This window comes from Sphingomonas cynarae (assembly GCF_039537815.1).
Taxonomy (GTDB): Bacteria; Pseudomonadota; Alphaproteobacteria; order Sphingomonadales; family Sphingomonadaceae; genus Sphingomonas; species Sphingomonas cynarae.
In genome coordinates, this window is record NZ_BAABBF010000004.1 from 114,527 (window position 1) to 171,016 (window position 56,490).

Here is a 56,490-nt window from a genome sequence, read left to right on the forward strand (position 1 = left end):
TGCGTGACGGGGTGATCGACACTGTCGCCAGCGACCTGCACCGCGTCGAACTGCGTAGCGTCGAGGCGGGCGAGCATGCGCTGGGCGCGCGGGCGACCGGCGCCGGCTGGGCGCTGCATCTCGCCGAGGATGCCGCCGCCCATCCGGTGCAGATCGTTCATGTCTCCACCGGCGGGGCCAATCACCTGCCGTCCGAAATCGTACTGGCCGACGATGCCGCCGCGCAGGTGATCGAAACATATATCGGCGCGGGCTGGGCCAACCGGTATCTCCGCGTCACACTGGGCAAGGCGGCGGGGCTGATGCGGTCGGTGCGGCTGGTGCAGGATGGCGGGTTCGTCTCGCTGCGTGAGGATGCGGCGCTCGGCATCGGGGCCAGCCTCGTCACCATCTTCCTCGGCGCAGGGGCGGCGGGAACGCGGATCGACGCAACGATCGTCGCGGGCGAGGGGGCGTTCGCCGATTATGGCGGCGCGCTGCTGACCGCCGGCGAACAGAAGCAGGAATGCGCGGTCACCGTCCGCCATGCCGAACCGAACGGCAGCAGCCAGCAGGTGTGGCGCGCGGTCGCCGCCGATCGCTCCACCGCCAGCTTGGCGGCGCGGGTCGAGGTGGCGCGCCATGCGCAGAAGACTGATGGCGTCCAGTCGCTGCGCGGCCTGCTGCTGAAGCGGACCGCCACCGTCAATCTGAAGCCGGAACTGGAAATCTTCGCCGACGACGTGAAGTGCGCGCACGGCGCGACGGTTGGCGAACTCGATGCCCGCGCGCTGTTCTATATGGAGAGCCGTGGCATTCCCAAATCGCGCGCGCAGGCCTTGCTGACGACGGCGTTCGTGGCCGATGCGATCGACCGGATCGGTGATGAGACGGTGCGCGATGCATTTTCGGCGGATGCCGAGGCATGGCTGGGGCAAGCGTTATGAACGGCACAGCCCCCCTCGACACACTCGCCGATTTTCCTGCGATTCCGGCAGGCTGGGCGTATCTCGACACTGCCGCCACCGCACAGAAGCCCCAGGTGGTCGTTGACGCGATCACCCGCGCATATGGTGAGACCTACGCCACCGTGCATCGCGGCGTGTACCAGCGCTCGGCCGACATGACGTTGGCATACGAGGCCGCCCGGACGCGTGTCGCGCGGTTCATCGGTGCGGGCAGCCCCGAGGAATGCGTGTTCGTGCGCGGCGCGACCGAGGCGATCAACCTCGTCGCGCAATGCTGGGCGGGGACGCAGCTCAAGGCCGGCGACCGCATCATGCTGTCGATGCTGGAGCATCACAGCAATATCGTACCGTGGCAGATGATCGCCGAACGCGTCGGCGCCGCGATCGACGTCGCGCCGCTGACCGCGGACGGCCGCATTGATCTGGATGCGATGGCCAAGATGCTGACCGAACGGCACAAGCTGGTCGCGCTGGCGCATGTTTCCAACGTGCTCGGCTCTGTCCTCGACGTGGAGCGCACGGTCGCGCTGGCGCACGGCGTCGGCGCGAAGATCCTGATCGACGGATGCCAGTCGGTGCCGCGCCTGCGCGTGGACGTGGCGGCGCTCGGGTGCGACTTTTATGTCTTTTCGGGGCACAAGCTCTACGGCCCGACCGGCATCGGCGTGCTGTGGGCGCGGCCGGAACTGCTGGACGCGATGCCGCCATGGCAGGGTGGCGGATCGATGATCGATCGGGTCAGTTTCCAGCGTACCACCTATGCCCCGCCGCCCGGCCGGTTCGAGGCGGGGACGCCGCACATCGTCGGCGCGCTGGGGCTGCATGCGGCGATCGATTATGTCGACGGCATAGGCCGCGATCGCATCCATTTGCATGAGACGGCGCTGGTCGCCCGCACGCGCGAGGCGCTGGGCGCGATCAACAGCGTTCGGTTGCTCGGTCCTGCCGACAGCGCCGGGATCGTGAGTTTCACGATCGAGGGGGTGCATCCGCACGACATCGGCACCATCTTGGATGAGGGCCGGGTGGCGATCCGCGCTGGGCATCACTGCGCGCAGCCACTGATGGAGGCGATGGGCGTGGAGGCGACCGCACGAGCCAGCTTCGGCGTATATAACGGTCCGCAGGATGTCGATGCGCTGGTCGCCGGTATCGAACGGGTCACGCGAATCTTTGGATAGGAATGACGGCATGAGCGGCTTCGAGGTCGAGGAAGTGGACGGCGTAGCGCCCCCGCCCAAGGCGCGGGTCGACGATGCGCAGCCTCCGCGCGAACGGGATTACCTGTCGGGTTTCCTAGCCCAGCGCCCGCGCGAGGATGCCCCCGGCGAACCTGGCGGTGCATTGTACGAGAGCATCATCGAGGCGTTGAAGGAAATCTACGATCCCGAGATTCCGGTCAATATCTACGATCTCGGCCTGATCTACGGCGTCGATGTGACCGAAAACGGGCATGCCGCCGTTACCATGACGTTGACGACGCCGAACTGCCCGGTCGCAGAATCGATGCCTGCCGAGGTGGAGCTGCGTGTCTCCGCCGTGCCGGGTGTCTCCACCGCCGACGTCAATCTCGTCTGGGACCCGGCATGGGACCCGCAGAAGATGTCTGACGAGGCCAAGCTAGAACTGGGGATGCTGTAATGGCCACCACGCTCCGCGCACGTCCCGCCGCGCTGAACCTGACGTCCGCTGCCGAAGCGCGGATCGCCGACCTGATGGCGCGCGCGCCGGCGGGGACGGTAGGCGTGAAGCTGTCGACTCCGCGGCGCGGTTGTTCCGGTCTCGCCTATTCGGTCGACTACGTCGCCGAGGGCAAGCCCTTCGACGAGCGGATCGAGACGCCGGGCGGCGTGCTGTTCGTCGATGGCGGATCGATCCTGTACCTGATCGGATCGACGATGGACTGGGTGGAGGATGACTTCACCGCCGGCTTCGTCTTTGCCAACCCCAATGCCAAGGGCGCGTGCGGTTGCGGCGAAAGCTTTACGGTTTGAACGCGGCCGATTGACGATGGCCGATCTGCCGACCGGCCTGCCGATCCGGCTGGAACCGCTGGTGACGCGCATCCTTGCGCCAAATCCGTCCCCCTATACCCATACCGGCACGCAGACGCATATCGTCGGCGACCGGGACGTGGCGGTGATCGATCCCGGTCCCGACGATCCCGCGCATCTCGCGGCGATTCTGGCGGCGATCGACGATCGGCCGGTGCGCGCGATCGTCATTACCCATCATCACCGCGACCACAGCCCCGCCAGCCGTCCGCTCGCCGCCGCGACAGGGGTGCCGATCGTCGGCGCCACGCCGTTCGCCGCCGCCAGCGATGTCGGGCGATCTGATGCCTCGTTCGATCACGCCTATGCGCCCGATAGCGTGCTGGCGGAGGGCGATACGGTGGGCGGCGATGGCTGGACGCTGACCGCGTTGGCGACGCCGGGCCATACGTCCAACCATCTGTGCTTTGCGCTGGCCGAGACGCAAGCGCTGTTTTCCGGCGATCATGTGATGGGCTGGGCCACCAGCGTCGTCTCGCCGCCGGATGGCGACATGGGGGCCTATATGGCGAGTTTGGAAAGACTGCTGGAGCGGGACGACCGCGTCTATTACCCCGGCCATGGCGAGGCGGTAGAAAATCCGCGTCGGCTGGTGCGCGGGATGCTGGGCCATCGCAGGCAGCGCGAGGGCCAGATATTGAGGCTGTTACGTGAAGATGCACGCGAGATCGGCGCGATGGTCGGGCGGATGTATGCCGGGCTCGATCCGCGGCTGGTACCGGCGGCGGAGCGATCGGTGCTGGCGCATCTGTACGATCTTGGCCGGCGCGGGCTGGTGATCGGGGAAGGAGAGACATGGCGGATCGCAGCGTGACCGAGCCGGTGGCCCAGCATCCCGCACACCAGCCCGCACGCGCTGGCATCGGCGCGTTCCTGATCAAGGCGACGGGGGTGGTGCTGATCCTCGTCCTTGCAGTCCTGATCGGGTTGTGGGGTGTGCAGCGTTATGTCGACGAACGGCTGACCCCCGATCCGACGACGATCGCGAGCGCCAGTTTGCAGGGTTTGCGCGAACAGAACCGACTGTCGGCCTTTGCCGCGCGCTATGTCGCGGTCGTCACCTCGCGCCAGTCGCAACTGGGGTTCTCGACCGAAAAGACGCTCATCATGCCCGGCTCCGTCCGGTACGAGGTCGATCTCGGCAAGCTGACGGAGCGCGACGTGGCGTGGGATGCGGGCACCCGGACGCTGGCGGTGCGGCTGCCGCCGGTCCAGGTCGATGGCCCTCAGGTCGATCTGGCGGCGATCCGTGAATATGGCAGTGGCGGCGTGCTGACGACCTTTACCGATGCCGAAGCGCGGCTCGACGCCGTCAACCGTGCGCGCGGACAGGCCGAGCTGTTGCGGCAGGCGCGCGAACCGACCGCGCTGCGCTTTGCCCGCGATGCCACCCGTCGTGCAGTGGAGCGCAGTTTCGGCCTGCCGCTGCGCGCCGCCGTGGTGGACGCGAAGATCGTCGTCCGCTTCGCCGATGATCCCGTCGCGAATGGCGAACAATGGGATGTATCCCGCTCGATCGGCGAGGTGCTGGGGAACCGCCGGTAAGGCGGCGGGCGATCGTTGGCACAACCTTATTATGACACTCGCCGCGCTGCTCCGCCGCCGCGCTGACTCCCACCCGTCCGCCAAACCGCTTCAAACCCCGCCGATCCCCTCACCCTCGTTCGGGATCAGCTCGTAACCGCGGTCGAACGCGTCCGCGATTGCGGTGAGGCGCGCGACGGGCGTGACGTCGTCGCTCCGGATGCGGATGATCGGAGGTGGGCCGAACCGGAACATCGGCGCGGGGTCGGAGACGGTCCTCATCGACACGACGTGGCGTCTTGGGGTTCCCGACCGTAAAACGGACGCGAGCTCATCCGACAATCTGCCGTCACAAGGAGCCTCGCCCACAATGCAGTATCGCGCGAGTTTGCGATCGTCCGGGTAGCCGAGCATGACACAGGGAGGGGAACCCGCCGATCCCATTTCCGCCAGGGCGCTCGACCAGCCGTCGTCCAGGCGGCACGCCGCTGCGAGTAGTGCCGTCGATGAAGCTCGCCTGGCGCTTCCGTATTTCTCGACCCGATCCGACCTGGTGACATGCCCGGCCTCCTCAAGCCAGCCTCGGACCCGCGCGACGGCATCCTCCATCGTCTCCCCGCGCGTTCGGCGTATGCCGTCCAGCGCCTCGAAGATGGTGGTGCGAACCCGCCTGCCGTCGACGACGCGCCGATACCGGAGCATGGTCTGGGTCGCATCGACCGTCAGATGCACTTCATCTTTCGAGGGGCCGCCCGCCCGAGGGTGCCGGAACTCCATGAAGTTGCGGCCGCGATCGCCCCATCCGGCACAGGACAGCGAGAGGTCCGGCAGCGCATCGAGTGTGGCTTCGAGCGCTTGGACTACGCGGGACTGATCGTCGGCGTTCAGGTGGTTCAGCACCGGACTTTTCATGTCATGTCCCTCAATTGCCGATATCGGCAGAAATCCATCCGGCCGCAAATCGAAGATGTCGGGGCGATGCCGCGGCGTGGTCCCGCCTGGCGCTTGAGCCCTTCCGCCGTAGCGCCCTTGCGGAAATACAGCGCGATTCAAGTGACGAACGCCGTCGTCACGCGAGCGGCAGCGCGTCGAGGGCGGCGGTTCGATCCCACAGGCCGTGAAATGACGTGAAGCCCGCGATCCGGAGACGGTCGTTCACCGCTTCCGCCGACGTCCGCGCTCGACGTGCCAGTTCGGCTGGCGAGACGTGGTGACGTGCCAGCCGCTCCACTTCGTCCCTCGCGATCGTCATGGCGCGCAGTCCGACCGTCCGGGTCAGCACACCGGCGGACGCCAGGCGGACGACGTGGTTCGGAACGACGTTCAGCAGTTCGGCAGCGTCACCGGTCGACATGGCGGGGGAGAGGGGGCGATTCTCCGAATGGACGGGCGGGGGCCGATCGATGAAGGCGTCGAGACCGTTCCGCTCCACGAAAAAATGTTCCGCGTCCGGTTCGCCGTCGAGCCAGAACGGGATGCGCCCGTCCAGCAGGCCGTGGAAGATCTCCGACCAGGGCTTAGGGCCGCCGCCGATCCTGCGGCTCTCCCAGCCGATCGGCAGGGTGGAGGAGGGCGGCGCACGACGACGAGCCCGACGTCTCAGCCGTGCGAGGAGGTCGTCGAAGATCGAGGCCACGGCCTGCCTCCGCCGCATCACAACTGCGAGGATCGGGTCGTCGTGGAGGCCGAGCAGCCCGGAGCCGATCATCTGCTCGACTGCGTAAAGCGGCAGGCCGAGCCGGGCGATGATCGTGGTCACGGGCGTGGCGTCACGCCAGGAGGCACCGGCGGCGTCGATCGGCGCGGAGTGGTATATGAACGATTCCATCGTTCCGCGGGCGCCGTCGGAGCGGCTGGTCACGAGGCCGAGCCGCCGGATCTCGGGGGCGTGCGTGGCGAAGCCGGGAAGTATGCGGTCGGCCTCGCGTCCCGTGTAGAGGCGTCCGCCGAGATCGGCGCGCGCGCGCGGCGATGCGAACGCCGGGAATGCCTCGTGGACGAGTTCGCGCTGATCTTCGAAGCCGGAATCCCCCCAGGCGATGCGCCGGATCCTGCGGTTCAGGTCACGGCGGCACGCGCTCTCGTCTCGAGCGTGGTCGACCCGCTCCTGGGCCCACTCGACGATCCCCTCGGGCCAGGTGCGCAGCAGTCCGATGCCGCGGCACACCGTCCGTGCGAGCCTTTCCGGGGACATGTGTCCCGCGCGGGTCTGCCACGCGCGGCGTCCCTCGTCCTCGCCGCAATCGAGGCCCAGGCGCATGGCGAAGCGCGCGAGGCCACCCGACGTCATGTCGCGAAGCCGAGGCGCCAGCGCCTCGACGGCAGCCGCGCGTCCGGCGGAGCGCAACGAGACGAGCGAGGCGAACAGTCGGTAGTCGGCGGCGAGTTCGGCGGGCAGCGAGGGCAGGGGGCTTGGTGGGACGGTCGCGAGGCAGTGCTCGCACCGGCCGATGCCGACGCTTCGCGTCCACCCGAGCGCGACGCCGCAGGCGGGGCACTCGTCGACGAGCCGTTCGAGCGTCTCCGTGGAGTAGGGCAGCACGTTCAGCATCCAGTCCTGCCTGTGGTGCGGGGACGCGAGGAGCGCGCCGGGTGCGATGCGTCGGCGCTTCAGCTCGAGATGTCCGCTGGGGACGACGAGGCCGTCGAAGTCGACGAAGTGCTGGAGCCGGCGATCACCGGGTTCCACGAGCCGACGCCCGGCCTGCGTCACGAGGTGCTGGGGATCGCAGCGGATGACTTGGGCGATGCGGCGCAGGGTTGTCGCGTCCGCGAGCTGGGTCGCCCCGGCGTATCTGCCGTGGCCGGACCCCTTCAGCACGGCGCCGATCCTGACGAGGTGGTGTTCCGCGACGGCGCGCGCGATCGCGCCGGGCACGCTCTCGTCGTCGCGGAGATCGAGAGCGAAGCGGAGGTGCCGTCGGGGCGGGGCGTGAGCGGGGATGGAGCGGGCGTCCATCATGAGGCCTTTCGGGAGAACGGATCGTCCGTCAGCCATCCCGCACCGATCGCGAACTCCCTGGTCGCGCGGCTCAGATCGTAGGCCTCGATGCCGTCCGCACCGCGCAGCGCCGCCTCCGACGCCGCGAGGCCGACGAGGCGGGCGACGCGACCCACGTGTCCGCTGGAAACCGTGAGAAGGGCGTCGAGGACGTCGCTGTCGTCCAAACCCGATGCGACCGCGAAGACACCGCTCGACACGAGCAGCGTGTCGATGTTGACGCAGAACTGCTTGAAGACCTTCGCATCGGATCTGACGCGCTTGAGTGGAGCCAGCTCGAGGGGACGTCCCAATCGGGCGGCGAGCTTCCCGTTCGCGCCGAAGAAGGGCACCGAGTCCTCGTCCCCGACCAGCACCAGCGGCACCACCCCTCGGTCGAGGAATACCTTCAGTCGATCCGTGACCTCGCCGGCCTCGTTCGCTCGGCGCCTGAGGTGCTGGACCTCGTCGGCGACGAGGATCTCGACGCCGAGCCGCCGGACGAAGTCGGCGATGCGGTTCTCGAGCACCTTGGCGTTGACCTTCTCGTCCCAGAAGTCGTCGTCGAGTTTCCTGAGGACCTCCTGATAGAAACCCTTCAACGTCATGCGACGATCGAGTTCGACGATCACCACCTGATAGGGATTGACCGGCAGCCCGGCAGCCCGGCAGCCCGGCGGCCTCGCGCTCGATGGCCATCTCCGTCTTGAGGCGTTCCATCGTCCGGCTCTTCCCGGCCTGGGAGAATTGGCTGAGGCGCCGACCGGTCAGGGGACTACCCAGACGGCCCCTGGTGTCGTCGCGGTAGCGCATCAGTTCGTCGATGATCGCCCGCTGCGGAGCGTGCTCGATCCACTCGTCCTGCAGGAGGTTGGTCGCCAGCGACGACCGCCGTCGCGCGTCGGCGTCGCCGAAACGGGCGTTTCTGCCGCCGGTGAGCGGGGCCGGCTGGACGCCGAGCGGATCCTTCGCAGCCATCGTCAATCCTCCTCGTCATCGGCGTAATCGTCATCCCAGATGCTGGCCGGGCGGCCCTCGGCGTCACCATCCTCGATGCCCGCCCCGCGATCGCTGACGGGATAGGTCGCATCGGATCGGTCGGGCGGCGGCACGCCGTCCCCGACATCGATATCGTCGTCGCGGTGAGCCCGGCGCGCGTCGGCGGTCTGCGAGGGTGCCTTCGGAACGTCCTCGCGAAGCGCACCGCTGGGTTCGGTCGGCACGATGGCCCTGATCATCTCATCGTAGACGCGCGAGCGGCCGAGCGCGCCCGCCGCTCTGCGCATCTCCTCGTGCTCCAGCAGCGCCGTCGTCGCGGCCCGCTCGCGGAACGCCTGCTTCGGCATCGCGGCCTTCTGGTCGCGCAGCAGCCGGTTGCGCAGACGCAGCCGATCGGTGACGCTGGTGCCGCCGCCCTTCCCGGCACGCAGCATCTTCTGGTATTCGTGGTGCTCCCAGCGCGTCAGACCGGCGGAATAGTCGGGGTCTGTCGAATGCAGGCGGTGATACTGCCGCTGCTCGGGGTCGTAGACGTCGATGTGGTCGACATCCGAATCCCAGACGCGAGCGGTCATGGAGCAGCGGCCGGTCGCACCGAGGCGGTCGGCGAAGGGCTGCCGCCGCAGGTTCGCGTCGAGCGCCTTCTCGACGCCCCGCTCGTTCCAGCGGTAGCGGAGCCCGTCGAACTCGACTCCGTTGTTGGTCAGGACCACGTCGACCGTGCGCGAGAGATGCCGTTCGATCTCCTCCGGCGGCATTCCGCGCGAGCGCCGTGCCGTCAGTCCCTCCAGCAGGATCTGCATCGGCGAGCGCCAGCCCAGAAACTTCTTGGGACGCTCGTTCCAGGCGTTCCGGGCCGCCTGGATCATGAACGCGAACTGGGCCCTCGAGACGTCCGCGCTCGCCAAGGGGTCGTATCGGGGATCGCGGATCGGGCCCGGGCCATGGATCCGGCCCTTGAGATGCCTGACGGTGCTGTGGAGGAAGCGGTGGAAGCGTTCGTGCTTCGCCTTGGCGTCGCTATGGTAGCCCTCGGGCAGCTCGAGGTAGGAGATGATGTTCACGAGGTTCGGCACCATCGACGGAGGCAGGAGCGCCTTCTCGTTGTCGGGATGGAGCTGGCTGGGCAGGCCGAAGCACAGGGCGCGGTCGGGGTTGACCTCGAACTGCTCGGGCGTGAGTCGCGGAGGCGTCATGAGGCCCAGGAGCGCACGCTCCGTCACCTCGGGACGGAAGGGGCCGGCGAAGACGGGGCCATCGAACACGAAGGAACTCTTCCAGTCCATCGCGAAGACACCCTTCATCCGCGCCGACGGAATGTCCCAGTCATCCGAGAAGAGGCACGCGTGCTTGAAGACGACGCCGTCCAGGGTAACCCGCTCCAGGACGTGCTCGGCGCCGACGGGTTCACCGACGGCCCCGTAGAGCTTCTCCGCCTCGAACGTGCCGTTGCGCGCTGCGTAGCTCGTTCGGGTCTGCAGCGCGTTGATGCGCCGACGGACGCATTCGAGGGAGGGTGGCGCATCGCCTATGTCCGTGGCGCCGGAGGCTTTCAGCTCGTCCCATTCGGCGACGACGCGCGCGGCCGCGTCCGACTTCCACGGGTCGCGCTCCCCAGTCCAGAAGCCGACAGCCCTGCGATGGACGACGACGTCCATGCGCGACGGTAGCTGCAATGCACCCCTCTCTCGACCCGACGTGGCGACCAGGTTGCCGATCCGGCGGTAGGGATCCTCCAGAAGCCTCGCCACCCAGCGCACCAGCGACCGCCATTTCGGACGCGGGCCGGGCGCCGGTGCAGGCTTGCGTCCGACGAACGCCTCCATCGCGTGCCTGCTGCGGGGAACGTCCTCGGCAATGGCGGCCATGGCCCAGCCGTGACGCCACGCGGCCTTGGGGTCGCGTTCGACGCACGCCGAACGATCCAGTCCGATGAACCGTCCCCGCTCGCCGCCCAGGATGGCGTATGGATCGTCGGCGTTATGGAGACGCTGCGCGTGACTCTCACCGAGCAGCCAGTCCATGTCCCCCCGCACCTTCGCGCCGGCCGGCCCGATGGGCAGCAGGAGCGGCTCGCCGTCCTCGTCGACGATGTCGAGCGACCAGCCGTCCGTGCCGAGCAGCGTGAGCAGGCGGCCTTCGTGCACGAGCCGCATGCCGGAGGGCAGGCAGAGGGTCACTCGTCGTCCTCGCGACGAGCGTGATGCGCGAGGAAGGCCTCGAGACGACCGGGCGTCCGCGCCGGAGGGAGGTCGACCGGGGTGTCGGGCATCTGCGGGCGCGCCGGATCGATGCGGACCACGCGCCGCACGCTCATCGCGTTCAGCCTGGCCTGCGCGATCCGCGTCCGGCCGCCGAGCGCCTCCAGGACCACGCCGAGCGGCGCCGTGCCGCCTTCGCGCAGGACGGCATCGCGAACGGTGGCGACGTCGAAGAGCGGGTCGAACGCCGTGTCGCGATCGTCGAACACGTCCTTCAGCGTGCGGTGGAGCATGGTGCCCAGCAGCTCCGTGCCGGTTTCCCGGCGGAGCGTCGCACCGTGCGTGGCGAGCACCAGCTCCGCCTCGTCGAGCAGGTCCGCCGTCCGGGGCTCCTCGAAGAAGGAGCGGTGCCCCTTGTATTCGACGAACACGATCGAGTGGTCCTCCATCTCGAAACCGGCGTCGAGGGTGACGTGACGCGTGCGACCGTGATCGCGCCGCCACGAGATCCGCACCGGCTGGAACCGCAGATCGAGCCGGGACGTGAGCGCCTCGGCCTCGATCCAAGCCGCGGGTTCGACCGGCCCCTCGTGGTAGACCGCGCGTCGCGCCTTGGTGCTGAAGCCCGCGGTCCGGCCGAAGGGACCGCCGTAGGTGAAGTTGACGCGCAGCTGTCCCGTGTCCGGAGCCGCCTCCAGCCGGGGGTCGCGCCAGTTCTCGACGATCGACCGCTTCGGCTGCCGCGCATCGTCGGCCGAAACGCGCGGACACCAGCGCGGTTCGCGACGCGGGCGCGGACGGCGGCACTCGCGCGGATGCGGAATGCGCAGGACCGGCGGCAGGTCGACGTCGTTATCGGTGATGGCGGAGGCGGTCAACTCACGGCTCAGCGTCGCGAGCGAAGCTTGCGATCGCTGTATTGCTGCTCGGATGGCGTGCGTGGTCGTGGCGCTCCCGTGACGAACCTGTCCCATGCGGCTTCCTTCCATTCCAACGAAAGGATCGCACCATCAAACCGTGGGATCAAACACCTAGGCCATCCTCACCACCGGCTACGACGGCGGCCCAACGGCTCACATCATGGGCGCGGTCCATTCGACGGCCCGTCGGTCGTTCTGCACGACTAGCACCACGAACGCTGGTCGTGCGTGCTGATCGACGAAGGCCTCCGACCAACGCCGGTCGACCGTCCAGCACCGGAAGGTGGCGCATCGGCGCAGCAGTCCCTGCCGACGGAAGGACGACAGGATCGCGGGATCGAGCAGGTCTACCATCACGCTCGAGGATCCGCGCAGGACGGAGGTGCCGCGGAGCCGGACGTGCGGAACGAGGCTCTCCTCGGCCAGCACGCCGCCGAACTCCACGGCTTCGAGAACGTGCGCGTCGAGGCGTCGGAGCTTCGCCTCGAACGATGGCGATCGCCCGGCGCGCGTCCCGCCGCCGTCAGCGTCCGCCGGCCGATGATGCACGGAACGATCGCGACCGATGCGCCGGTCGACCCCTCGGCGGCCGTTCCACCGGTCATCGCTGCGGTCGCCGCCGCCTCCATCACCGGCACCCTCGCCACCGCCGTTGTTCGGCGTGGTCATCTCCGCGCTTCCCGGTCGCCCCGCCCCTCGCGGTGCATCGCTCCGGTTTCGACGACGAAGACGCCGTGGTCGAAATCGCGACCGGTGGCGTAGAAGCCGGCCATCCGCTTCCACGCCATGACGGCGAGTGCGGCGTTGAGCGCGTTGAGTTCGGCGATCTGCACGTTGGCGGCGTAGAGGCCGGCGGGGTCGCCGGTCGACGGGATGCGCGACGCCACCGCGTCATGCGTCGCCGGCGTGCCCAGCGTCGTGCGGACCGCGCCGACGATCCCGTCACCCGTCATGGACAGGCCCATTCCGACGTCCACGTAGGGGATGCCGCGTGCGGCGAGGTGGGCGAGGATCGGCGGACGGGCGGCGCCGTCGTCGACGCAGACGAACACGAAGTCGTGCAGGTCGAGCATGGGTGCGGTGGCCGCATCGATGCGCATGGGATGCGGAACGATGCCGCGGTGCAGGCGCGAGTAGACGCGAGTCAGCAGGTCGACCTTGTCCGGAGCGGCGCGCAAATCCTCGATGGCGAAGGCGCCGGGACAGCGGAAGGCGTTGTGCTGCTCGAAGCGGTCGGCGTCGTAGAGGTGGATGGCCTGCACGGGACATTTGGCGACGAGGTCGAGGACGTAGGAGCCGGTGCCGCCGAGCCCGACGATGCCGATGGAGCGTCCGGCGATCCGCTCGGCCGCCTCGCCGGTTCCGGCGCGCGCGGTTGCGGTGTCGGCGTAGCGGAACGGACCGGCCGCCGTGGTGCGACCCGGCGGTCCGCCGACGCGGGCGGTGGCGAGCGGATCGAGGCGCTGCGCATGGGCACAGATGATCGCGACGTAGGTGGTCACGTATTCGTGATGGTCGTGGAATTCACGACCCTTGGGCTTGTTGCAGAGCTGCAGGTCCGCGTTGACGCCGGGCATGATGCGCCGCGGATCGTCACCGACGATCAGCAGCTCGAGCGGACGCCCGTTCGCATCGCAGGGGCGCGCGCCGACCCACCAGGCCGTGTGCGAGCGGGGACGATCGAGGACGTTGCCGGAGAGCGAGGCGATGACGGCGAGCGTGCCGGTCCTGACGCCGCCCCCGGCGGGGGCGACGTAGGGCACGTGGCGCACGATCAGCATCCCGTCGACGAGGGTCACGTCGTAACCCTCGTCGAGCAGGCGCGTCAGCTGCGGATCAGGACTTGTCGGTGAGCGAGACACTGAAGCTCTGCCCCTCGGCCACCGGCGTCATCGTGCGGCCCGTCATCAGTCCGGATTCGGCGACGAGCGGACCGCCCTCGTAGGCGACGGTCAGCGCGGCGTACCTTCGCGTAGTCGGCCTGGGCCTGGCGCAGTCACGTGTAGAAGGCCCGCTCGCGCTCCGGATGCTCGGCCCACTTGTCGGCAAAGTTCTCCATGGGATCGCTCGGGTTCGCGATGTGGGCGCGATTCTGACTATCGCGCAGAATGTGCCGCTCCATTCCGGACAGGATCGAGAGCAGTGCGTCGGCGACGTCCTCCTGACCCTCGTACGCGTGCGCGGCCAATGTCGTGATGATGATCGAGATCGGGCAGCAGTTGATCTCGTCCATCGCGAACATCATGTCCCGATGACGCTTGAGGATCATGATCGAGTGCTGGAGCGGCGTCCGCACCTTGTAGTCCGGTATATTCTCGACGCTGGCGTTCATCGACTTAGCGAGGGCGCGCTTGCGCTCGTTGAGGACGACGACCATCCGCGTCTTGAACCACTCCAAGTAGCCCTTCGGGTTCGAGCGCGGCCAATCGTCGGTGATCTGGCGATAGTTCCTGCGCTCATTGTCGGTGATGGCGATCGCGGTCCCGGCCCAGCGAGCGTCGTATCGGTTGGCCTGCAGGATCCTGCGCACACTCTCCCCGTTGGGCAGCGCCGGCACGACGTCCATGTGGAACTGCGCGCCATCCGCGTAATTCAGCGTCCAGCACCGACGCCCCTCGTGCAACGGCTTGTGCATGCTCTGGGAACGCCGGTAGGACTCCATCTCGACGCGCAGCAACTCCTTGAGATGCTGCTGGGTCAGCTGCGTCTTGCCGAGATACTTGAGCTCGCAGACCGCATCGACGTCGTACTCCTCGTCCTCGTTGAGCGGCTTGATCACCGTGCCGAGGCCGAAGGAGCCCTGCACGTAGACCGCCGGACCGTAGTCCTTCAGTGTGGACTCCGGCCTATTCAGCCAGCGACCGAGCGAATTGTAGCTCTTCTCGGCCTGTTCGTAGCGCGTTTCGCTAATGTCGAGCTCTTCCGCGAGCGCGGCGACATAACGCTTAGATGACGCATTGGCCGAAGGCATCGATTAGTCCCCGCTCGAAATCATTTCCCTATTTGTTCCTGTAGGCATCGCTGCTGTTGCTTTCAATGTCGGCTTCCGGACTTCTCCACAGGATTCGCAGAAAGAGCCCGTTCTGGATGCAGTTCGACAATCTCCGCCTGATGGCGCGAGACGGCCTGCAACCGAAGACCGCCAATCCGCGAGCAATGTCGGAGGTGCGGTGTGGATGGCTCCGCCGCCGGCCGGCCCGGAAGCCCAAGGACACTGCAGGAAGGTCGTTTCTGATCATTAACGCAACCGGGCGCCGATCGAGAATCTCCGAGGCCCCGCCCGCCAGCTGCAACCCCGCCTCGGTCCAAGCAGGAAACGACTTCGGTCGTCATCTGCCTCCCGCATCACATAGAATTGATACCAACCGAAGCGTCCGCGATGACCGAACTCGCCATGGCCTGCAACCAAGCGACCGCGCCTGCGCAACACGGCCGCAAGACACCGCGCTATGCGCTGATCCTGATCACGGCGGTCCCGCTACCAGCTGATCCGACCACGGTTTGATGACCTCGTCTTCCTCATCGACCGAAGCCGGTTCAATAAAGCGCAAATGGCAGGTTTCCGCCAGAGCAGTCGTTCACGCACCGATCGGCGAACGTCTTGAGTTGGTCGGCATTTGCCGTCCCGACTTGAAACACTTATCGGCGAAATCGAGCCTGCCAGGCGCGCTGTATCCGTCTCAGGGGGCAGTTTTCTCAAAACATGTTCCCGAACGCTTTTTCCGCAATGGCCCGTAAGACACGGGGTATCGGAAATGCAGGTATGCCCGGTCTAGGATGGGCACCGGGCAGGAACAGACAGGTAGAGGCTGGACGTCGTGGGCAGGCGGTGGTCTGCCCAGCCACTCGCATCTGGAACGGCGTGTCAGATCGACGGGAACCAACATTCAGACGCCCTAAGCGCGCTCAAGCCGGCATCCTGGAAGGTCGATCCCCCAGCGTCGGTCGAGATAGAAGGCGAGCGCGGCGCGAACCTCGATCTTGAGCGCATCCTTGCCGTCGAAACCGTATTCGCTTCTAGCCGCCTGCTGCTGCTCCGGGGAGAGATCGGCGCGCGGGCGAAGCCTGACGCCGAGCATCGTCTCCCACTCCTCGTCGCGGGACAGGGACGCGGGCAGAGGCTCGGTGGCGAAGCTGCTGTCCTCTGACACTCTGACCGGCAGATAGTCGCGCCACTCATCGTGCCGGTAGCTCCACGCACGGAAGTGAAGTCGCTCGCCATCGAAGCCGATCCGCGCGGGCGCGATCCATTGCGACGTGGTCTGACCCGAGCTCATGGACACGTAGTCAATCTCGATCCGATGGTTGCAATCCATCGCCTGGTAGAGGCGGCGCATGACCGTGGCCGGACATTGTCGACGCGGCATCGGCAGCGCGTCGAAGCGGTCCCCCGCCCCATCCGCGATCACGTCGAGCATGGACGGCAGGTCGCCCGGATCCTCGAGGCCGAGATGACCGTCCGACGCGACATAGGTCCTGCGGACGGTGTCGTAGAGGGGCAGCGGCTGCAGACAACGCTTCAGATAGTCGCGGAAATCGATCGCCGCCTGCGCTGGCGAGATGCCGAACCTGCTGGTCAGGGTTCGCCGATTGGCATGTCCACGCCACCGGAAGCACTGGTCCAGATATGCGAGACGCACCCTGACAGCCTCGCGAAGTTCATTGCCGTCCATGCTGCATGCGCTACTTGACGGAACCATTATTGTCCATCTAGCTTCTACACGTATAGCCAATAGACGGGATGGTGCGTGCGTATCCTTCATACCAGCGACTGGCACCTCGGCCGTCAGTTCCATGGGGTTTCGCTGGACGAGGACCACGATGCCGTTCTGGCTCAGGTCGAAGTGGCGATCGCTGACCACGGGCCCGACGTCCTGATCATCGCCGGCGACATCTTCGACAGGGCCACGCCCCCGCAGACGGCCTTGCGCCGCTTCAACGACTTCGTTCGTCGTGTCGGCGCCGGTGGTCAGACGGCGATTGTCCTGATCGCCGGCAACCACGACTCGGCGGCGCAGGTCGGCATGATGGGCGTGCTGGCGGACGCGGACCGATCGCTGGTGCGCGGACCGCTCGATGCGGAGGAGAGGCCGCTGATCCTGTCCGACGAGCACGGGCCAGTCGCGATCTCGGCGCTGCCGTTCTCCTTCGAGTTCGCGGCCCGCGCCTGCTACGGGAAGGAGGACATCTGCTGCCCGGCCGACGTCCTGCGGGAGCAGGTCGCCAGCGCGAGACGTCACCTTCCGGACGGCGCGCGCTGGATCGTCGTGGCTCACGCGTTCGTCGAAGGGGCGTCCACCAGCGATGGGGAGCGTCCGCTCACCCGGGCGGTGGGCGGCATCGAAACTGTGCCCTCGTCGGTGTTCGACGGTGCCCACTACGTCGCGTTGGGACACCTGCACCGGCCGCAGGCGGCCGGGGCGGACCACATCCGCTATGCCGGCTCGCCGCTCGCGTTCGGCTTCGACGAGGAGGGGCACCGGAAGTCGATGACGCTGGTGGATCTGGCGGCCGACGGATCGGTGACGACCACGGACATCGCCTTCGAGCCTCTGCGGCGGATCCGCACACTCCGCGGCAGGCTGGCGGAGCTGCTCGCCGCGCCTGAGGCGTCCGACGATCTGATCAGCGTCGTCCTGACCGACGAGACGCCGCAGATCGACCCGATGAAGCGCATCCGCAGGCTGTATCCCAACGCGGTCCAGCTCGCCTACGAGCGCAACGGCGTGCCGGGCGAGGAGAGGCTGAGGGAGGGAAGAGCGGCCCTCGAAAGGCCGCAGGAGGTGATCGCCGACTTCGTGAACTTCGCGCGGGGACGGAAGATCGACGAGGGGGAGCGCGCGCTCGTCGAGGCGAGGCTCGGCGATCTGATCGTCGTGGAGGACGACACATGAGGCCGGTCGTCCTCACGATGACGGCGTTCGGCCCCTACGCCGCGACGCAGACCGTCGACTTCCGCGAAGCGACCGACGCCGGTCTGTTCGGCATCTACGGAGCGACCGGCTCGGGCAAGTCGTCGATCTTCAACGCCATGACGTTCGCCCTGTTCGGCGAGGGTGCCAAGCGCGAGCAGCCGATCGCCACGATGCGGTCGGGGCACGCCGATGCGGATCGTCTGACGGAGGTGTCGCTGCTCTTCGAGCTTGGCGAGAAGCGCTACTACGTGCGCCGCCAACCGGATCAGTCCAGACCGAAGAAGCGGGGCGATGGGGAAACCATCGACTCCCACAAGGCCTGGCTCTTCGACGCGACGGCGGTTCCGATCGACGAGGTCGGGGCGGACAACTGCGGCGTCGTCCTTGCCGAAACCAAGGTCGGCGAGGTCCTGCGGCTGGTGAAGGAGCTGCTGGGTTACGGCATCGAGCAGTTCCGCCAGATCGTGCTGCTTCCGCAGGGCAGGTTCGAGAGGTTTCTGGTCGCCGACAGCGGGCAGCGGGTGGAGATCCTGCGCGAACTGTTCGACGTCGGCATCTACCGGCGGATCGCCGCCCGGATGAAGGAGGATGCCGCGGCGGCGAAGCGCGACTTCGACGACGGCCACCGCCTCGTCGCGCAACGCCTCGCTGACGCCGGCTTCGCCAGCACCGACGAGCTTTCGACCGGCATCATCGCCGCCGGGGAGGTGGCACGGGCCCGTCACGACGAAGCGACGGCAGCGGAGGATGCAGCCCGGACGGCCGAGGACGCTCATCTGGCGGCGGAGGCGATCGATGTCCGCTTCAAGGCCGCGGAGGAGGCGCACCGCCGCAGGTTCGACCTCGAGAATGAGCGCCAGGAGATAGATGGCATCCAGATCGTGTTGACGCGTGCCGAGAAGGCTCAGCGTGCCGTCGACCTGGCTTCCCGGCTGACCGACCTCGAGGCGGCGCACGTCACCGCCGCGAAACTGGAGAAGGACGCCCGGACGTCCGCGGGCGAGGCCGAGCGGCGGCACGACAGCTGCGCAGGCGTCGTCACGCTTGCGCGCAGCCGGGCCGAGGAGATCGACGGCCTCTCCGCTCGTGCGGCCGAGGTCGGGCGTCGGAAGGAGCTGCTCGCGGGCGCGGCGGACCTGAAGGAGCGGTGGTCGGCCAGGCGGCGCGAACTGGACGTCGCCCAGAAGGCGTTCGACCAGTCGGAGGGGGAACGCGTCCGACTCGATGCGCTCCTTTCCCACCTTGGCGATGAGGTCGAGAGCGCACGCACGGCGACGCTTCAACAGGCGGAGCTCAGGGCGCAGCTCGTCGCCGCGATCGCCGATCATGGTGCAGCCGCGACCTACGACTCGGTGGGCCGGAAGGTTGTGGCCGCCCGGAACGGTGTGGAGGAAGCGAAGACGGCCAGGGACGCCGCCATGGGCAGGGTCGAGCCGCTCCGCTCGGCGGCCACCAACGCCGAATGGGCTTTCATCGACGCGCAGGCGCAGGTGCTCGCGAGCATGCACCTGCCCGACGGTGAACCCTGTCCCGTCTGCGGGAGCGAGGAGCATCCGTCGCCCGCCCGCGGCGATGGCGATCCTCGCGCGCTCGAGAAAGCGATGCGCGCCGCCCGCGAGCGGCTCGACGGCGGCGTGCGGGCGGCCGATCTCGCCGAAGCCGCGGTCGCAACCTCGGAATCGATGCTGTGCGAGCGCGTCGCCGAACTCGCCGCGCTCTCGGAACCGAAATCGTCGGTCGCCGACGCGGCCGACGCGGTCGCGCGCATCCGAGGCGAACTCGATGCACTCGGCGAGATCGTCGCGCCGGCCGAGCTCGAGCAGCAGGCCGCACGGACCAAGACCGATCTGAGCGCGGCCGCCACGAAGGTGGAGAACGCGCGGGAGCACCTGCAGAAGGCCCGAACCGACGAGGCCGTCGCCGCCCGATCCTACGAGGATGCGATCGCCGGCGTGGCGGAAGCGCTCAGAGTCGACGGCGCCTTGGAGCGAGAGGCCGCGACCATCGCGTCATCGATCAAGGCGTTGCGCGACGCGCTGGCGGATGCGGAGGAGCGGCTGCGCAAGGCCGCGACGGACAGGGACACGACCGCGGCCAGGGTGCTCGGTGCGGTGGACGCCGTCGCGCGGGCCGAAACCGAGCTGGAGAAGGGGCGACTGGCCTTCGAGGCGCGCCTTGCGGAAGCGGGGCTGGACAGGACGGCCTATGAACTCGGATGTGCCGACATCCCGAACATCGCCGCGCATTCGGAACGGATCCGGGTCTATCGGAACGACGTCGCGGTCGCCGAGGCACAGGCGAAGGCCGCCGACGATGGCATCAGGGATGTGGAGCGGCCCGATCTCGCCGGACTGGTGATCGTCAGGGACAGGGCGCGGGCCGAGTGCCTGCGGACCCGCAAGGTGGCAGCCGATGGGGATGCCGCCTGGAAGGTGCTCGACGATCTGCGGTCCTCCCTCCACGATCAGCTGGAACGCTTGGCCCGTCTCGAGGAGGAGACGGGACCGCTTCGTGCGCTCGCCGACGCCTTCGTTGGCGACAACCTGATGAAGACGCCGCTAGAGACGTTCGCGATCGGTGCCATGTTCGACCACGTCCTCGACGCGGCCAACCTCCGGCTCGATCCGATGACCACCGGCCGATATCGGTTCGAACGCGAACTGCAGGCCGTTGGCGGCAGGACGAAGCGCGGCCTGGACATCCGGGTGCACGACATCCAGACCGGGCGGCCGCGCGAGATCAGCACGCTCTCCGGCGGCGAGACGTTCATCGCGGCCCTGTCGCTGGCGCTCGGCCTGTCCGACGTCGTCGAGATGAGCCACGGCCGCATCCGGCTGGACACCATCTTCATCGACGAGGGCTTCGGCAGCCTGGACACCGATAACGACTCGGGGACGCTCGATCGGGTCCTGCAGGTTCTCCAGGACATCGTCGGCAGGAATCGCGCGGTCGGTCTCATCTCCCATGTGCCGCTGGTGCAGCAGGCCGTGCCGAATGGCTTCTCGATCGTGAAGGGCATGGACGGAAGCCATGTCGAACGCAGGGTCGCCTGATCGCTAATGTAGATCGTTATGGCGATCAGGATGCACACCAGCTTCCGCCCACGTGTTGCAGAGCGGCGAGCCGATCGTCCGATCTGCGCTTCGACGCCAGAGCGAACGTCTCATGCCCGTTCAAGTTCTTCTGGCAGATACTGCGGATCTTCGATGCGCAAGGGTGGCACCGAAGCTGCGTTGCGGCTTCGACCTGGGCGACGCGACTCCAGGCGGGCTGCGTAGAAGCAAGACCGCCGAATACTCGTCAGCGAGCCGGTCCGCGCTCGACCATACTTGAGCGCCTCCGTCTCGCAAGGCATCATATCATCGGCAAATGCTAAGTCCGTCATGTTCTCGCTTTCCGTCGCGGGGCAGTCGCCTCGTCCGCGATCCCCACCGCACGGGCGGCGATCTCGCGGAGCGACGAGGGGTCGATCTCGCCGCCGTCCAGAGGAAGCGCCAGGGAGGGAGTCCAGTTGCCAACGTCGTCCAGCACGGCGGCGAGATCCGCGAAGCCGACGGAGCGCTCGTTGCGGTCGCAGCTGACCTTGAGGCGCAATCCCGACTCGGGGACCGCGGCCAGGCTGGCGTAGAAGGTGAAGTTCCGGCTCGTGAACAGGCGACCGAACCAGAGGCTGTTGTCGTCGGTGTCGGAGAGCGATGCGAGGTTCACGCCGACGTCGGCTTCGGCAACCATCTGTTCGTCGGGAGAGAGCGACTTCCAGTGGTCGAGCAGGCCGCCCCAGACGGCATCCCACGCTTCGAGCGCGAATACGCCCCATTCCGCTTCGAGCTGCCGCGTCGCGAGCTGCGCGCGGTAGAAGCGCGCGAGCTCGCCCCATGCCATTCCGTCGAGGATCTCGTCCGGGTTCAGGCCGATGAGCTCCTTCACCGCACGGCGGATGCCGCCATCGTGGACGTAGGCGGCCACGCTTTCCGGAATCAGCACGTCAGTTCCCTCCCGTCCTCTTCCAAATCTCGCTGAAAAGCGACAACACGTCGCTTCCCGGATCTTCGGGAAGCGCGCGCTGCCAGTTTAGCAACAGGCGCCGCCAGGTCGCGAACTTCCACTCGACGTTCTCCCTTCTTCCGAGCACGGTCATCGTGCGAGCCGTCCTCCGCGGCGCGACCACCCACATGTGACGCTGCTCCCGACGCGGGTAGTTCCTCTCCAGGCCGGTCAAATACTTTAGAAGCTGCGTGTCCGACAGCTCGCTCTCCAACTTGGCCTCGACCACTAGACATCCACGTTGATCGTCGACCGTGCGATAGTGCACGGCCAGATCCATGCGGTCGGCTTGATCGGCGGTGACGAGGTCCACGCGCTCCAGGCGCGGAGCGCGTGGACCTGTGAGAGCCGAGATCAGTGCCTGGGAGCGCTCGAGCGTCCGGTCGGGAGCTTCGAGAAGCATGGCGCGCAGGGCCTGAGTGATCTGCCGCTCCCAGAGCTGAGGCAGCAGCCCGCGGTGATGGCGCAGGAAGTGCGAGCCCGTCTCCAGCCCGAAGGCGTCCGCGAGCGCCTCGCGGCCCGTCTTCCAGATGGGGAGCCGCCAGGCGTTCTCGAGCGCCAGGGAGGGATCGAAGCGGCGAGCGAACCAGCCGAGCGCCTCGACGTCGAACGTCGAACCGGTCACCACGGCGGCCCGCTCTTGCGGGGCGCCGCCGCTGCGGTGTGCCTTCGCATCGTCAGGAGCATGCCCGCGACCTGCGCGGAAGAGGCGCCCGTACATCGCCGTCTGTGTCTCGAGCTTCCCGAGAGCAGCGGCTGGACGCGATGTCGCCGCTACCGTTGACGCTTCGGGCGACGGGCAGGCCGGCAAGCCATGCGCGGAGCGCCTCGACGTCTCCGGCACCCACGCCGGACACGCGGTGACCGCGGCCTGCGGGTGCGAGGTGCGCCAGCCGGGCGGGCAGAGCCATAGCCTTCCCGTCGAGATGGCGGCTGACCGCCGGATCGAAGACGAGCACCGGGCTGGAGGTGTCTCCGCGCATCTGCTCGTCGGTCGGGTGATAGTTGGGACGCAGGCGTTGGTAGGTGCCGTCAGACGCCTCCCGATAGACGGCATCCGGCCGGTCATGGTGCTTGCGCTCGTATTTGCCGTGGTCGAGCACGTCGGCGACGCGTCCGCCCCAAAGAAGCATGCCGCGCTCGAGCGAGCCCGGCCGGAAGCCCAGCACCCAGTCGCCTGTCGAGGCCCCGCGCCGGATCGCCGGCTTGCACGTCCCGAGGGTGATCAGGCCACCGGCGGGGCAGGGGGCCATGCCGACGTCGTCGACGAGGATGTAGCGGAAGATGCGCGTCATTGCCTTACCAGCCCGATCATCTTCTCGATCCATGCGTGCGCCACGGGATCGTCTCCGACATCGGTGACGAACTCCTGTCCACGCCCGACCGTCTCCAGCAAGTCGCCGTCCCGCCAACGCCGGGGCTCGGAGTGGTAGGTCAAACCGCGAGCCCGCAGCCAGGAGGGCACCTTCCAGTGCGAAAGCGGCCCGTTCTCGATCGTCAACCGGAGCTCCGGATGCGCGCCGCGCGCGGCGGCGCCCTCGCCGCGGTAAAGGGTGTTGTTGACGACGCTGTTGCCGAGCACGTGGGGATGCCGGAGCTCCTCCAATTCGAACCTCTCGGCTTCGCCGAGGTCGGCTACGAGTTGCTTCGTCTCGACGCGGAGATAGCCGAAGATCCGGTGGTGCCGCTCGCCCGCGACCTCGTCCGCGAAGAGGCCGAAGAAAAGGAAGACGTCGCTCACGCCGACCCTCTGATTGTCGAGGTGCGACTGGGCAGTGCCGCACTGGCCGAAGATGCAGCGCTCCCCGACGAACATCGGATCGTGGTGGCACAGATGGTCGCGACCGATCGCGCGGGCGGTGATCCGCTCGACGACATCGCCTAGCCCGAGATCGTCGTAGGTTGTCTGAGAGCTGCGCGTTGCCGGGATCGGCATGCTGACCGGCCGGCCGCTGATGATCGGCGACGGTACCTTGCCGGCTGCGGAGTCGAACCCCTTGCGGCTGAGGACGAGCTTCAAGCAACTTCATCCGGCAGGCGAGTCACGGTGCCGACCACCCGCAAGCCCAGTTCGAGTCGCTTCGGTTGGCTGCGCGCGCGCGCCTTCTGTCGGGCGACTGCGGGCGATTCGTTCGCGATCGGGCTTGCGGTCTGCATCGACGGATCATGGCCGCTGTGGCGCACGGGTCAACGCATGGACGCTCGGAGCCGCAAGGCGCCCGCTCCAGCGCATTCTCCCCGGCGACCGGTCAGTCCGCGATCGTTCCGTCGTTGTTCAGCGTGGTGATCTCGTCGTCCTCCTCCGACTTCCGGGCGGTGTAGGGAGGGAGGAGACTGAGCCCGCCCCGCTCCACGTCGTAGGCCTTGGCGAAGGTCGGGACGCTGTGCTCCACGGGAACGAGCGCCTGGGTCCTGACGTCCCCCTTCAGGTTCGATGCGGTGACGACCGCCTCCACCTGTGCCGTCGTGCCGGTGCGCTCCTCGAGTTCGACCGAGATTTCGATCGTCAGCTCGCGGTCCTGCCGGAACGAGCGACAGGACCACGAAAGGACGGGGCCCGGTTCCTCGCACTCGCGGTAGACCTCGAAGGGCTGATCCCGCCGGGGCGACCTCAGGACGCCACCGGTGATCCGGCTCATGCGCATGAGCGGGTTCTCTCGCCGGGGAGGTGGCGGGCCGAAGACTTGCACGCGGTAGGGGTCGGCGTGGAGCCTGACGTTGCCCGACCGGAGTTCGACCGCGAAACCTTCGGCCGGGATCGGGCCGACGTTCCGGACCACGAGGCGCATGCGCCGCTGGGAGAGGAGGCGCGACAGACCGAGATGCATGGCCGGCAGATCCCTCTCCACGATCCTCCTGCTCCACCTGTCGTGCCTGGCGGCGAGGTCCGGATCGTAGTCGAGGTGGGCGAACTGCCAGCCGCCCTGCTGCGGTCTGGGGTGCTTGCGGAGCAGGACGTTCCTCACTGCGCTGACATCCTCGTCGGCCGGCGCGCTGACCGTCGGCCTTGTCCACGGCGTCTCGCCCATCGGCGTGAGCTCGACCTCCAGTCGGGGCTGGTCGGCGGTCGCGGTCCTGAGCTGCTGCTGAAGGCGGGCGACCTCGCGCTGCTCGGGCGTCTGCGCAGGCGGCCGAAGCCAGTGCTCCGGCAGCTTCACGGCGGACATCCCGTGGGCGCGGGCGGCGTGGCGGGGGCGCATGTCGTGGCTGAGGATCTCCAGGCGTGAGCGGTGGTCGACGAGGGCGTGCAGCCCCTGCGCGACGATGCGGTCGTCCGGGGAGTCCCGGTCGAGGTCGTCAAGAAGAGTCCAGTCGATCGCCGAGTTAAGCATCAGCGCCACGTCGACCTTGGGCCCCTCTGCACGGATCGTGGCTGGCGTGCCCGTGTCGAGGAACGTGTCGAGCAGACGGTTGAAGGCGCGTGAGCGCTCCCCCAGACGTCCGTCGCCCTTCTTGCCGTCGATCTCCTTCTGCACCTGCCCCGCCACGAGCAAGAGTATCGGTCCCGATCCCAGTTCCGACCAAGGTAACTGATCGAGCGGCTTCGTCTCGAGCACCACCTGCGTGTCGATCAGGATTACACGTGCGTAAGCGGAAGTGGACAAGTTCACGGACATGTCCACGATCTGAGGCTCGCGGCGGGCGAGCGCAACCGCTTCACTCGGCGGCGTGAGAGGTGGGCCGGGGATTGTGGTTCGCGGCGATCAGCGGCATGCCTATGTACGGAGATCCCAATCGTGCCGCTCACCCCGCTCTTCGCGTCGCCCTGCGATCTCGCCGATCGCCTTCCGCCGCTCATCGCCGACTTCCTCGATCTCGAGATCACGCTGAGGCGTCGCTTCCGCGAGGAGAGCGTGTCCGACATGATCGTGGCGAGCCTGCTGCGGCTGGCGGGTGCCGATCTCTCCGTCCAGGTGCCATTGAGCGAGAAGGTCACCGGGAACGACTTCGATATCATCGTCTACGATCCGCCGAAGCGTAGCGCCGTGCAGTATCGCATTCAGGCCAAGCGCCTCAGTCCGCACGCCACGAAGTGGGGAATGGGCTCCTACAAGGAGTTGGACCACCCTCACGGCACCGGCAGTCAGTCGGCGGCGCTGGTCGCGTCTTTGGCCGCAGAGAAGGGCATCCTCACACTCCCGCTCTACGCCTTCTACAATCCTCAACGCACGTGCGCCGCGTCGGGCGGGCTCGTTGGGGGCTTGGAGCTGGCGGACGGACACGCCGTCCGCGCCATGGTCGCGAAGCTGGTCGCAGCCAAGCCAAAGCGGCCGCCGATGAAGCGCCTGTCTACGCTCCATCCGCTGTTCTTCCCATTGTCGACGTTGCTGTGTCCGCCGACGCCGAACACTGGCCGACGCATTCCGACACCCGATGAATCGCTTCAGGGGGTCGAGGGCGCGATCGAGGCAGCCGGTCGGCGAGTGAACGGCGCGAGGAGCGTCGCCGCGTCGGCGATCGGCATCGACGATGCCGACGGTCGTGCCCGCACGCGTTCGACGCTGATCGGACCGGACCTGCCGCCGGTGCTGACATTGGCCACGGCGAACCGTCAGGCATCCGACCGCTTCGTCCGGGCGAGGGTGCCGCACCCCCGGATCGTCCTGTTCACCGACTGAGCGCTCGTTTGGGTTGGATCCCTACCGGCGCGGACGCGCTCCTGCCCAGCTTCGAGATCGTGATGTCGCAATGACTCGACGCGCAACCTCAACGAGCAACGCGCCAGACGAGCGTGTCGTGGAGGCCGCCTTCGGCATCGCGCACCGGCGTCATCGCGAGATTCACCTTGATGCCTGCGGCGCGGAGCGCCGACCTCGCCTGACTGCATGCGATCTTCTCGCCAAAAGTTGACAATGAACGAGCGGAGGCATGAACTCCAGTCATGGGGATGATAACGAACATCAAGTCGATGCAGGGAATGGGAATCTATGCGGACCGGAGCGCGCGCTCGCCCTCTCTCGAGTTCCGGCGCTACAATCTCGTCTACGGGTTCAACGGGTCGGGAAAGAGCACGCTGTCGCGTCTCTTCGCAAGCCTCGAAGCCGGTGGGCCGCACCCGAAGCTGCCGGAGGGTGGCTCCTTCGAGGTGGCGTTGGATGACGGCTCGACGTTTGGCTGCCCAACCACTCCGGCTGGGCTGGAGCAGCGTCTTCTGGTGTTCAATTCAGACTACATAGAGCGGAACCTGCAGTGGGCCGTGGGACGAGCTAACCCGGTCTTCTACATCGGCGCCGATCAGGCGGAGGCCGCAGCCGAGCTCACAAGGATTGAGGCGGACATCGTGAAGGCCGACACGCGGAAGGTGGCTGCAGCTGCGACCGAGAAGGGCGCGGAAAAGGCATTCGTCAGCCTCAAGAGGGAGCGCGCGAAGTCGGTCGCATCTCGCCTGCATCTCGGCAATCGCAAATATGAGGCGCCGAACCTCGTGAAGGATTACGAGACTTGGAAGGACTATGATCAACCCGCGCTGACCGACGACGAGCTGAAATCTGCCGAGGATGTTCGACGGCTGGACGAGCCGATGCCTCGTCTCGAGCCGGTTTCATTCGACAAGACGACGATCGGGACGGCCTATCGCTTCATTGCTGAAGTCTGTGGACAATCGCTTGCGACGGTTGCGCTCGCTGAGGTGCAGGACCATCCCGATATGCTCCTGTGGTTGAAGCAGGGATACGAGTATCACGAGGCCCGCGGCTTGGCCGAATGTCTGCTCTGCGGCAACCCGATCTCATCCGAGCGGCGAGCACTTCTCGGGGGTGCGCTTGATGCGACAGTCGACCAGTTCATTGCCCGACTGACCAAGACAGACGAGAGGCTCAGGGGACTGATCGAGGCATCGGCTCGGCTTGAAGGCCAGCTGCCTGCTACCGTTGATCTCGCGATGGAGTTTCGGCCCCGCTACAAGGATGACAGGGAACGATTGGCCGGGGACGTTCGCGAACTCGTTGAGCGATTGGGAACGCTGCAGACGGCCTTGACCGCGAAGCTGGAGCGACCGGCCACGCCCGTGGACATGACGGGCGTGGCTTCTGAGCAGGACGTCCTCGCTACCGCCGAGCGATTGGCTTCGGGCCTGGCGACGATCAACGAGGCGATCGCAGCTCACAACCAGTCGATCGCCGATTTCGCCAAGCACAAGGATGCGGCCGAGACATCGATCCGGCGCCACTTTGTCATCGACTGCCGTGACGACTTCGCGAAGGCGGCTGCGGATCTTGCGAAGGCGTCGGACGAACTCAAGGCCGAAACCGATGGAGCGATCGTCCTCAGGGACAAGGCGCGCGATCTGCGAAGGCGGATCAGGACGCATGGACCGGCCGCCAGCGTGATCAACAAGCTGATCGCCGCCTATCTGGGCCACGGCGAATTGACAATCGATCCGGTGGATGAAGGCTACGAGCTCCAGCGCCACGGCCGGCCTATCACCGGAGTGCCGAGCGAAGGCGAGAAGACGGCCATAGCCATCGCCTACTTCCTCTCCTCGATCGAGGCCGACAACCGCAAGCTGAAGGACGTCATCGTCGTCGTCGACGATCCGGTTTCCAGTCTGGACACGAAGGCCTTGAACTTCGCATGTTCTCTTGTGAGGACACGTCTCGATAAGGCTGCGCAGGTGTTCGTCCTCACCCACAATTTGCAGTGCATGAACGAGTTCAGGAAGGCATGGAAGGGCAAGGCCAAGCCGCGCGAGGGTGTCGAACCCACCGCCACCTTCCTGTTCATTGATGTCACGATCGCGGAAGGGCAGGAGAGGCGCACGTCGACCATCAAGGAGATGTCCAAGCTGCTGCGCGAATATGATTCGGAGTATCACTTCCTGTTCAGTCACGTGTTCCGGTTCGTGACGAGGCCGGATGCCTACGACGACCATGGCTATATGATTCCGAACCTGATCCGTCGTGTGCTCGACGTCTTCCTCGCCTTCAAATGTCCCGGAGGCGGCGGCCTCCCCAGTCAGCTCGAGAAGCTATGCAAAGACTATCCCAGTCTTGATCGCGAGCGGCTGACAGCGCTGGAGCGGCTTACGCAGGTCGAATCCCACTCCGACAACGTCGATGACCTGCTGTCGTTCTCGACGATGACACTGGAGGAGACGAGAGAGGCGGCGAATACCCTATTCGTCATGATGGAGGTGGTTGACCCAAAGCACCTGGTGCGACTGAAGAGCCTCTGCAGCTGAACGCTCGAGGGACGGCAGACCTGGATGGTCAAGTAATTTCCCGCGACCAGATTTATGCTTTCGTCCGGTCCGAGCCGATGACGCACTTGGCTCGGGAGTTCGCGCTCTCGGACTTCGAGCTCCACTAGACCTGTCACGAGCACGGCATCCCGGCGCCACCGCTCGGCGGGCGGGCGAAGCGTAAGCGTGGTCGGCTGCCCGTCGTGGACGGCACCAAACCGGCTCGACGATGCAGGACAGCCCCGAGCCGTATAAAAGTGGCGGAATTCCGCCGAATGTCAGTGTAAGGTTGTGCGAGTGTCAGTGTAAGGTTGTGCGAATGATCACAGCCGGGGCAGGGTAACCCCGCGCTGTCCCATATATTTGCCGGCCCGGTCGGCATAGCTCGTCTCGCACGGTTCGCTGCCCTTCAGGAACAGGAACTGGCACGCACCCTCATTGGCGTAGATACGCGCCGGCAACGGGGTGGTGTTCGAGAATTCGAGCGTGACGTGCCCTTCCCATTCCGGCTCCAGCGGGGTGACGTTCACGATGATGCCGCAGCGCGCATAGGTCGATTTGCCCAAGCAGATGACCAGCACGTCGCGCGGCACCCGGAAATATTCCACCGTCCGGGCGAGCGCGAAGCTGTTGGGCGGGATGATGCAAACATCGGTCTTGCGATCGACGAAGCTGTTGGCCGCGAAATTCTTCGGGTCGACGATCGCGCTATCGACATTGGTAAAGATCTTGAACTCGTCCGCCACCCGCGCGTCGTAGCCGTAGGAGGACAGGCCGTAGCTGATGCAGCCGTCGCGGCGCTGCGCCTCCACGAAGGGTTCGATCATGCCGTCGGCAATGGCGCGTTCGCGAATCCAGCGATCGGACAGGATGGACATGACAAGGGCTCCGGCAGGGGATCGTGCCGCTCCTTGCGGCGAAGCGTCCGTCGGTACAAGCGTGGCGTTCGTCGAGGGGAACCGCGCCTCCGACGGGCGTTTGGTTCCGGATGCTGTTCCGAAGCATGGGGCGATGGAGGAAAATCAGGCATGATTCACGCCTTTCGCGCCGAATTGCTGAGCGTGCCCGACGATCCCGCCCATGGCGGCATACCCGTCCACCACCCCGATGGGCTGATGGTGGTGGAGGATGGACTGGTCGTCGCGTTCGGTGCCTTTGCCGACTTGGGCGATCGTTTCGCCGACGTGCCGATCGAGCATTTTCCCGGCGGTATGATCGTCCCGGGCTTCGTCGATGCGCATATCCATTATCCGCAGACCGACAGGATCGCCGCGCACGGTGAGCAATTGCTGCAATGGCTCGATCGCCACATCTTTCCCGAGGAACGCCGCTTCGCCGATCGTGCCCATGCCGATGCGGTCGCGGCGTTCTTCCTCGATGAATTGCTACGCAACGGCACGACGAGCGCGCTGGTGTTCGCCACCGTCCATGCCGCGTCGGTCGATGCGCTGTTCGAGGCGGCGCTGGAGCGGGACATGCGGATCGTATCGGGCAAGGTACTGATGGATGCCGGGCCCGAAACGTTGCGCGATACCGTCGACAGCGGACGCGTCGACAGCGAGGCGCTGATCCGTCGGTGGCGCGGGCGCGGCCGGCTCGGCTATGCAGTGACGCCCCGGTTCGTCCTCACGTCCAGCGATGCGCAACTGGCGGCAGCCGGCGCGCTGGTCGCGCAAAATCCAGACGTGCTGATGCACACGCATCTCGCCGAGAACCACGGCGAGGTCGCGGCGGTGGCCGAACGCTTTCCCAAAGCGGTCGATTATCTGGCGGTGTACGATCGGTTCGGACTGGTCACCGATCGATCCGTGTTCGCGCACGGCATCCATCTGGACGACCGGGCACTGGCCCGGATGGCGGCGGCGGGCAGCGGCATCGCCTTTTGCCCCACGTCCAACCTGTTCCTGGGATCGGGGCTGTTCGATCTGGTGCGGGCAGATAGGTACGGCGTGACCGTGGGGCTGGGTAGCGATGTCGGCGCGGGCACCAGCTTTTCCGCGTTCGCGACGATGGGGGAGGCGTACAAGGTGGGGCAGTTGCGCGGCAACAGCCTCGATCCGTTCCGTGCCCTGTATCTGGCCTCCACGGGCGGCGCGCGCCTGATGGGGCTGGAAGACCGGATCGGTGCGTTGAAGGTGGGGCAGGAGGCGGATTTCGTCGTGCTCGATCCCGCCGCCACGCCGCTGCTGGCGCGCCGCACCGCCGGCGCCTCCCTTGCCGAGCGGTTATTCGCCCTCCAGATGCTGGGGGACGACCGCGCGGTGGCACACTGCTATCTTCAGGGCCGCCGCGCCCATAGCCGACAGGATCACGCATGACCGATTTCCACGCCGCCATCCCCAAGGCCGAACTGCACCTGCATATCGAGGGCACGCTGGAGCCGGAGATGATGGTCGCGCTGGCCGCGCGCAATCGCGTCGCCATCCCGTTCGCCTCGGTGGAGGAGGTTCGCGCGGCGTACCGCTTCACTGATCTCCAGAGCTTCCTCGACATCTATTATGCCGGGGCGGAGGTGCTGCGCACCGAGGAGGATTTCCACGATCTCGCCGCTGCCTATTTCGACCGGGCGGCCGCCGATGGCGTGGTGCATGCCGAGATATTCTTCGATCCGCAGACTCATACCCATCGCGGCATCCCGTTCGACACGGTCGCGCGCGGACTGTTCGCGGCGGTGGAGGGCGCGCAGGCGAAGCACGGCATGACGGTGGAGATCATCATGAGCTATCTCCGCCATCTGGACGAGGACGACGCCTTTGCCACGTTGAAGCTGGCCGAGCCGTGGCTAGACCGGTTCGTCGGCGTCGGACTTGATTCGTCCGAGGTCGGCAATCCGCCCGCCAAGTTCGCCCGCGTCTTCGCCGCCTCACGCGAGCGGGGGTTGAAACTGTGCGCCCATGCCGGCGAGGAGGGACCACCCGCCTATATCCACGAAGCGCTCGACGTGTTGAAGGTCGACCGGATCGATCACGGCAACCGGGCAATGGAAGACCCGGCGTTGGTTGCACGGCTGGCGCGGGCGGCGATGACGCTGACGGTGTGCCCGCTGTCCAACGTGGCGCTCCGCAACGTCGATACGCTGGCGGATCATCCGATAGACCGGATGCTGGATGCTGGTCTGCGCGCGACGATCCATTCCGACGATCCGGCCTATTTCGGCGGCTATATCGCCGAGAATTTCCGCAGCGTCGCCGCCGCGCGCAACCTGTCGCGCGCGCAGGTAGTGACACTGGCCCGCAACAGCTTCCTTGGTGCGTTCCTGACCGACGCGACGCTGGCCGGGCATCTCGCCACGCTCGACACCTTCGCCCGCGCCCACCCATGATCCGGCGTTTCCTTTCGCTGTTCGAGCCGTTCATCCTGATGCTGCTCGGCACGGTGTTGCTGGCCAGCGTCCTGCCGCCGCGCGGGGTGATCGCCATGATCGTCGGGGTGGCGGCGGATATCGGCATCGTCCTGCTGTTCTTTCTGCACGGCGCCCGGCTATCGCGCGAGGCGATCCGGGCGGGGGCGAGCAACTGGCGATTGCACACGGCGGTGCTGGCGGTGACCTTCGTCGTGTTCCCGCTGTTTGGACTGTGGCTGAGCCGGATCATGACCGGGCCAGTCGCGGCGGGCATCCTGTTTCTGACGCTGCTGCCGTCGACGGTGCAGTCCTCTATCGCGTTCACCGCGATCGCGCGGGGCAATGTCGCGGCGGCGGTGTGCAGCGCCTCCTTTTCCAATCTGCTCGGCATCGTCATTACGCCGTTACTGGTGGCGTGGCTGATGGGGGCGGCGGGATCGATCTCGTTCGATTCGATCGAGGCGATCGTCCTGCAACTGTTGGTGCCGTTCGTGGCGGGGCACCTGTTGCGGCCGTGGATCGGTGCGTGGGTGACGCGGCAGAAGACGATGCTGACCGTGGTCGATCGCGGGTCGATCCTGCTCGTCGTCTATTCCGCGTTCGGCGCGGCGGTAGTGGAGGGGCTGTGGCATCGACTGTCCCCGGGCGATCTGGCGTTGGTGGCGCTGATCTGTTGCGTCCTGCTGGCACTGGTGCTGCTCGTCACCTGGGGGCTGGGATCGCTGCTGGGGCTGAACCGGGAGGATGCGATCGTGCTGCAGTTCTGCGGGTCGAAAAAGAGCCTGGCCTCCGGCGTCCCGATGGCGGGCGTGCTGTTCTCGCCGGCGCAGGTGGGGGTGGTGCTGTTGCCGGTGATGCTGTTCCACCAGATTCAGCTGATCGCCTGCGCGATGCTCGCCCGCCGTTATGCCGAACGGCCGGCCAATCCGACATCATCCTGACCGAAAAAGAAAATATGCCACCGTCCTGTCATCAACGCTGGCTAGAAATCCGAAGTCGAGGCACGATTGGTTAACCATGGGGTCGCGGAACGACGCGAGACCGGGCGAATCGAACGATATGTATGTTCCGGACAGGGGATAGTGGCGTGAGCGCGGATTATTGGAACCTGGGGTCTGCCGACTTCAGTCAGGACTGGAGCGACAAGACACTCATCACCGCGACCGGCGACTGGAGCCGGGTACCCGGCATCGTCGGTTTCCTGGGTGATTATTCCACCGGTTCGCCGGCCAACGTCGATCCCAGGACGTTGACGGGGATCACGTCGACCAGCGTCAACGTGTTCGCCAATCAGACCAATCCGACCACGTTCAGCAGCGGCGGTGTCGCCGAGTTCGACATCGCGAACCCGACCATCGCCATTCAGGGTTCCGGCACCGCCGATGCGCCGTATCTGGCGCTGTACCTGAACGCCAGCGGTCGGCAGAATGTGACGCTGAGCTTCAACGCGCGCGATCTCGACGCCAGCGTGGACAACGCCATCCAGCAGCTCGCCGTCCAGTACCGGCTCGGCGATACCGGCATCTGGACCAACGTCTATTATAATGCCGACGTGACCGAGGGCGGCACCGCGACGAAGGTGACGCCGGTCAGCGTCACCCTGCCGGCCGACGCCAACGACGCGGGCCAGTTGCAGGTCCGGATCATGACGACCAATGCCGGCGGTAACGACGAATGGGTCGGCATCGACGACATCGTCGTGACCAGCACGGGCAGCGGCGGCGGCCTGACCGGCACGCTCGGCATCGCCGACGCCAATGTGGTCGAGGGCAATGACGGGGTTCAGGACCTCACCTTCACCGTATCGCGCGCCGGCGGCAGCGACGGCGCGGTCGAGGCGACCTACACGGTCGGCATGCCCGGCGGGGCCAACGGTGCCGATGCCGCCGATTTCGCCGCGGGTGCGGCCCTTACCGGCAAGGTCAGCTTCGCCGCCGGCCAGACCAGCGCGACGATCACGCTGCCCGTGTTGGGCGACCGGTTGCCCGAGAACAACGAGGCGTTCACCGTCACATTGTCGTCGCCCACCGGCGGCGCGCAACTGGGTCGTGCGGTCGCGACCGGGACGATCCTGAACGACGATGTGGTGACGCTGCTCGTCGGACAGATCCAGGGCGAGGGGCATCGCTCCGCCTATGTCGGGCAGGAAGTCGTCACCAACGGCATCGTCACCGCGGTCGACAGTAATGGTTTCTATCTGCAGGATTCGGGCGACGGCAATGGCCGTACCTCGGACGGCATCTTCGTGTTCACCAGCACCCCGCCGGAGGTGTTCGCCGGTGATTTCGTGTCGGTCGCGGGGCGTGTGTCCGAATTTGTCGGTGGCGCGGGCGGGTTGTCCGTAACGCAAATCGTGACGCCGACGATCGACATCGCCAGCTATGGCAACGTCCTGCCCGCCTCGACGCTGATCGGCGTCGGGGGGTTGCTGCCGCCGACGCAGACGATCGACGACGATCGCCTGACCAGCTACGATCCCGCCACCGACGGCATCGATTTCTGGGAATCGCTGGAGGGGATGCGCGTCACGATCGACAATCCGCTGGTCGTGTCCAACACCAACAGTTTCGGCGAGACGGACGTGGTCGCCTCGCTCGGCACCGGCGCCACCGGCGTCAACGACCGCGGTGGTATCACCGTGTCGGCAGGTGACTTCAATCCCGAGAAAATCCAGATCGACGACGACAGCGGGATCTTCGCGGGTTACGCGCCGGGCTACAATGTCGGCGATCAGTTGAGCAGCGTGTCGGGCATCGTCAACTACGCTTTCAACCAGTTCGAGGTGGTGGTGACCGATGCCGTCACCCTGACCAAGGACGTGACGCTGACGCGCGAGACGACGGCGCTGGCCGGCGATGCCGACCACCTGTCGATCGCCACCTACAATGTCGAGAATCTCGATGCGTCCGACAACAAGTTCGATATCCTCGCCGCCAACATCGTCTACAATCTCCGCGCGCCCGACGTCATCGGGTTGCAGGAGATCCAGGACGCCAACGGCGCGGCGAGCGGTGGCAGCCTGTCCGGCGTGGCGACCGCCAACGGACTGATCGCGGCGATCGCCGCGCTGGGTTACGGCAACTACAAATATGTCGAGGTCGCCCCTGCAACCGTCAATTCCACCGGTGGCGAGCCCAATGGCAATATCCGCAACGGTTATCTCTACAATGACGACCGCGTCGATTATGTCGCGGGCAGCGCAACGCTGATCACCGGCAGCGCCTACAGCAACAGCCGCAATCCGCTGGCCGCGCAGTTCGCTTTCAACGGCGAGACGGTGACCGCGATCAACGTTCACTTCACCTCGCGCGGCGGCAGCGACCCGCTCTGGGGGGCGACGCAGCCGCCGACCGATGCGGGCGATGCCGCCCGTACCGCACAGGCGGCGGGTGTGAAGGCCTGGGTGCAGGACAGGCTGGCGGGCGATCCCGACCTGAACGTCGCGATCCTGGGCGACTGGAACGGCTTCTATTTCGAGAATGCCCAGACCCAGTTGACCGACCCCGCCCGCGGCGGCGTGTTCACCAACCTGAATACCCTGCTCGCACCCGAAGAGCGCTATAGCTATCTGTTCGAGGGTAATGCGCAGCAGCTCGACAACATCCTCGTGACCGGCGGATTGCTGGCCGGCGCACGCTACGACGCAGTCCACATCAACTCGCAGTTCACCGGCGACCGCCCGACCGACCATGATCCGCAGGTGGCCTTGCTGAAACTGGGCAACGGTGCGGCCGCCGCCAGCGAGGAGGTGTTCACCTTTGCCGACAGCGGTCGCGTACCGGTATCGGCAGACGCCGGGTCGTCCGGCGATGCGACCTTCTGGTCCGGCGATGCGACCAGCGCGCCAGCCCCCGACATCGTGCTCCACGACGGCTATGGCGATGCGATGGGCGGTTTCGGTGACTGGGTGTTCCGCGATCACCACGTGGAACTCCACGCCTATTGATGCCGTATCGCCGACCGGCCGGATCGCGTATCCAGCCGGTCGGTAACGGGTCTGAACGGAAACGATGGCGGAGATGGCGCATCACGGGGCGATGCGGGCGGCGTTCGCCCGTTGTCGCCGGCATTTCATGGCGGCGGCGGGGTTCAGTGCGCTCGTCAACCTGCTCTACATCGTGCCGACACTCTATATGCTCCAGGTCTATGACCGGGTGGTGCCGACGCAGGGGCGACAGACGCTGTTTTTCCTGACGCTGGTGTTGCTGTTCGGGCTGGCGACGCTGGCGCTGCTGGACCGGGTGCGCGCGCGGCTGCTGGTGCGCGCAGGCGTGGTGCTGGACAGCGTTGTCGCGCCGGCGCTCCTCGATGCGACGCTGGGGCGGCCCGACTCGGCGGCGGCACGGGCGGCGTTGCGCGATTTCGATACGATGCGCGGCACGTTGACCGGGCCGGGGATGCTGGCGCTGTTCGATGCGCCGTGGACCCCGGTCTATGTCGCGGTCTGCTTCCTCGTCCATCCCTGGATCGGCGCGATGGCGCTGGCCGGCGCGGTGATCCTGCCTGTTATCGCGTGGCGGAACGAACGGGCGACAGGGGATCGGCTGGCACGCGCGCAAGCCGCAGCGGGCGTCGCCTATGCCGCGCAGGACAGCCTGCTGACGTCGGCGGAGAGCATCTGCGCGCTGGGCATGCGGCAGGCGCTGGTCACGCGCCAGTTGCGCCACCGTCGCTCGATGCTGGCGCTCCAGACCGAAGCGGGGTTCAGGGCGGGTGCCTATTTCACCGCGACGAAATTCGTCCGGCTGGCGCTGCAATCGCTGGCGCTGGGGCTGGGCGCGCTGCTGGCGGTGAACGACCAGATTTCCGGCGGCGCGATCTTCGCCTCGTCGTTCCTGATCGCGCGCGCGCTGGCCCCGATCGAACAATTGATCGGAACGTGGAAGGCCGTGGCGCAGGCGCGCGGCAGCTATCAAATGCTCGACACCCTGCTTGCCGGCCCCGCCGCCGCGATGGTCACGCAACTGCCCGCTCCGCGCGGCGCGTTGCGGCTGGACGGGGTGACCGTGCTGAACGACAGTCGCGACGGCGCGATCCTGAACGCGGTGTCGTTCGATATCCGGCCGGGCGAGGTGGTGGCGATCGTCGGCCCGTCCGGCGCGGGCAAATCGACGCTGCTCCGCGCCATCGCCGGTGCATTGCCGGTTGATCGTGGCACGGTGCGGATCGACGAGGCGGATATCGGCGATTGGGACCCGGAACGGCTGGCCCGCCATATCGGCTATCTACCGCAGGACTCGGCGCTGTTCGAAGGAACGGTGAAGGAGAATATTTGCCGCTTTGCGACCGAACTGGGTCAGACGGACGACATCGATGCGGCAGCGGTGGCTGCGGCGAAGAAAGTGGGGGCGGACGCGCTGATCCTGCGATTGCCGAACGGGTTCGACCATCGGCTGCGGCTGGGCGGGCGGGGCGTGTCGGCGGGGCAGGGCCAGCGGATCGCGCTGGCGCGGGCGGTGTACGGCGATCCCGCGCTGTTCATCCTCGACGAGCCCAACGCGCATCTCGATGCGGAGGGGGATGCCGCCCTCAATGCCGCGCTGGTCGCGCTGAAGGGGGAGGGACGAACCGTGCTGGTCGTGTCGCACAAGCTGAGTATCCTGCCCGTCGTAGACAAGTTGCTGGTGCTGCGCGACGGCAGGGTCGAACTGTTCGGGCCGCGTGACGAGGTGCTGCCAAAGCTGATGCCCGCCAATGTCCGTCGGATGCCGCAGGCGGTGCCGGGGGCCGGCGCGGCATGACCGCCGCCCTGCTCCCCGTCGTCGACGGGCCGGACGATGCCGTCGCCACCGGCGATCCGTCGCCCGACATCCGCCACGGGCTGATCGTCGCCGGGCTATTCTTCGTCCTGTTCCTTGGCTGGGCCGCGACGGTGCGGCTCGACGCCGCCGCCTATGCGCCAGGCACGTTGGTCGTGTCGGGGCAGCGCCAGTCGGTGCAGCACCGTGATGGCGGCGTCGTCGGCGCGATCCATGTCCATGAGGGGCAACGGGTGCGGCAGGGCGATCTGCTGATCCGTCTCGCCGCCGCCGACGTACTGGCGCAGGAACGCGCGCTCGCCGCCCAGTCGATCCGGCTGCTGGCGCAGCGGGCGCGGTTGCAGGCGGAACAGCTCGGGCAATCGCACCTGGCCGTACCCCCCGAATTCGCCGCGCTGCCGCCGGAGGATCGCGAGGAGGCACGGCTGGCGCTTCGCCTTCAACAGAGCGAACTGGCCGCGCGCGCCGCGACCTTGTCGGCGCAGCGCGGGGCGTTGGGCCAGCGGGGCGCGCAGTCCGGCGAGCAGGGACGGGGTTATGGCACCCAGGTCGTCTCCGCCGACGAGCAGTTACGGCTGATCGAGCAGCAGCTGGAGGCGCTGCGGCCGCTGGCCGAGCGTGGGTTCGTGTCCCAGACCCGGTTGCGCGAACTGGAACGGGTGCGCGCGCAGTTGGTCGGCCAGCGCGGCCAATATGCCGCCAGCGTCGCCCAGACGCGTGAGGCGGCGCGCGAAAGCGAGATCGAGGTGTTGGAGGCAGAGCGCACTTTCCACGAGCGCACCGCCGCCGATCTTCGCGACGTCGACGGGCGACTGGGCGACGTGATGCCGCGACTGGCGGCGGCACGCGACCAGCTGGCCCGCACCGATATCCGCGCACCCGCGACCGGGGCGGTGATCGGCCTGACGGTGTTCACGCCGGGTGGCGTCGTCGCGCCGGGGCAGAAGCTGATGGATATCGTCCCCGAACGCACGCCACTGCGCATTCAGGCGCGGATCGCGCTGGAGGATGCGGACGACCTGTCGGTCGGGCAGCACACCCGCGTCCGTTTCCCGTCGCTCCACGAACGCGATCTGCCCGATCTCGCCGGGCGATTGACCCGGTTGTCCGCCGATGCGCTGACCGACGAGAAGACCGGGGCCAGTTACTTCACCGGCGAAGTCACCGTGCCGCGTGCCGAACTGGACAAGCTCGGCACCATCCGCGGCGGCGGGTTCGAACTGCGCGCGGGCATGCCGGTGCAGATACTGGTCCCCCTGCGTCCGCGTACCGCACTCGATTATGCGGTGGAGCCGCTGGTCGGGGCGTTCTGGTCATCTTTCCGGGAGCATTGAGCGTCCATGCCGGGCCGGTGCGCGAATGACGTTGCGTGGTCCCCGCAATCGCGGCAGCATCACCGTATCTCCTTGAAAGGCCGATCATGAACCGCCCTGCCTGCCTGATCCTGCTCGCCGTCCCGATGCTCGTCGCGGCGACGCCGCCCCGCGTGCCCGCGCCGATCGCCGCCGCCGTCGCCGCACCGACGCGGACTGCCGCCAATACGACCCGCGACCGGTATCGCCACCCGGCCGAGACGCTCGCCTTCTTCGGGGTAAAGCCGACCGATACCGTGGTCGAAATCTGGCCGAGCGGGGGCTGGTATACCGAGATCCTCGCGCCGCTGACCGCGCGGGGCGGCGCCTATTACGCCGCCGGGCCATGGGAAAAGGGACTTGCCGGCGTGCGCGCGATGCAGGCGAAGGATGCAGGCACCTATGGCGCGGTGAAGCTTGCCGCCTTCCCCCCGGAGACGGGGTCGCCTGCGGTGCCGGACGGCAGCGCCGATGTCGTCCTGACGTTCCGTAACGTCCATAACTGGCGTTTCGGCGGTGCGGACCGCGCCCGTGCGATGTTTGCGGCAATGTACCGGATGCTGAAGCCAGGCGGCACGCTGGGCGTGGTCGAACATCGCCTGCCCGAGGCGCGCGACGCCGCCGCCGAGGAAAAGAGCGGTTATATGAAGATCAGCAGCGTCATCGGCTTCGCCACCAGTGCGGGCTTCCGTCTTGCCGGCCGGTCGGAGGTGAATGCCAATCCCAAGGATACCGCCGACTGGCCCGAAGGCGTGTGGACCCTGCCGCCGGCCTATCGCCTGAAGGATGTCGACCGGGCGAAATATGCCGCGATCGGCGAAAGCGATCGCATGACGCTGAAGTTCGTGAAACCGCGCTGAAGGATATGCTAGGGACTGCGGGATGACTGATCTACTTTTCGACCCGCAGACCCTGCCGCGCTTCACCGACATTACGCCCGACCGGATCGCCCCGGCGCTCGACCGCGCGATCGCCGATCACGAGGCGGCGGTGGCCGCGATCGTCGCCACGGGCCCGACCGGCTTCGCCGAGGCATGGCTGCCGCTGGAACGCGCCGATGCCGCCCTCGGCGCGATCTGGTCGGCGGTCTCGCACCTCCACGGTGTCGCGGATACGCCCGAACTGCGGGCCGCCCATGCGGCGGGACAGGCCCGGTTGGTCGAGAATGCGATGAAGGTCGGTCAGAATCGTGACCTGTACGACGTGCTGGTCGGCGTCTCGACCGCGCCCGAATTCGCCGCGCTGCCGGTCGCCGATCGGGTGGCGGTGGAACATGCGATCCGTGATTTTACCCTGTCGGGCGTGGCGCTGGATGATGCCCCGCGTGAACGATTCGCGGCAATCGCAATTGAACTATCCGCGCTGTCCAACGCCTTCGGCAGTGCGGTGCTGGACGCCACCGACGCGTGGAGCGAACTGGTGACGGATCAGACGATGCTGGCGGGCATCCCCGATCCCGCCCGCGCGATGTTCCGCGCGGCGGCGGAGGCGAAGGGGCAGGACGGCTGGCTCGTCACATTGCAACAGCCCAGCATCAATGCCGTGATGACCTTCGGCGAGGATCGCGACCTTCGTTACCGGGTCTATCACGCCTCGGGCACCCGCGCCTCGGATCAGGGGCCTTATGCCGGCCGGTTCGACAATTCGCCGCGGATCGCGCGTATCCTGGAACTGCGGCGGGAGGCGGCGGCGCTGCTCGGCTTCCCCGATCCGGTCGCTTGGTCGCTCGCCACCAAGATGGCGCCCAATGCCGGCGAGGTGCTGGTGTTCCTGCGCGATCTGGGAGCGCGCGCCTGGCCTGCCGCGGACTGCGACATGGAAGAACTGCGCGATTTCGCAAGGACGTTGGGCATCGCGGATCTGCAACCGTGGGACGTGTCGTTCGTCTCCAACCGGCTGCGCCTGTCGCGCTATGCGGTCGACGAACAGGAGGTGCGCGCGCATTTCCCCGTGGAACGCGTGCTGGAGGGGTGGCAGGCGCTGCTCGTCCGGCTGTTCGGAATACGGCTCGTGCTCCGCGACGACGTGCCGGTCTATCATCCCGATGCGCGTTATTTCGATATCGTGGATGATGGTGGTGCTGTGTTCGCCGGCATCTATATCGATCTTCACGCCCGCCCCGGCAAGCGCGGCGGCGCGTGGATGGCGCAGGCCCGCCCGCGCCTGCGCGATGGCAACATCGTGACATTGCCGGTCGCGTATCTGGTCTGCAATTTTGCCCCGCATGGCGAGGATGCACCGTCGCTACTCAGCCATGACGACGTCGTCACGCTGTTGCACGAGACGGGGCATTGCCTGCATCACCTGTTCACCCAGGTCGATCGACCCAGCATCGCCGGCACCAGCGGCTTCGAATGGGATGCGATCGAGCTGCCCAGCCAGTTGATGGAGGATTTCGCCTGGGATCAGGGCGTGCTGACCGCGATGTCGGGACACCACGTCACCGGTGCGACGCTGCCGACCCGTTTGTTCGACCAGATGGTGGCCGCGCGGCGGTTCCAGTCGGGGATGTTCATCGTCCGGCAGGTCGAATTCGCCCTGTTCGACCTGCTGCTGCATCTGGGGACGCTGGGCAGCGACCCGATGGAGGTGATCGAGGCGGTGCGCGACGAGGTAGCGGTCAACCGTCCACCCGCATGGCATCGCTTTCCCCACGCCTTCAGCCATATCTTCGCGGGCGGCTACGCATCGGGTTACTACAGCTACCTCTGGGCCGAAGTGCTGGCGGCGGACGCATTCCAGAAGTTTGTCGAGGCCGGGCTGGTCGACCGGGCGACTGGCGATGCGCTGCGTGTCGATGTGCTGGCCCGCGGTGCGACACGGCCGGCGGCGGAAAGCTTCCGGGCGTTTCGCGGCCGCGATCCCGATCCGGCGGCAATGCTGATCCGCCATGGACTGGCGACTACCACCGCCCGGTAGCCACGGTCAGGCGGCGGTGCGCGCCTTCAGCAGTTCGATGATCGTCGTGGTGTCGGCATAGGGCTGATGGCGTTGCTGGCCGGTCAGTGCGTAATCGACCGCATTGGGGCGGCGTAGGACGGTGATGGGCGTACCGGCCCGGTCATCGATCAGGCCCATCAGCCGGAACGCGTAGAGCCAGTGCCCCATCGTCCGGTATCCCCATTTCGCTTCGAACAGTTCCGCGTTGCGCACCACGCTGTCGAGATGATGGACCGGGGGCATGTGGTGGGGATGATATTGATGATAGGCGAGACCGCCTTTCATCCATGCCAGAGGAATGTGGCGATCGCCCAGCGTCTTGGCGAAATCGGTATCCTCGCCGCCATAACCGACATAGCGTTCGTCGAACCCGCCGGTGGCAAGGAAGGTGGCACGCCGGACCGCGAAGTTGAGCGACCAGAAACAGCGATAGTCATCGCAGATCTCGCAGCCGGTTTCGGGTGGTTCACGACGATCGGAATGACGCACCGCGATGGCTGCGAACCGGTTGATATTCCACCCCGGTGCGGTCGCCCCATCCGGCAGATACGATACCTCGCCCATCAACACCCCGTCGAGTCCGACCAGGCCTGCGACGTAATCGCCGATCAGTGTCGGCGTCGGGATACAGTCCATATCGAGGAAAACCAGCGTATCGCCGATCGCCGCATGCGCCGCCATATTGCGCGCGGCCGCCAGGGGCAGGGTATCGCCCGCGATCATCAACTGCCGGATCGGGAAGGGAGCAGGGGGTAGCATGTAGGGGTGATCCTGCATCACCGCGACGATCAGTTCGACCGGCGGATGCTCCTGACGGGCCAGCCCCAGTACCATGTTATGCAGATGCGCAGGCCGCCCGCCGGCCAGCGTCAGCACCGATACGCCGGTCACGCGCCGACCGGCACGGGGGCGGTGACGCGCCACAGCTGGTCGGCCAGCGATTCCAGCCAGTCCGCAGCTTTCGTTGCCGGCCGATCCTCGATCAGCGCGCACTGCGCCGCGGCGTCATGCCCGGCCAGTGTTTCCGCCAGTGCGCGCTGCCACGCCTCCGCCGAAGAAGGAAGGTGCGGCCGGATGGTGGCGACGCCAGCCGCAGCCAGCGCCTGCGCCTTGCGGTGCTGTTCGTCGAAATAGCGCCATTCCGGGATCGCCAGCCATGGCCGTGCCGCTGCCAGGATCTGTTGGCAGGTGGTGTTGCCGGTGGAGGCGATCACCAGGTCAGCGGCGGCGACATGGTCGGCGGCGTTGTCGACCCAGCCGCGATGCTCGATATTCGCGGGTTCCGTCGCGTGCCAGTCGCGCTCGACCGGGCCGATCGTGATCCAGCGTGCATCGGGCCGGCTGCGCGCGCCGACACCGAGGGGCGCCTGCCCGAAGCCGCTGCCGCCCCCGCCCGCCATGACGAGGATCATCTCCTCTCCGGCACCGATGCCGATCCGCTGGCGGGCCAGTTCGCGTTCGACGACACGGGTGTCGACCCCCAGACCGCCGGCGAAACAGGTCTTCACACGCATGGCCGCATCCCATTCCGGTTGCGCGAGCGCGACGTGGAAGGGGGCGAGCAGGCCCGCCGCCCCGTCATAGGCGGCTTGATGACCGGCGTCGCCGCGATCCCCGTGCTGGAGGATCTTGACGTGCGGGACACTGCAGATGCGGGACAATTGCGCGATCTCCGCAGAGACATCGCAGATCATCAGGGCGGGGTTTGCCGTATCGAACCAGCCGGCGATCGTCGCCATCGCCCGGCGGATGCCGGGCCAGCCAAGTGGCGCGCAGTGCAGCGTCGCGGGGGTGGGGACGTGATCCATCCCCGTCGCCTCATCCCCGCGTGGTTCGAACAGCGAAGGGATGACGATGATCGACGCCTGGGGCGGCAGCGCCGGGAAGATGTCGTCACGCGCACAGAAAAGGACGAGCGGCCGGTCGGCCGGGAGGGCATGGGCAATCGCTGCACAGCGTTCGGCGTGGCCCCGGCCCTGATGATGGACGAAATAACCGAACGCCTGCTTCATGCCGCCATCATCTCCCGTACCGGCGGTACGATCCCGATCGCCGCCAGCCCCTCCATCACGCCTGTCGCATGGCGACCCCGTACCCGGTTCAACCCGGCACGCAGCGTAAGCCCATCGAGTTCCGCGCCGGCATTGCCGACGACGATGGCGTGGCCGCATGCCTCCAGCATGTCGATGTCGTTGCCGCTGTCGCCCGCTGCGATGCAATCAGCCAGCGACAGGCCGTTTCGCGCGGCATAGGTAGCGATCGCCGCCGCCTTCCCTGCATGGGGGGCGAGGACGTCGATCAGTTCGCCGTGCGAGAACACCACCCGCGCCGCCAGTCCCGCCGCCGTCAGCGCCGTGCGGATCGTCGCGGCATCGGTCGCATCGCCGAAGAAACTCAGCTTGTGCGGCCCCTCCGTCTCATGCGGCTGCGCAGTCAGGTCAAGCGGGGCAAGCGCGGCCACCACCGCCGGCCGGTCCCAGTCCCGGTCGAGCGCCACGGCATAATCGTCCCATTCATGCCAGCCGCCGCCCGGCGTCCTCAGCATGATCCGCGTGCCGACATCGACGATGAACGCATCGGGTTCGGGCAACCGCCACTGTGTCAGTATCTCGCGTGCCATCGCGAATGACCGGCCGGTGGCGACGACATAACCCAGTTCGCGTGTCCGGCTCCACGCGGCGAACGCCGCCGCACCAGCGGTGCAGCCGGTCAGCGTGTTGTCGATATCGCTCGCCAACAGGCTCGGCATGCGTCGCAACCCGGCATAGATCGATACTGATCCTGTGGCGTAGTTCGCCCAGCTGTAACGGCTGGCATGGGCACGCGCCGCCGCGGCCAGACGCCGGTGCAACGCGGCGTCCGATACGATTGCCAGACAGGCGGCGGCGATCGCCCCTTCGTCGCGCGGATCGACGAGCAGACCATGGCCGACCGTCGTGATGATCTCGCTCGGCCCGCCATGACGGGTCGCGACCACCGGCACACCGGCGGCGGCGGCCTCGACCAGCGTCAGCCCGAACGGCTCATGCAGCGCAGGATTGACGAAGACGCCCCCCCCCGCCGCCCGGCGATAGAGCGCTTCGACATCCGCCTCGTCATGTCGCACCGGCAGCGCGACGTGGCCTTGGAGGGCCGGGTCGGCGCACAGGCGACGTAACTCGGCGATTACCTCGCACTCTTCCGCCGAGCACCGCCCGTCATCCTGCTGACCGGCAAGGATAACGAGGTTCGCCTGTTCCATGAGGGCGGGGGTCGCGGCATAGGCGCGAACCAGCGCGGCAAGGTTCTTCTTGCGGACGGGGCGGGCGATCGCCAGCACGATCGGCTTGCCGGGATCGACCAGCATGGCCTCCAGCGCGTCGATCACGCCGACGCCGCGACCTGCGGGGCGGGATGGTGCGCCGGGCGACAGGCAGTGGAGGCGCGATGCGGCATCGGCGACGCCATAGGCGGCGATCTGGCGATCGGCCTCGTCGCGGGTCGATACGATGATGGCGTCGGCAGCGGCGATCGCCGCGCGCTCCTCCGTGATGCGCACGTCGAGACCATCGTCGCCGACCTGTTGTGCCCGCTTGTCGATCCCCAGCGCATGGGGAGTGTAGACGAAGGGAATACCCCAGCGTTCGCGGACCGCCATGGCAATCTCGGCAGCATCGGCAAAATGTGCGTGGATGGCATCGGGGCGCCGGGGCAATGACGCCAGATGTGCGTGCAGCGCCGCGAGGAAGGCGGGCCGATCTGCGAGCAACGCCTCCTTCTCCAGATAGGCGGTGTTCGCGGTTCCGATCCGGTTGATCGTGATCCGGTCGCCTATCTTCTCTGTCGCCCGATCATGATCCGCGCCCAGCGTAGGATCGTCGAACCGGCGGGTGACGATCGAGATTCGTTCGATCTCCGGCATCGCCGCCTGCGCGACCGCTGCTTCCATGATATAGGCGATGTGACCGCCGGTGTCCGCCGTCAGGCCATATCTGACCGGAGGCGCCTTCAGGCAACCGCCCAGCGCCAGATGCATCACGAACACCATCATCCCCCGTTATCGTATCTATGGTGAAACGATGACGGTGGCCGAAAAGACCCAAGCCGATGGTTGAAACCGACTAATCCAGATTTATCGGTCGGCGGATTTCAGGTCGGAAAGCGCGGGGATCAGCGACGCGTGGCGAACCAGATGACGTGTGTCGGGCCTTTGCCGTTGTCACGGGCACGCACACGAACTTCGTCGACAGCGAACCCCGCCTGACCCAGACGGCGGGTAAAGGCGGTGTCAGCCCCCGCCGACCAGACCGCCAGTACGCCGCCGGCGCGCAGCGCCATGCGGGCCGCGGCCAGACCGCGCGCGGTATACAGCCCGTCATTGGCTTCTCGCGTCAGCCCGTCCGGACCATTGTCGACATCGAGGAGGATCGCGTCATATCGGCCGACACCGCCTGCGATCGCACCGCCGACATCGCCGATCACGATCTCGACCCGCGGATCGTCGAGGCAATTGCCGGTGAGTGCCGCCATCGGCCCGCGTGCCCAGTCGAGGATACCCGGCACCAGTTCGGCGACCACGATCCGCGCATCGGCCCCCAGACTGCCCAACACCGCTCGAAGCGTGAAGCCCATGCCATATCCCCCGATCAGCAGCCGGGGGGCGGGATGGCCGGTCAGTCGCGCGCACGTCATCGTGCCGAGCGCGATCTCGGAGCCGCTCATGCGACTGCTCATCAGTTCGTTGCGATCGAGCACGATCATGAAGTCATCGCCGCGCCGGAACAGGCGGAGCGGCGGACCGCCCGGCACCTCCGCGGTGCCGAGCAGTTCGCGGGGTGTCACCGCTTGCGGGCCTTGCGTGCCGCGTAACGCGCATCGCGCGCGGCCTTCATCTCGGCTTCGGTCGGGGGCTTCGGGCGCGATGCCTTCTTGGCGGCGGCGGCTTCCAATTCGGCCTGTTCGGCTGCCTCCCGAGCGGCACGAGCGGCTTCCTTGGCTTCTGCCTCGGCAGCCAGCTTGGCGGCGCGGCGTTCGGCGGCGGCCGCCTCGCGCGCTTCGCGTGCGGCCTGGCGTGCGGCCACGACCTCGGGATCGGGAGCCGGCTTGGCACGCAGCTGCTCCAGAGCGCGCTGCCGCGCTTCGCGTGCCGCGGCATTACGCTCGGTGAAATCGGGGGTCTTGTAGGCTGCCATACTCTTTTCCGCTGCAAGTGATGCGATCGCGACGATCGCCTGAAACACGCCCTCATAGCGGAAACGGCGGAAAAGTCTCGCCTTGCGGGATATCGACCATCAAAAGCCGATCGGTCGGCGGCTTGCCATCGGCTTGCCATAGCCCATATTGTGCAGTGCAGCATCGCCGCCGCGATGCCTGTCAGCGGACGGTCCGCTTCGGAGTGTTTGCATGCGGCGTCTGTCCGATACCATCAATCGCCTGTCCACAATGCGCGACGCGATGAGCCGTTTCCAGCCCGACGACGGTGCCGGCCGGCTGGATGCTCTGGACGGATTCGGTTCCAATCCCGGTGGCCTGCGCGGCTGGGTCCATGTGCCGCACCGGCTGGCGGCGAAGCCGGCGCTGGTCGTCGTGCTGCATGGCTGCACGCAGACCGCCGCCGGCTATGATCGTGGCTCGGGCTGGTCGCAACTGGCCGACGAGCACGGGTTCATGCTGCTGTATCCGGAACAGCAGCGGGCCAACAATCCCAACAGCTGTTTCAACTGGTTCACGCCCGAGGATACCGTACGCGACAGCGGCGAGGCACTGTCGATCCGACAGATGATCGCCACTGTCATTGCCCGGCACGACATTGATCCCGGCCGTGTGTTCGTCACCGGCCTGTCTGCAGGCGGGGCGATGACCTCTGTGATGCTTGCCACCTATCCCGACGTGTTCGCAAGCGGCGCGATCATCGCCGGCCTGCCCTATGGCAGCGCCAGCGGTGTGGTGCAGGCGCTCGATCGGATGCGGGGCCATGGCGCTGTCGATGCCGAAATGCTGGGCGACCTGGTCCGCCGTGCTTCACCCCATCGGGGGCCGTGGCCGACGGTGTCGATCTGGCATGGTGGAGCCGATGCGACGGTCCATTCGTCCAATCGCGAGGCGATCCTTGCCCAATGGCGTGCTGTCCATCGCGTCGCGGCCGCACCTGCGCAGGTCGATACGGTCGACGGCATTCCCCGCCGCCGCTGGCAGGACGGCGATGGCCGGGTGGTGATTGAGGAGTTCAGCATCGCCGGTATGGGTCACGGCACTCCGTTGGCGACCGGGACGGCGGATGATTACGGCGCGGTGGGGGCGTTCATGCTCGATGCCGGCATCTCGTCCACCTGCCACATCGCCGCATTCTGGGGATTGACGGATGATGTGGCGACCGTTGAGGCGCTGTCCGTGTCGGCCCGCACGGTCGAGGTCGATCAGTCCGCGGCCAAGTCGGCCCCAAAACCCGCGCCAAAGCCGGCATCCATGCCCTTGTCGGTCGGGCAGGTCATCGACGATGCGTTGCGTGCCGCCGGGCTGATGCGATAGCCGGTCCCGGCGGTAACTGCGTCATCACAGGCGAAGCCTTGCTCCGCCCGTGATGACGAGATGTTCAATCGGCGTGGCTCACTGTTCGGCCGTACCCGGCTCAGCCATGTTGCGATGCTGTTCGGCAAGCACCGATCCGGGTATGACGTTGGCCAGCACGCCTTGCACCTTGGTCTTCCAGCCCGAGAAGATCGACGGCTTGCCTGCCATCACCGCGTCCCAGCCATCCTTGGCGACATCCACTGGATCGCTCTTGTTGGGGTCCGTGCCGACCGAGGTGTCGTTCATCCCGCCACGGTCGAAGAACTCGGTATCGACCGGTCCCGGCATAAGCGTGGTCAGCGTCACGCCGTCCGCGTCCTTGATCTCGTTGCGCAGCGCTTCGGTGAAGCTGTCGATGAACGCCTTGGTGCCGTTGTACACCGCCTGGAACGCGCCGGGGATGTAGCCGGCGACCGATCCGGTCACGAGCACCTTGCCGTCGTTGCGTGCCACCATCGCCGGCAACACCTGCTGCAACAGATAGATGGTGCCGGTGATGTTGGTATCGACGACGAAGCGCCAGTCCTTCACCTGCTGGTCGAGGAAGCCATGGCCCAACCCGTGGCCGGCATTGGCGCACAGCAGATCGATCCGCCGTCCGGCCGCGGCGGCGATCAGCGTATCGACCCCCTCGATGGTCGACAGGTCCGCCTCAACCGCCTGTACGCCGGTGCCGAACTGCTTCAGATCAGCACCGGCATCGTTGATCAGCGCTTCGTTGGCGGCGATCAGGATGTCGTACCCGTTCTTCGCCGCCAGTGTGGCGAGTTCGAAGCCGATGCCGGTCGAGGCACCGGTGATGATCGCGAATTTGTCAGCCATGGTGAGTGATCCTCAGTTGAAGCCGGGCTTGAGCACGACCTTGGTCACGTTGTTCTGGTCTTCATGGAACATCTTGTACCCCTTCGGGGCGTCCTCCAGATCCATGCGGTGCGAGATAAGGAAGGTGGTGTCGATCTTCCCTTCCATGATCGCGTTGAGCAGCGCAGGCATGTAATGCTGGACGTGGGTCTGCCCGGTCTTGAGCGTCAGCCCCTTCTCCATGAACGCGCCCAGCGGGAACTTGTCGACGAAGCCGCCATAGACGGCAGGCATCGATACGCGGCCGCCCTTGCGACAGGCGACGATCGCCTGCCGGATCGAATGGGCCCGGTCGGTGGCAAGGAAAGTCGACACCTTGATCTGGTCGATGACGTTGTCGACGAACAGGCCGTGTGCTTCCAGCCCGACGCTGTCGATCACCGCATCGGGGCCGATCCCGCCGGTCATTTCCATCAGCGCCTCATAGACGGCGCTTTCCTCGAAATTGATCGTCTCCGCGCCGAACCGCTTTGCCAGTTCGAGGCGCCGGGGGAAGTGATCGATCGCGATCACCCGCGCCGCGCCCATTAGAAATGCGGACTGGACCGCGAACAGGCCGACCGGCCCGCAACCCCACACCGCGACGGTGTCGCCCGGTTCGATCTGGGCATATTCGGCCGCCTGCCATCCGGTCGGCAGGATATCCGACAGGAACAGCACCTTCTCGTCATCCACTCCGTCGGGGATCACGATCGGGCCGACATCGCTGAACGGCACGCGGACATATTCCGCCTGTCCGCCCGCATAGCCGCCGGTCAGGTGGCTATAGCCGAACAGGCCGGACATCGGCTGACCATACAGTTCCATGCCGATATCCTGATTGTCGGCGGGATTGCCGTTGTCGCAGGCGGAATATTGATGCTTGCCGCAATGATAGCAGCTGCCACATGCGATCGTGAACGGCACTACGACCTTCTGACCCTTTTTCAGGGTCGATTTCGGCCCCGTCTCGACCACCTCGCCCATGAATTCGTGGCCGAGGATGTCCCCCGACTGCATCGTCGGGATATAGCCGTCGTACAGGTGGAGATCCGATCCACAGATCGCGGTGGCTGTCACCTTGATGATGCAGTCGCGTGGATTGACGATTTCGGGGTCGTCGACGGTATCGACGCGGACGTCGTGCTTACCGTGCCAGGCAAGGGCGCGCATCAGGCCAGTTCCTCTTCACGTTGCCGGGCGTTCATCGCCGCAGTGGCGATCTCGCCGGTTTCCATCAGTTGCTTGAACCGGCGCAGGTCGCGCCGCGCCTGAATGGCGGGTTCGCGCTGAAACATCTTGGCGATGATCTTGCCGATCGCACCGCCGGGCGGATCGTAAAGGATCGTCGCGGTGACGACGGTGCCGCGCGCGCCGGCGTCGCGAAACTCGATCCGGCCGCTATTGGCGACATCGGCACCCGGTTCGGATGCCCAGGCGATGAAGCGGTCCTGCGCCTCATCGGTGACCACCGCATCCCATTCCACCGTTCGGCCACCTGGGGCCTTGACCACCCAGTGCGAACGCTTGCCATCCAGCACGTCGATCCGGTCGACATTCTCCATGAAGGTGGCAAGGTTGGCGAAGTCGCGGAAATAGGCGAACAGTTCGGTGGCGGGACGGTTGATTGTCACCGCACGACCGATCACCGTTTCGCCCTTGCCGTCGCCGATCCCGGCTGCGGCGACGGGGTCGCCCTTTTTCCAGCTGGCGGGCGGGGCGTCGTCGCCATGAGCGACGTTGGTATCCGTCATCTCGACACTCTCCCTTGGCGTCTGCACGAGGCAGGCGATCACCGCAGCCACCGGACAGTCCGGCGGAAGGAGTGATGATCTCCCAACAACGCGCGACGAAGGGATGCTGCCAGCCGGCAGAGATTGCGACTCGACCGGCAAAAGCAACGGTCCAGCGCCAGTAAACCTAACTATTGCTGTAGGTTAAGACGATTTCCACCGCCCCGTTTCCATCCATTGCAGCAAAGGCCGCATCGGCGTGATCCACGCGAGCCCCGCGACGAGATAGAATATGGCCTGCACCACCCAGTGCCAGCCGCCCACCAGCCCGGACAGGCTGGCGACCAGCACCGCCCAGATCGTGATGATCGCAAGGATGGCGAACACGCCGGCGGGCTTGCGCCAGCTCGGGGTCATGACGGCATCGGCCCGGCAGGGGGTGCGTGGCAAGGCATGGCTATGATCCATTCCAGTTCGGTGAGGATGGCGTGAAGCGGTACGTCCCACGGATCGGGCGCCAAGCCCGGCACCTCCTGCACGCTCCATGCAAGGCCGATGCGCCATGCGGCGGGATGATCCGCGAATGCCCGGTCGTAATGGCCGGCACCCTGGCCCAGCCGGTTGCCGCGCCGGTCGAAGCCGACCAGCGGAGTCAGGATGATGTCGGGGGCGAGCACCGTCGCGTCGGCGGCCGGCTGGCGCAGACCGAACGGGCCATTGCCGAGCGTGCCGGCAGCATCGAGGAAGCGGAGCGGTGTCGCGCGGTCGACGACATGGGGCAGGGCGATGACGCAGCCGGCGGTGCGGGCGATGGCAAGCAAGGGGGCCGGATCGACCTCGCCCCCGATCGGGACATAGGCTGCGATCACCAAGCCGGGCGCCAGCCGCCCACGCAATGCGTCTGGTATCGTCAGGGCGTGCGGCTCGAAGTCGGCGCGGGCGGCACGCAGATGCAGGCGAAGGGCGCGTTTATCGGTCATGCATCGACCATCGGGAGGGGCGGGTGGCGGGACCGCCGTGGCCGTGTGCCGGGTTATCCACTGACGCACGGTACGTCAGGTGGGGACCATATACGTCGGACCAGGGTCCGGGCAGGGACAGCCCCCTATGGATGATGAATAGCCTCAGGGATAATAAAGGCTCGTACCGGGCAGAACCCGCCATCCCCTATCTAGGATATCAGTGGCGATTGCTCAAGGGCCTGTGCGAGCCCTTCGAGCGTATCCGCGATCCGCTGCAATGCCGATTCGCTGACGGCGGCACCTTCGGGCGGCCGCTTTTCCACCTCGTCCAGCGCGTCTGCCAGCATGAGCGCCACGAACAGCATCGCCCGGTCGGGCTGGCCGCCCGCCGCCCGATCGGCGGTGGCCCAGCGTTCGTCGAGCATCCGGCCGAGCAACTGCACGCGCGCCTCCTCGCCTGTGCGGCAGGCGACCGGGTAGGGGCGGCCGCCGATCTGGAGCGTGACGGTGGGCATCAGCGGGTGCCGCCGCGTGCGATCACGTCGTCCAGCGCCGCGACGGCATCCGTCATGCGCGACCGCAGCACCGCATGACGACGGGCCAACGCCTCCGCACTGTCGGTACGGGCGGCGATCGCGGTCTGGATGCGAGAGATCGCCCGGTCGATGCGCTCGACCGCGGGAGAGGTGCCGTCTGCCTCGGTTGCTGTGTCGGTCATGGCACGGCGATTAGGATGCGTGTCCGCCACCGGCAAGGCGTTTCCCACTTGTTGATACGGGAACTGCCGACGCCAGTGGTTGACAGGGGCCGGCCCGGCCCCGCAAAGGCAGCGGCATCCCGGCCCCGGCCCTTTCCGCGGCCGCCCCTGATGGAGAACCACCCATGACGGTCAAGGTAGCGATCAACGGTTTCGGTCGGATCGGGCGCCTCGTGGCGCGCGCTATTCTGGAACGCGGCGACAGTGGGCTGGAACTGGTCGCGATCAACGATCTGGCCGATGCCAAGTCGAACGCATGGCTGTTCAGCCGCGACAGCATCCACGGCAAGTATCCGGGCGTCGTCGCGGCCGAGGGCCAGGACCTCGTTGTCGACGGCAAGCGTATCCGCGTGACCGCCGAGCGCGATCCCGCCAATTTGCCGCACAAGGAACTGGGCGTCGACCTGGTGCTGGAATGCACCGGGTTCTTCACCGACAACGTGTCGTGTCAGAAGCATATCGATGCCGGTGCCAAGAAGGTGCTGATCTCGGCGCCCGGCAAGAATGTCGACCTGACCGTCGTTTATGGCGTCAACCATGACAAGTTGACCGCCGAGCACACGATCGTATCGAACGCTTCGTGCACCACCAACTGCCTCGCCCCCGTCGCCAAGGTACTCAACGACGCGATCGGGATCGAGCGCGGGCTGATGACCACGGTCCACGCCTATACCAACGACCAGAAGATCCTCGACCAGATCCACCCAGACCTGCGCCGCGCGCGGGCGGCGGCGATGTCGATGATCCCGACCACCACCGGCGCGGCCCGCGCGGTGGGTGAGGTTCTGCCCGAACTGAAGGGCAAGCTCGACGGCTCCGCGATCCGCGTGCCCGTGCCCGACGGCAGCCTGATCGACCTGACCTTCACGCCGTCGCGCGACACGACCCGTGATGAGGTGAACGCGATCCTGAAAGCGGCGGCCGAAAGCGGCCCGCTGAAGGGCGTGCTGGTCTATACCGACGAGCCGTTGGTCTCGATCGATATCCAGCATACGCCGCAGTCCTCGACGATCGACAGTCTGGAGACGGCGGTGCTCGACGGCAAGCTGGTCCGCGTCGTCAGCTGGTACGACAATGAATGGGGCTTCTCCAATCGCATGGTCGACACCGCCGGCGTGATGGCGTCCTTCCTCTAAGGTGACGGGCACGATCGCCGGCATAGCCCGCCACGGGCGGCCCAAAGGCCCGGTCGAGACGATCGACCGGGTCGAGGTGTCGCTGGATGGGGGGATCGCCGGCGATTGTCGCGGGGTGCGCAAGCCCGGCGGGCGCGGGCGGCGTCAGGTGACGCTGATCGAGCGGTGCGACTGGGACGCGGCGATGCATCAGGTCGGCTACGACCTGCCGTGGTGGGCCAGGCGCAGCAACCTGCTGGTCGACGGGTTCGACCTGCCGCAGGTACCCGGCACCCGCCTGCGCATCGGTGCCGACGTGGTGCTGGAGGTGACGCGCGAAACCGACCCTTGCGACCGGATGGACAAGCTAGCGCCGGGCCTGTTCGCGGCGTTGCTTCCCGATTGGCGCGGCGGCGCCTGTTCACGCGTATTGGCCGGCGGCACGATCGCCATCGGCGACCCGATCAGGATCGAGGAACCATGACCAAGGCTTTCAGAACGCTGGATGATATCGGCGAGGTTGCCGGCAAGCGCGTGCTGGTGCGCGAGGATCTGAACGTGCCGATGGCGGATGGCCGCGTCACCGACGACACCCGATTGCGCGCCACGATGGCGACGGTGACCGAACTGGCGGATCGCGGCGCGATCGTGCTGGTGCTGGCGCATTTCGGGCGGCCAAAGGGACAGCCGAACTCGGAAATGTCGCTGGCGCTGGTGACGAAGTCCTACGAGGCGGTGCTGGGCCGCCCGGTGCGCTACATCGACTGGGAAGGGGCCGCAGACGCGGTCGCCACCTTGCAGTCCGGCGACATCGCGGTGCTGGAGAACACCCGTTTCTTCGGCGGCGAGGAAAAGAACGATCCCGCCGTGATCGACCGGTTCGCCGCGCTGGGCGACCTTTACGTCAACGACGCCTTCTCGGCCGCGCACCGCGCCCATGCCTCGACCGAGGGACTGGCGCACCGGCTGCCGGCATTCGCGGGCCGGGCGATGCAGGTGGAACTGGACGCGCTGGAAAAGGCGCTGGGCAATCCCGAGCATCCCGTCGCGGCGGTAGTGGGCGGTGCCAAGGTATCGAGCAAACTCGACGTGTTGCGCCATCTGGTGACGAAGGTCGATCACCTCATCATCGGGGGCGGCATGGCCAACACCTTCCTCGCCGCGCGCGGCGTGGCAGTGGGCAAGTCGCTGTGCGAACACGACCTGACCGATACCGCCGAGGCGATCCTCGATGCGGCGGACAAGGCCGGCTGCACCGTCCACTTGCCCTATGACGTGGTGGTGGCGAAGGAATTCCGCGCTAATCCCCCGGTCCGCATCGTCAATGTCCACGAAGTGGCGGCAGACGAAATGATCCTCGACGTCGGCCCGTCCGCGGTCGAGGCGCTGGGCGATGTACTGAAGAACTGCCGCACGCTGGTGTGGAACGGACCCATGGGCGCGTTCGAGACACCGCCGTTCGACACCGCCACCGTCGCGCTGGCGAAGACCGCGGCGGCGCTGACTCAGGACGGCAGTCTTGTATCGGTCGCGGGTGGCGGCGATACCGTCGCCGCGCTCAATCAGGCAGGGGTGGCGGATCGATTCACGTTCGTCTCGACCGCCGGGGGCGCGTTCCTGGAATGGATGGAGGGCAAAGACCTGCCCGGCGTTGCGGCGCTGATGCGCTGACCTGTCACCCGCCGGCCGCACCGGCCGGCGGGGCTTCCCTCAGCAGCGGGATCAGCAGACGGTTCAGGTCGTCCAGGTCGAAGGCGCGGGCGGCCGCATAACGGACGATGCCCGCGCGATCGATGATATAGTTGGTCGGCACCGCCTTTACGTTTGCATACTCCCCCTTGACCCGTTTGGCGGGGGTGATCGCCAGCGCGGCGAACAGCGGCTTCATCCGGAACACGGGAACGGAATCTTCGGTCGTGATCGCGAACACCCGCAATCCGTGCTTTTCGGTCCGCCGATAATATTGATCGAGCAGCGGCAGTTCGACCCGGCAGGGCACGCACCATGTCGCCCAGAAATTCAGCAACACCACCTGCCCGCGCAACGACGACAGCGCCACCTTGCTGCCGTCGAGCAGCGTCAGCTCGGTATCCGGCGCCGGCTGGCCGACCACGATCCTCCCGGCGGCGGCGGGTGTGGCCGTCCACAGGAGAGGCACGGCCATTATGCCGCTCCACCATCTCGTTACCATCATCGCCGTTGCCCCCTCGTCTCCGGCCGTTTCCCCGCCCGTACAAGACAGGGGTGCGCCCGCTGCGTCAATCGCGGCGCTTGAACGCCACGCTGCAAGCCGCTATGTTAAACACGTTAAACATCAGGGGTAACGATGCTCGGCGTCAGGCTTGATACGGAACTGGAAGAACGCCTTGCAGCCGT

At 66.8% G+C, this 56,490-nt stretch carries 53 protein-coding genes and 1 pseudogene (2 of these 54 only partly in view); 24 read left to right on the top strand and 30 right to left on the bottom strand.

Annotated elements, in window-relative coordinates; all coding sequences use genetic code 11:
* The 6 genes in view from ABD719_RS09805 to ABD719_RS09830 are tightly spaced (at most 16 nt apart) and all read left to right on the top strand, a layout consistent with a single transcriptional unit that may run on beyond the window.
* Positions 1-926, top strand: the 3' portion of a protein-coding gene (locus ABD719_RS09805; protein WP_344693193.1) for a SufD family Fe-S cluster assembly protein. Its footprint begins 151 nt before the window's first position; the window shows 926 of its 1,077 coding nt (coding positions 152-1,077); its start codon lies beyond the left edge, outside the window; it ends in the stop codon at positions 924-926.
* Positions 923-2,128, top strand: coding sequence for an aminotransferase class V-fold PLP-dependent enzyme (locus ABD719_RS09810; RefSeq protein ID WP_344693194.1), 1,206 nt, complete (start codon positions 923-925; stop codon positions 2,126-2,128). The genes ABD719_RS09805 and ABD719_RS09810 overlap by 4 nt, the downstream gene beginning before the upstream one ends.
* A gap of 10 nt (positions 2,129-2,138) precedes the next feature.
* Positions 2,139-2,588: an SUF system Fe-S cluster assembly protein gene (locus tag ABD719_RS09815; protein WP_344693195.1), complete on the top strand. Its 450-nt coding sequence runs from the start codon at positions 2,139-2,141 to the stop codon at positions 2,586-2,588.
* Entirely contained in the window at positions 2,588-2,941 is a 354-nt protein-coding gene (locus ABD719_RS09820) for a HesB/IscA family protein (protein ID WP_344693196.1), read from the top strand. Before ABD719_RS09815 ends, ABD719_RS09820 begins: the two co-directional genes overlap by 1 nt.
* 16 nt (positions 2,942-2,957) lie before the next feature.
* The gene (locus tag ABD719_RS09825; protein WP_344693197.1) at positions 2,958-3,815 is read left to right on the top strand and encodes an MBL fold metallo-hydrolase; all 858 of its coding nucleotides are present in this window, start codon (positions 2,958-2,960) and stop codon (positions 3,813-3,815) included.
* Complete coding sequence (locus ABD719_RS09830; protein ID WP_344693198.1) at positions 3,797-4,546, top strand: DUF4230 domain-containing protein; 750 nt, start codon at positions 3,797-3,799, stop codon at positions 4,544-4,546. Before ABD719_RS09825 ends, ABD719_RS09830 begins: the two co-directional genes overlap by 19 nt.
* A 90-nt stretch (positions 4,547-4,636) precedes the next feature.
* Here the strand turns inward: ABD719_RS09830 and ABD719_RS09835 are convergent, their stop codons facing one another.
* The 8 genes and pseudogenes from ABD719_RS09835 to ABD719_RS09870 form a co-directional block, all read right to left on the bottom strand.
* On the bottom strand, positions 4,637-5,437 hold the full coding sequence (locus ABD719_RS09835) for a hypothetical protein (RefSeq protein WP_344693199.1): 801 nt from the start codon (positions 5,435-5,437) through the stop codon (positions 4,637-4,639).
* 157 nt (positions 5,438-5,594) lie between these two features.
* Positions 5,595-7,487: a Rossmann-fold NAD(P)-binding domain-containing protein gene (locus ABD719_RS09840; protein ID WP_344693200.1), complete on the bottom strand. Its 1,893-nt coding sequence runs from the start codon at positions 7,485-7,487 to the stop codon at positions 5,595-5,597.
* Positions 7,484-8,140 carry a TniB family NTP-binding protein gene (locus ABD719_RS09845; protein ID WP_425567147.1) on the bottom strand — a complete coding sequence of 219 codons (657 nt, stop codon included), beginning with the start codon at positions 8,138-8,140 and terminating at the stop codon, positions 7,484-7,486. The genes ABD719_RS09840 and ABD719_RS09845 overlap by 4 nt, the downstream gene beginning before the upstream one ends.
* 345 nt (positions 8,141-8,485) lie before the next feature.
* Positions 8,486-10,684, bottom strand: a complete 2,199-nt coding sequence (locus ABD719_RS09850; protein ID WP_344693202.1) for a hypothetical protein — start codon at positions 10,682-10,684, stop codon at positions 8,486-8,488.
* Between the two features lie 899 nt (positions 10,685-11,583).
* A pseudogene (locus ABD719_RS18700) lies at positions 11,584-11,679 on the bottom strand (IS481 family transposase); the annotation flags it as partial.
* Positions 11,680-11,778: 99 nt separating this feature from the next.
* Entirely contained in the window at positions 11,779-12,294 is a 516-nt protein-coding gene (locus ABD719_RS09860) for a hypothetical protein (protein ID WP_344693203.1), read from the bottom strand.
* Positions 12,291-13,487, bottom strand: coding sequence for a ThiF family adenylyltransferase (locus tag ABD719_RS09865; protein ID WP_344693204.1), 1,197 nt, complete (start codon positions 13,485-13,487; stop codon positions 12,291-12,293). Before ABD719_RS09865 ends, ABD719_RS09860 begins: the two co-directional genes overlap by 4 nt.
* A 134-nt stretch (positions 13,488-13,621) precedes the next feature.
* Positions 13,622-14,596 carry a nucleotidyltransferase domain-containing protein gene (locus ABD719_RS09870; RefSeq protein ID WP_344693205.1) on the bottom strand — a complete coding sequence of 325 codons (975 nt, stop codon included), beginning with the start codon at positions 14,594-14,596 and terminating at the stop codon, positions 13,622-13,624.
* A gap of 408 nt (positions 14,597-15,004) precedes the next feature.
* On the opposite strand from ABD719_RS09870, the gene ABD719_RS09875 reads away from it, so the two are divergent.
* Positions 15,005-15,130, top strand: a complete 126-nt coding sequence (locus ABD719_RS09875; protein ID WP_344693206.1) for a hypothetical protein — start codon at positions 15,005-15,007, stop codon at positions 15,128-15,130.
* A gap of 391 nt (positions 15,131-15,521) precedes the next feature.
* On the opposite strand, the gene ABD719_RS09880 is transcribed toward ABD719_RS09875, so the two are convergent.
* Positions 15,522-16,298: a BrxR family transcriptional regulator gene (locus tag ABD719_RS09880; RefSeq protein ID WP_344693207.1), complete on the bottom strand. Its 777-nt coding sequence runs from the start codon at positions 16,296-16,298 to the stop codon at positions 15,522-15,524.
* Between the two features lie 75 nt (positions 16,299-16,373).
* Here ABD719_RS09880 and ABD719_RS09885 point away from each other — a divergent pair, with 75 nt between their 5' ends.
* The gene (locus ABD719_RS09885) at positions 16,374-17,519 is read left to right on the top strand and encodes an exonuclease SbcCD subunit D (protein WP_344693208.1); all 1,146 of its coding nucleotides are present in this window, start codon (positions 16,374-16,376) and stop codon (positions 17,517-17,519) included.
* Complete coding sequence (locus ABD719_RS09890) at positions 17,516-20,593, top strand: AAA family ATPase (protein WP_344693209.1); 3,078 nt, start codon at positions 17,516-17,518, stop codon at positions 20,591-20,593. The genes ABD719_RS09885 and ABD719_RS09890 overlap by 4 nt, the downstream gene beginning before the upstream one ends.
* 328 nt (positions 20,594-20,921) lie before the next feature.
* On the opposite strand, the gene ABD719_RS09895 is transcribed toward ABD719_RS09890, so the two are convergent.
* From ABD719_RS09895 to ABD719_RS09920, 6 genes are all read right to left on the bottom strand, one after another.
* Positions 20,922-21,524: a hypothetical protein gene (locus ABD719_RS09895; RefSeq protein WP_344693211.1), complete on the bottom strand. Its 603-nt coding sequence runs from the start codon at positions 21,522-21,524 to the stop codon at positions 20,922-20,924.
* Position 21,525: 1 nt separating this feature from the next.
* Entirely contained in the window at positions 21,526-22,212 is a 687-nt protein-coding gene (locus ABD719_RS09900) for a hypothetical protein (protein ID WP_344693213.1), read from the bottom strand.
* Between the two features lie 49 nt (positions 22,213-22,261).
* Positions 22,262-22,879 (bottom strand): Nmad2 family putative nucleotide modification protein, encoded by a 618-nt coding sequence (locus ABD719_RS09905; protein WP_344693214.1) that lies wholly within the window; start codon positions 22,877-22,879, stop codon positions 22,262-22,264.
* Positions 22,876-23,604, bottom strand: coding sequence for an Nmad3 family putative nucleotide modification protein (locus ABD719_RS09910; RefSeq protein WP_344693215.1), 729 nt, complete (start codon positions 23,602-23,604; stop codon positions 22,876-22,878). Before ABD719_RS09910 ends, ABD719_RS09905 begins: the two co-directional genes overlap by 4 nt.
* Positions 23,601-23,741: a hypothetical protein gene (locus ABD719_RS09915; protein ID WP_344693216.1), complete on the bottom strand. Its 141-nt coding sequence runs from the start codon at positions 23,739-23,741 to the stop codon at positions 23,601-23,603. The genes ABD719_RS09910 and ABD719_RS09915 overlap by 4 nt, the downstream gene beginning before the upstream one ends.
* Positions 23,742-23,833: 92 nt before the next feature.
* Complete coding sequence (locus ABD719_RS09920; RefSeq protein ID WP_344693217.1) at positions 23,834-25,201, bottom strand: hypothetical protein; 1,368 nt, start codon at positions 25,199-25,201, stop codon at positions 23,834-23,836.
* 120 nt (positions 25,202-25,321) lie between these two features.
* On the opposite strand from ABD719_RS09920, the gene ABD719_RS09925 reads away from it, so the two are divergent.
* Entirely contained in the window at positions 25,322-26,203 is an 882-nt protein-coding gene (locus ABD719_RS09925; protein WP_344693218.1) for a DUF6615 family protein, read from the top strand.
* 88 nt (positions 26,204-26,291) lie between these two features.
* Here ABD719_RS09925 and ABD719_RS09930 read toward each other — a convergent pair whose 3' ends face one another.
* The gene (locus tag ABD719_RS09930; RefSeq protein ID WP_344693219.1) at positions 26,292-26,486 is read right to left on the bottom strand and encodes a hypothetical protein; all 195 of its coding nucleotides are present in this window, start codon (positions 26,484-26,486) and stop codon (positions 26,292-26,294) included.
* On the opposite strand from ABD719_RS09930, the gene ABD719_RS09935 reads away from it, so the two are divergent.
* A complete protein-coding gene (locus ABD719_RS09935) occupies positions 26,473-28,764 on the top strand; it encodes an AAA family ATPase (RefSeq protein ID WP_344693220.1) in 2,292 nt (763 codons plus the stop codon). The two genes, ABD719_RS09930 and ABD719_RS09935, sit on opposite strands and share 14 nt — an antisense overlap.
* 323 nt (positions 28,765-29,087) lie before the next feature.
* On the opposite strand, the gene dcd is transcribed toward ABD719_RS09935, so the two are convergent.
* A complete protein-coding gene (dcd, locus tag ABD719_RS09940) occupies positions 29,088-29,642 on the bottom strand; it encodes a dCTP deaminase (RefSeq protein ID WP_192123409.1) in 555 nt (184 codons plus the stop codon).
* Positions 29,643-29,792: 150 nt separating this feature from the next.
* On the opposite strand from dcd, the gene guaD reads away from it, so the two are divergent.
* From guaD to ABD719_RS09980, 8 genes are all read left to right on the top strand, one after another.
* A complete protein-coding gene (gene guaD / locus ABD719_RS09945) occupies positions 29,793-31,082 on the top strand; it encodes a guanine deaminase (protein WP_344693221.1) in 1,290 nt (429 codons plus the stop codon).
* Positions 31,079-32,086 (top strand): adenosine deaminase, encoded by a 1,008-nt coding sequence (locus ABD719_RS09950; protein WP_344693222.1) that lies wholly within the window; start codon positions 31,079-31,081, stop codon positions 32,084-32,086. The genes guaD and ABD719_RS09950 overlap by 4 nt, the downstream gene beginning before the upstream one ends.
* A complete protein-coding gene (locus ABD719_RS09955) occupies positions 32,083-33,048 on the top strand; it encodes a bile acid:sodium symporter family protein (protein ID WP_344693223.1) in 966 nt (321 codons plus the stop codon). The genes ABD719_RS09950 and ABD719_RS09955 overlap by 4 nt, the downstream gene beginning before the upstream one ends.
* A 146-nt stretch (positions 33,049-33,194) precedes the next feature.
* Entirely contained in the window at positions 33,195-36,053 is a 2,859-nt protein-coding gene (locus ABD719_RS09960) for a Calx-beta domain-containing protein (RefSeq protein ID WP_344693224.1), read from the top strand.
* A 73-nt stretch (positions 36,054-36,126) separates the two neighbouring features.
* Positions 36,127-37,848 carry a type I secretion system permease/ATPase gene (locus ABD719_RS09965; RefSeq protein WP_344693226.1) on the top strand — a complete coding sequence of 574 codons (1,722 nt, stop codon included), beginning with the start codon at positions 36,127-36,129 and terminating at the stop codon, positions 37,846-37,848.
* Entirely contained in the window at positions 37,845-39,200 is a 1,356-nt protein-coding gene (locus tag ABD719_RS09970; protein ID WP_344693227.1) for an HlyD family type I secretion periplasmic adaptor subunit, read from the top strand. The genes ABD719_RS09965 and ABD719_RS09970 overlap by 4 nt, the downstream gene beginning before the upstream one ends.
* Before the next feature lie 86 nt (positions 39,201-39,286).
* Positions 39,287-40,078: a class I SAM-dependent methyltransferase gene (locus ABD719_RS09975; RefSeq protein WP_425567148.1), complete on the top strand. Its 792-nt coding sequence runs from the start codon at positions 39,287-39,289 to the stop codon at positions 40,076-40,078.
* Between the two features lie 22 nt (positions 40,079-40,100).
* Positions 40,101-42,137, top strand: coding sequence for a M3 family metallopeptidase (locus ABD719_RS09980; protein ID WP_344693228.1), 2,037 nt, complete (start codon positions 40,101-40,103; stop codon positions 42,135-42,137).
* Between the two features lie 6 nt (positions 42,138-42,143).
* Here ABD719_RS09980 and ABD719_RS09985 read toward each other — a convergent pair whose 3' ends face one another.
* The 5 genes from ABD719_RS09985 to ABD719_RS10005 all read right to left on the bottom strand — a co-directional run bounded on the left by ABD719_RS09985 (position 42,144) and on the right by ABD719_RS10005 (position 47,329).
* Complete coding sequence (locus ABD719_RS09985; protein WP_344693229.1) at positions 42,144-43,049, bottom strand: galactosyltransferase-related protein; 906 nt, start codon at positions 43,047-43,049, stop codon at positions 42,144-42,146.
* The gene (locus ABD719_RS09990; protein ID WP_344693230.1) at positions 43,046-44,170 is read right to left on the bottom strand and encodes a glycosyltransferase; all 1,125 of its coding nucleotides are present in this window, start codon (positions 44,168-44,170) and stop codon (positions 43,046-43,048) included. Before ABD719_RS09990 ends, ABD719_RS09985 begins: the two co-directional genes overlap by 4 nt.
* Complete coding sequence (locus tag ABD719_RS09995) at positions 44,167-46,188, bottom strand: HAD family hydrolase (protein ID WP_344693231.1); 2,022 nt, start codon at positions 46,186-46,188, stop codon at positions 44,167-44,169. The genes ABD719_RS09990 and ABD719_RS09995 overlap by 4 nt, the downstream gene beginning before the upstream one ends.
* 119 nt (positions 46,189-46,307) lie before the next feature.
* Positions 46,308-46,979, bottom strand: coding sequence for a polyamine aminopropyltransferase (locus ABD719_RS10000; protein WP_344693232.1), 672 nt, complete (start codon positions 46,977-46,979; stop codon positions 46,308-46,310).
* Positions 46,976-47,329 carry a DUF6481 family protein gene (locus ABD719_RS10005; RefSeq protein ID WP_344693451.1) on the bottom strand — a complete coding sequence of 118 codons (354 nt, stop codon included), beginning with the start codon at positions 47,327-47,329 and terminating at the stop codon, positions 46,976-46,978. The genes ABD719_RS10000 and ABD719_RS10005 overlap by 4 nt, the downstream gene beginning before the upstream one ends.
* Positions 47,330-47,540: 211 nt before the next feature.
* Here ABD719_RS10005 and ABD719_RS10010 point away from each other — a divergent pair, with 211 nt between their 5' ends.
* Positions 47,541-48,665, top strand: a complete 1,125-nt coding sequence (locus ABD719_RS10010; protein WP_344693233.1) for an extracellular catalytic domain type 1 short-chain-length polyhydroxyalkanoate depolymerase — start codon at positions 47,541-47,543, stop codon at positions 48,663-48,665.
* A 78-nt stretch (positions 48,666-48,743) separates the two neighbouring features.
* Here ABD719_RS10010 and ABD719_RS10015 read toward each other — a convergent pair whose 3' ends face one another.
* The 7 genes from ABD719_RS10015 to ABD719_RS10045 form a co-directional block, all read right to left on the bottom strand.
* A complete protein-coding gene (locus tag ABD719_RS10015; protein ID WP_344693234.1) occupies positions 48,744-49,529 on the bottom strand; it encodes an SDR family NAD(P)-dependent oxidoreductase in 786 nt (261 codons plus the stop codon).
* A gap of 12 nt (positions 49,530-49,541) precedes the next feature.
* Positions 49,542-50,720 (bottom strand): zinc-dependent alcohol dehydrogenase, encoded by a 1,179-nt coding sequence (locus tag ABD719_RS10020; protein WP_344693235.1) that lies wholly within the window; start codon positions 50,718-50,720, stop codon positions 49,542-49,544.
* Positions 50,720-51,301 carry an SRPBCC family protein gene (locus tag ABD719_RS10025; protein ID WP_344693236.1) on the bottom strand — a complete coding sequence of 194 codons (582 nt, stop codon included), beginning with the start codon at positions 51,299-51,301 and terminating at the stop codon, positions 50,720-50,722. The genes ABD719_RS10020 and ABD719_RS10025 overlap by 1 nt, the downstream gene beginning before the upstream one ends.
* Before the next feature lie 183 nt (positions 51,302-51,484).
* The gene (locus tag ABD719_RS10030) at positions 51,485-51,697 is read right to left on the bottom strand and encodes a DUF2842 domain-containing protein (protein WP_344693237.1); all 213 of its coding nucleotides are present in this window, start codon (positions 51,695-51,697) and stop codon (positions 51,485-51,487) included.
* Positions 51,694-52,260 (bottom strand): 5-formyltetrahydrofolate cyclo-ligase, encoded by a 567-nt coding sequence (locus tag ABD719_RS10035; protein WP_344693238.1) that lies wholly within the window; start codon positions 52,258-52,260, stop codon positions 51,694-51,696. The genes ABD719_RS10030 and ABD719_RS10035 overlap by 4 nt, the downstream gene beginning before the upstream one ends.
* 191 nt (positions 52,261-52,451) lie before the next feature.
* On the bottom strand, positions 52,452-52,757 hold the full coding sequence (locus ABD719_RS10040; protein ID WP_344693239.1) for a cell division protein ZapA: 306 nt from the start codon (positions 52,755-52,757) through the stop codon (positions 52,452-52,454).
* Positions 52,757-52,960, bottom strand: coding sequence for a hypothetical protein (locus ABD719_RS10045; protein WP_344693240.1), 204 nt, complete (start codon positions 52,958-52,960; stop codon positions 52,757-52,759). The genes ABD719_RS10040 and ABD719_RS10045 overlap by 1 nt, the downstream gene beginning before the upstream one ends.
* Positions 52,961-53,124: 164 nt before the next feature.
* Between ABD719_RS10045 and gap the strand changes: the two genes are divergently transcribed.
* From gap to ABD719_RS10060, 3 genes are read left to right on the top strand one after another with little or no spacing between them, the layout of a single operon-like run.
* Positions 53,125-54,135, top strand: coding sequence for a type I glyceraldehyde-3-phosphate dehydrogenase (gene gap / locus ABD719_RS10050; protein WP_344693241.1), 1,011 nt, complete (start codon positions 53,125-53,127; stop codon positions 54,133-54,135).
* Position 54,136: 1 nt separating this feature from the next.
* Positions 54,137-54,598, top strand: coding sequence for an MOSC domain-containing protein (locus ABD719_RS10055; protein ID WP_344693242.1), 462 nt, complete (start codon positions 54,137-54,139; stop codon positions 54,596-54,598).
* On the top strand, positions 54,595-55,785 hold the full coding sequence (locus ABD719_RS10060; protein WP_344693243.1) for a phosphoglycerate kinase: 1,191 nt from the start codon (positions 54,595-54,597) through the stop codon (positions 55,783-55,785). The genes ABD719_RS10055 and ABD719_RS10060 overlap by 4 nt, the downstream gene beginning before the upstream one ends.
* Before the next feature lie 4 nt (positions 55,786-55,789).
* Here ABD719_RS10060 and ABD719_RS10065 read toward each other — a convergent pair whose 3' ends face one another.
* Positions 55,790-56,278 carry a TlpA family protein disulfide reductase gene (locus ABD719_RS10065; protein ID WP_344693244.1) on the bottom strand — a complete coding sequence of 163 codons (489 nt, stop codon included), beginning with the start codon at positions 56,276-56,278 and terminating at the stop codon, positions 55,790-55,792.
* Between the two features lie 162 nt (positions 56,279-56,440).
* Here ABD719_RS10065 and relB point away from each other — a divergent pair, with 162 nt between their 5' ends.
* A protein-coding gene (gene relB / locus ABD719_RS10070) for a type II toxin-antitoxin system RelB family antitoxin (RefSeq protein ID WP_344693245.1) crosses the window boundary here: on the top strand, positions 56,441-56,490 show its start. The gene runs 184 nt beyond the window's last position; only the first 50 of its 234 coding nucleotides appear in the window; it begins with the start codon at positions 56,441-56,443; its stop codon lies beyond the right edge, outside the window.

Bases quoted from the DNA above. Each gene is read 5' to 3' on its own strand.
- ABD719_RS09810 (WP_344693194.1), top strand. From the start codon at position 923: ATGAACGGCACAGCCCCCCTCGACACACTCGCCGATTTTCCTGCGATT.
- ABD719_RS09815 (WP_344693195.1), top strand. From the start codon at position 2,139: ATGAGCGGCTTCGAGGTCGAGGAAGTGGACGGCGTAGCGCCCCCGCCC.
- ABD719_RS09820 (WP_344693196.1), top strand. From the start codon at position 2,588: ATGGCCACCACGCTCCGCGCACGTCCCGCCGCGCTGAACCTGACGTCC.
- ABD719_RS09825 (WP_344693197.1), top strand. From the start codon at position 2,958: ATGGCCGATCTGCCGACCGGCCTGCCGATCCGGCTGGAACCGCTGGTG.
- ABD719_RS09830 (WP_344693198.1), top strand. From the start codon at position 3,797: ATGGCGGATCGCAGCGTGACCGAGCCGGTGGCCCAGCATCCCGCACAC.
- ABD719_RS09835 (WP_344693199.1), bottom strand. From the start codon at position 5,437: ATGAAAAGTCCGGTGCTGAACCACCTGAACGCCGACGATCAGTCCCGC.
- ABD719_RS09840 (WP_344693200.1), bottom strand. From the start codon at position 7,487: ATGATGGACGCCCGCTCCATCCCCGCTCACGCCCCGCCCCGACGGCAC.
- ABD719_RS09860 (WP_344693203.1), bottom strand. From the start codon at position 12,294: ATGACCACGCCGAACAACGGCGGTGGCGAGGGTGCCGGTGATGGAGGC.
- ABD719_RS09870 (WP_344693205.1), bottom strand. From the start codon at position 14,596: ATGCCTTCGGCCAATGCGTCATCTAAGCGTTATGTCGCCGCGCTCGCG.
- ABD719_RS09875 (WP_344693206.1), top strand. From the start codon at position 15,005: ATGACCGAACTCGCCATGGCCTGCAACCAAGCGACCGCGCCTGCGCAA.
- ABD719_RS09880 (WP_344693207.1), bottom strand. From the start codon at position 16,298: ATGGACGGCAATGAACTTCGCGAGGCTGTCAGGGTGCGTCTCGCATAT.
- ABD719_RS09890 (WP_344693209.1), top strand. From the start codon at position 17,516: ATGAGGCCGGTCGTCCTCACGATGACGGCGTTCGGCCCCTACGCCGCG.
- ABD719_RS09905 (WP_344693214.1), bottom strand. From the start codon at position 22,879: ATGACGCGCATCTTCCGCTACATCCTCGTCGACGACGTCGGCATGGCC.
- ABD719_RS09915 (WP_344693216.1), bottom strand. From the start codon at position 23,741: ATGCAGACCGCAAGCCCGATCGCGAACGAATCGCCCGCAGTCGCCCGA.
- ABD719_RS09920 (WP_344693217.1), bottom strand. From the start codon at position 25,201: ATGTCCGTGAACTTGTCCACTTCCGCTTACGCACGTGTAATCCTGATC.
- ABD719_RS09935 (WP_344693220.1), top strand. From the start codon at position 26,473: ATGATAACGAACATCAAGTCGATGCAGGGAATGGGAATCTATGCGGAC.
- ABD719_RS09930 (WP_344693219.1), bottom strand. From the start codon at position 26,486: ATGTTCGTTATCATCCCCATGACTGGAGTTCATGCCTCCGCTCGTTCA.
- dcd (WP_192123409.1), bottom strand. From the start codon at position 29,642: ATGTCCATCCTGTCCGATCGCTGGATTCGCGAACGCGCCATTGCCGAC.
- guaD (WP_344693221.1), top strand. From the start codon at position 29,793: ATGATTCACGCCTTTCGCGCCGAATTGCTGAGCGTGCCCGACGATCCC.
- ABD719_RS09950 (WP_344693222.1), top strand. From the start codon at position 31,079: ATGACCGATTTCCACGCCGCCATCCCCAAGGCCGAACTGCACCTGCAT.
- ABD719_RS09955 (WP_344693223.1), top strand. From the start codon at position 32,083: ATGATCCGGCGTTTCCTTTCGCTGTTCGAGCCGTTCATCCTGATGCTG.
- ABD719_RS09965 (WP_344693226.1), top strand. From the start codon at position 36,127: ATGGCGCATCACGGGGCGATGCGGGCGGCGTTCGCCCGTTGTCGCCGG.
- ABD719_RS09970 (WP_344693227.1), top strand. From the start codon at position 37,845: ATGACCGCCGCCCTGCTCCCCGTCGTCGACGGGCCGGACGATGCCGTC.
- ABD719_RS09975 (WP_425567148.1), top strand. From the start codon at position 39,287: ATGAACCGCCCTGCCTGCCTGATCCTGCTCGCCGTCCCGATGCTCGTC.
- ABD719_RS09980 (WP_344693228.1), top strand. From the start codon at position 40,101: ATGACTGATCTACTTTTCGACCCGCAGACCCTGCCGCGCTTCACCGAC.
- ABD719_RS09990 (WP_344693230.1), bottom strand. From the start codon at position 44,170: ATGAAGCAGGCGTTCGGTTATTTCGTCCATCATCAGGGCCGGGGCCAC.
- ABD719_RS09995 (WP_344693231.1), bottom strand. From the start codon at position 46,188: ATGATGGTGTTCGTGATGCATCTGGCGCTGGGCGGTTGCCTGAAGGCG.
- ABD719_RS10005 (WP_344693451.1), bottom strand. From the start codon at position 47,329: ATGGCAGCCTACAAGACCCCCGATTTCACCGAGCGTAATGCCGCGGCA.
- ABD719_RS10010 (WP_344693233.1), top strand. From the start codon at position 47,541: ATGCGGCGTCTGTCCGATACCATCAATCGCCTGTCCACAATGCGCGAC.
- ABD719_RS10015 (WP_344693234.1), bottom strand. From the start codon at position 49,529: ATGGCTGACAAATTCGCGATCATCACCGGTGCCTCGACCGGCATCGGC.
- ABD719_RS10020 (WP_344693235.1), bottom strand. From the start codon at position 50,720: ATGCGCGCCCTTGCCTGGCACGGTAAGCACGACGTCCGCGTCGATACC.
- ABD719_RS10025 (WP_344693236.1), bottom strand. From the start codon at position 51,301: ATGACGGATACCAACGTCGCTCATGGCGACGACGCCCCGCCCGCCAGC.
- ABD719_RS10030 (WP_344693237.1), bottom strand. From the start codon at position 51,697: ATGACCCCGAGCTGGCGCAAGCCCGCCGGCGTGTTCGCCATCCTTGCG.
- ABD719_RS10035 (WP_344693238.1), bottom strand. From the start codon at position 52,260: ATGACCGATAAACGCGCCCTTCGCCTGCATCTGCGTGCCGCCCGCGCC.
- ABD719_RS10040 (WP_344693239.1), bottom strand. From the start codon at position 52,757: ATGCCCACCGTCACGCTCCAGATCGGCGGCCGCCCCTACCCGGTCGCC.
- ABD719_RS10045 (WP_344693240.1), bottom strand. From the start codon at position 52,960: ATGACCGACACAGCAACCGAGGCAGACGGCACCTCTCCCGCGGTCGAG.
- gap (WP_344693241.1), top strand. From the start codon at position 53,125: ATGACGGTCAAGGTAGCGATCAACGGTTTCGGTCGGATCGGGCGCCTC.
- ABD719_RS10060 (WP_344693243.1), top strand. From the start codon at position 54,595: ATGACCAAGGCTTTCAGAACGCTGGATGATATCGGCGAGGTTGCCGGC.
- ABD719_RS10065 (WP_344693244.1), bottom strand. From the start codon at position 56,278: ATGGCCGTGCCTCTCCTGTGGACGGCCACACCCGCCGCCGCCGGGAGG.